The following is a 56,478-nucleotide window of genomic DNA, read 5'->3' as shown; positions in this document are numbered from 1 at the left end:
AGGCACGGCTCGTCGCGGGCATGCGCGGGATCGGCCTCCCGGTCCGCGAGATGGTCGAGGTACTGCGCGGCGACGACCCCCACGGCGTCCTCGCCGCACACGTCAGGCGGCTCGAACGCGCCCTCGACGAGGCGCGGTCCCAGACGTCGCGGCTGCACTCGCTGATCACCGACCGGGTGACCCCGACCTCCTCGGCCACCGTCTCCGCCGGTGCACTCGCAGCGGCGGTCGAGTCCGTGCTCTACGCCTGCGACCCACACTCACCGTTCGCCGCGCTCCGCGGCGTCCTGGTCGAGTGCGACGGCACCGCGCTGCGGCTGGTCGCCACCGATCGCTACCGGATGGCGGTGACCGAGGTGGCCGCGCCCGGATCGGATGAGTTCTCGACGCTCGTCCCCTCCGAGTTCCTGCGGACGGCGGTACACGACCACCTCCCTGGCCCCGGTGTCGCCTCGCTGTCCCGCCGTGCCGACACCGTCACCCTGTCCGGGCCGGCCGGGATCGCACGTGCGACGGCACTGCCCGAGACCTTCCCGGACTACCGCGTCGTGCTGGCCCCGCGGCCCGGCACCGTCGGCGAACTCGACCGGGACCGAGTGCGCCGGGCGTCCACCGCGGAGACCGTCTCCGTCCGTTGCGGTGCGGGCGGACGGGTCCGTCTGGCCGCGCCGGGCGTGACCGGCGGAGCCGACGACACCTCGGGTCCGCAGGTCCTGGTGCCGGCCCGGCACCTCCGCGAGGCCGTGGACGCACTGCCCGGCGGGCGCCTCACCGTCACCACCGCGGGCCCCTGGGCCCCGGTCGAGTTGCGGGCCGCCGACGCTCCCGGAACGGTCTCCCTGTTGATGCCGGTCGCCGACGCCTGACCCGGCGGGGCGCGTCTCGGTTAACCTGTGTCATCGACCACGTCCTCCGGGACGTACCGCCCCCGAACGTAAGAGGAGCCCGTGGCCCGTAAGCCCACACCCCCCGGAACCCCGCAGTCCACCGGGATCGGACACGTCGTCGACCTCGTCCGCGACGCCGTCCCCCCGCTGCATCCGGCAGGCGTGCCGTTCGTGCTCGCGCCCCTCGGAGTCGCACTGCTCGGTCGACGCCGCAAGTGGGTGCGCCGCGCGGGCCTGGTCTCCGCGGCCGCCTGTGCGGCCTTCTTCCGGCATCCGCACCGGGTACCGCCCAATCGCGCCGGTGTCGCCGTCGCGCCCGCCGACGGCGAGATCGCCCTCGTCGACCGCGCGGTCCCGCCCGCCGAGCTCGGGCTCGGCGACGCACCGCTGCACCGCGTGAGCATCTTCCTGTCCGTGCTCGACGTCCACGTCCAGCGCAGCCCGGTGGCCGGAACCGTCGAGAAGGTCGCCTACCAGGCCGGCCAGTTCCTCTCCGCGGATCTCGCCGACGCCAGCGAGGTGAACGAACGCAACAGCATGGTGTTGCGCACGGTCGACGGGCACGACGTGGCCGTCGTCCAGATCGCCGGTCTGCTGGCCCGACGCATCGTGTGCGACGCCCGCGAGGGAGACAAGATCACGATCGGCGACACCTACGGCCTGATCCGTTTCGGTTCCCGGGTGGACACCTACTTCCCGGAGGGCACGACTCTGCTGGTGGAGCGCGGCCAGCGGACCATCGGGGGCGAAACGGTCCTCGCGACGCTGCCGTGACCACCGACCCGAAGAAGCGCCGCCGACCGGTGCGACTCCTTCCCAGCGTCATCACCGTTCTGGCTCTGTGCGGCGGACTGTCCGCGGTGAAGTTCGCGCTCGACGGCGAGATCGGCATCGCGATCGCGATGATCGGCGCGGCCGCGATCCTCGACTCGCTGGACGGCCGTCTCGCCCGGCTGCTCGACGCCACCAGCAGGATCGGTGCCGAACTCGACTCCCTCGCCGACGCGATCTCGTTCGGTGTCGCCCCGGCGCTGGTGCTGTACGTGACCCTGCTCGACGGGCAGAGCTACGGCTGGATCACCGCGCTCGTCTACGTCGTGTGCATCGTGCTCCGGCTGGCGCGCTTCAACACCCTGCTCGATGACGACGACGTGCCCGGATATGCGCGGGAGTACTTCGTCGGTGTCCCCGCTCCCGCCGCGGCCCTGGTCGCGGTTGCCCCGCTCGCTGCCGCCGCCCAGTGGGGCGACGGATGGTGGACGTCCTATCCCGTCGTGGCGGCGTGGATCGTCGGCGCGGCCGCGCTGGCGGTGTCCCGGATCCCGACACTGGCGATGAAGACGGTGTCCGTCCCGTCGCACATGGTGGCGGGCCTGCTGGTGCTGGTGGCGTTGCTGGCGGCCGCTCTCATCACCTACCCGTTCGTTCTGGTGATCTTCCTGGTGGCCGTCTATCTGGTCCACATCCCGTTCGCGGTGCGCTCCCAGCGCTGGGTGGCCGCCCGGCCGGAGACCTGGGACATCAAACCCGCCGAGCGGCGCGCGATCCGGCGCCGACCGGACCCGGAGAGCCGGCGCTCGGCCGCCCGGCTGGGGCTGCGCAGGCCCGGCGGGGGGCGGTAGGTCCGGCCCGAGTAACGGCGGCGCGGGCGTCGTTCGGTCGTCGACCGTGCCACGTAGGCTCTTCTCTCGTGACCTCCGCCGAACTCGCGCTCACCGTACGACTGAATCCGTCGGCCGCCGACGCTCGACGCGGGGTCGTGCGACTGCACCCGGAGGCGCTGGCCGCGCTCGGTCTGCGCGAATGGGACGCCGTGTCCCTGATCGGTGCGCGTACGACCGCGGCCGTCGCGGGGCGCGCGCCTGCCGGATTCCCCACGGGCACCGTGCTCCTCGACGACGTGACCATGTCGAACGCGGGTCTCACCGAGAACTCGACCGTCATGGTGACTCCGGTGACGGTGTACGGGGCGCGAACGGTGACCGTGTCCGGGTCCGCACTCGCGGTCGGCTCGATCTCCGAGACGACGCTGCGGCAGGCGTTGCTCGGGAAGGTCGTCACCGTCGGCGACACCGTGTCACTGCTTCCCCGTGACCTCGGGCCGGGGACCAGCACGGCACCGGCGACCCAGGCGCTGTCCCGCACGTTCGGTGTGGCGTGGACGTCGGAACTACTCACCGTGACCGGAGCGGACCCGGTGGGTGCACCGGTCAGCGTGCAACCGAACACCGCGGTGTTGTGGGGCAACGGCCGGGCCCCGGAAGCGGCGCCCTCCGCCGCCTCCCCGGCGAGCGGGGAGAGCCCGGATTCGGGCGGGACTCCGCCACTGCCGGTGGAAAGCCTCGTCGGGGCACAGGCGCAGGCAGCGCGGCTCACCGAATGGCTCTCGCTCGCCCTCGACGAACCGGAACTGCTCCGCAAGCTCGGCGCCTCACCGCATCTCGGCGTGCTGGTCACCGGCCCGGCGGGCGTCGGCAAGGCCTCGCTCGCCCGCGCGGTGCTCGCCGACAGGCGGACGGTCGAACTCGACGGGCCCAGTGTCGGTGCCACCGAGTCGTCGTCCCGGCTCGAGCAGGTGAGCAACGCGGTGGACGCGGTGCGCTCGGGCGGTGTCCTGCTCGTCACCGACGTCGACGCCCTGCTCCCCGACCCGCCGGACCCCGTGTCCGCCCTGATTCTCGAGCAGTTGCGTCGCGCCGTGGAGACGCCGGGAGTCGCGTTCGTCGCGACGTCGGCCCGGCCGGAGACCCTCGACCCGCGGGTACGCGGACAGGATCTGTGTGACCGTGAGCTCGCGCTGACCCTCCCCGACGCGGCCGTGCGGCGGTCGCTACTGGAACTACTCCTGCTCACCGCCCCGACGGAGAGCCTCGACCTCGGCGTCGTCGCGGCGCGTTCACCCGGCTTCGTGGTCGCCGACCTCGCGGCCCTGTGTCGCGAGGCGGCACTGCGCGCGGCGTCACGCGCGGCCAGGAGCAGGGAGGAGCCCGTCCTGATCCAGGAGGATCTGGTGGGCGCCCTCGACGTGATCCGTCCGCTGTCCCGTTCGGGCACCGAGGAACTCGCGATCGGCAGTGTCACTCTCGACGACGTGGGTGACATGGTGGAGACGAAACAGGCGCTCACCGAAGCGGTGCTGTGGCCGCTGCAGCATCCTGATTCCTTCGCGCGTCTGGGCGTGGACCCGCCGCGCGGAGTACTGCTCTACGGCCCTCCCGGTTGCGGCAAGACGTACCTGGTGCGGGCGCTCGCCAGTTCCGGCCAGCTCAGCGTCCACGCCGTCAAGGGGGCGGAGCTGATGGACAAGTGGGTCGGCGCCTCCGAGAAGGCGGTGCGCGAATTGTTCCAGCGCGCCAGGGATTCGGCGCCGTCGCTGATCTTCCTCGACGAGGTGGACGCACTGGCACCGCGGCGCGGTCAGAGCTCGGACTCCGGGGTCTCCGATCGGGTGGTCGCGGCACTCCTCACCGAACTCGACGGCGTCGAGCCCCTGCGGGACGTCGTGGTGCTCGGTGCCACGAACCGGCCCGACCTCATCGACCCCGCCCTGCTGCGCCCCGGCCGACTCGAGCGCCTGGTGTTCGTCCCGCCGCCTGACGCCGAGGCGCGACGGGAGATCCTGCGGACGTCCAGCCGTTCGGTTCCGCTGGCCGACGACGTCGATCTCGACGCTCTCGCACACGATCTCGACGGCTACTCCGCCGCCGATTGCGCCGCACTGCTACGCGAGGCGGCGTTGTCGGCGATGCGCCGAGACATCGACGCCGCGACCGTCGGCGCTGGTGACATCGCCGTCGCCCGCGAGAAGGTGCGGCCCTCGCTGGACCCGGCGCAGGTGGCACATCTCGAGTCGTACTCGCGCCACCGCTGAACGCGCTAGCATCCCGGACCATGAGAACCCCGGTCCGGGCCCGCGCCGTTGCGGCGGCCATCTGGTCGGTGACGGCCCTCGTGCTGGGCGGAGCGGTGGTCACGACCGTCGGCACGTCGAACGTGGCGCCGTCGGCTGCGGCCGAACCCGAGGCGCCGCGGGCAGCCGACACCGACACGACGGAACCCCCTCCCGACACGACGACGTGGCTGTGCCGTCCGAGCGGGCCGGACGATCCCTGCGGTGGCCGCTCGGGCGCACCGATCGACTGCTTCTACGTCTACCCCACCGTGTCGCTGCAGCCGACACCGAACGCGACCCTCGACGCCACTCCCGAGGTCCGCGGCGTGGCCGCGCTCCAGGCCGCGCCGTTCGGCGAACACTGCAACGTGTGGGCACCGGTCTACCGGCAGAGCACGCTGCAGGGCCTCGCGTCGCCCCCCGGACCCGAACGCGCGGCCGCGCTGGACGTCGCATACGACGACATCGACAGGGCGTGGAGCGACTACCTCGCCCACCACAACGACGGCCGCGGCGTCGTGCTGATCGGGCACTCGCAGGGCACGCGCATGTTGCGCACCCTGGTCCACAACCGGATCGACGGGAAACCGGCACAGTCGCAATTGGTCTCGGCGCTCCTCATCGGCGGGGACGTCCTCGTCCGCAAGGGCGAGTCGACGGGCGGGGACTTCGACTCGGTTCCGGCCTGCACCGATTCCGCGCAGATCGGCTGCGTGGTCGCGTACTCGGCGTTCTCCGCCCCTCCCCCACCCGACACCCGCTACGGGCTTCCTCCGCAGGTACCCGGACTGTCCGGCACGCGAGCGGACCTACCGTACGGGCCCGGCTACGAGGTGCTGTGCACCAATCCGGCATCGTTGCGGGACAACCACGATGCGCCGATCCACGGGTTCGGTCCCGGACGCGGGACCACCGAATTCTCCGCCCGGTGCACCGAGGGCGACGGCCCGAACGTCCTCATGGTCGGCGGGCCCGGTGCCGATCTGCTGCCCGCGCTTCCCAGCGCGAACTGGGGTCTGCACGCGATGGACCTGAACCTCGCCCAGCGCACGCTCGTGGACCTCGTCGGCGCCCAGAGCGCCGCCTACTCCCGTCCTTGAATCCAGCGGTGATCCGAACCCTCGACGCGGCCGCCCGAGGGGCGTAATCGTGGAGGTATGAGCAGCACCGATCTGCCGATCATCGACCTCGACGGTCGGGGCGGGGACCTGCGGACGCATCGGGCCACCGTGGCGCGCCTGCGCGAGGTCACCCACGAGATCGGTTTCTTCCACCTGCGCGGACACGGGATCGCCGAATCGTCCGCTACCGAACTGATCCGGGCGGCACGGGCATTCTTCGCCCGCCCCGAGGCGGACAAACTCGAGATCGAGAACACCCGCTCGCCTCATTTCCGCGGCTACACCCGGGTCGGCGGCGAACGCACGCAGGGTTACGTCGACTGGCGCGAGCAACTCGACATCGGCCCGGAACGCGCTCCCGTCCCACCGGTGCCGGGCCGCCCGTGGAACGTCCTGCACGGGCCGAACCTCTGGCCGGCCTCGAATCCGGAACTGCGACCGCTCGCCCTGCGGTGGATCGCCGACGCCACCGCGGTCGGGACGCGATTGCTCCGGGCGTGGGCGCAGGCGCTCGGCGTCGCACCGTCCTTCTTCGACGACGCCTTCGCGGATCCTGATCCGCTCCTCGAGATCGTCCGCTACCCGGGCCACGACGGCACCGTCACCGATCAGGGTGTGGGCAGCCACAAGGACGTCGGCGCTCTCACGCTGCTGTACCCGGAGCCGGGCAGCACCGGCTTCCAGGTCGAGCGCGACGGGCGGTGGCAGGACGTCGATCCGATCCCGGGTCACTTCGTCGTCAACATCGGCGAACTCCTCGAGATCGCGACGGACGGTTACCTGAAGGCGACCACCCACCGGGTGCTGCCACCCCCGCCCGGATCGGACCGGGTGTCCTTGCCGTTCTTCCTCGATCCCGGGCTCGACCGCGAACTACCGCGCGTGCCACTGGCTCCGGAACTCGCAGCGCGGGCCGCGGGCGTCGGCCCGGACGCGCACGGCGGTGCACTGCACTCCGTCTACGGGATCAACGCGCTCAAGTCCCGCCTGCGTGCCCACCCCGACGTCACCGAGAAGTACCACGCACGTCTGCTCGACACCTACGGCTGACCGGCCGCGCACCGGGTGGCGGCGGCGAGGCAGGGAGCCTCGGTACGGTGAGCGCATGGATCTGCGCCCGGCCGTCACCTCCCTCGCCGCACTCGCCTCGGGTGGGCTGGCGGCGTTCGTGCTCACCAACCCCCGCACCCACGCCTGGGCGATCGCGGCGTCCGAGCGGGAGATCGAACGCTGGGTGGACAGCCAGCCCATCGGTGTCGCGGCCGGGGTGGTCGCCGTTCCGGTGGTCGTGGGCCTGCTGCAGCAGGCCGGATCGCGACGCCTGGCCTGGATTCTCGCGGCCGTGGCCGCGGCGATCCTGTGCGGCGCGACGTACGCCGTGCCCCACGTCGCCGGTGTCGACGCGCTCATCGCGGTCCACTTCGTGAAGACCCTTGCCGCGGGCGTGCTGCTCGGTGCGGCAGTCGCGGCACTGTGGGGCACGCCCTCCCGACTCGTTCTCGCCCTCGGCGTGCTGACCGGGTTCGCCACGGCCTCGTCGGGAAGGTTCGCGCCCTCCCCGGAGTCCGCGGGGCTGCTGCAGATGACGACGTCGGCCGCGGGCGAGCCGCCCTGGTGGTTGCTGATCGCCGCCGTCGTGACGTGCCTGGCCGCGGTGGCCGCCGCGCCCGCCGGTCTCCGGATCGAACGAAGCACGACCGGCGTGATCGTCACGGCGGTGATCGTCGCCTTCGCCGCGGCCGTCGGTCACCGGGCGCTCACCTGGTGGATCGACCGCAACGCGCTCGCCTCCGACGTCACGCTCTGGATCGCGGTACTCGTGTCGCTGGCGCTGGTGTGCGCCGGCGCGTTGCTCGCCGCTGCCCGGCTCGGCGTCGGCGAGGGACGGCTGATCCTCGCGTCGACGGGTGTCGCCGCGGTCGCGGCACTGCTGTTCCAGGACCTGCGGCATCCGCTCGCCGAGGTGCCTCGCGGCGCCGTGCTCACGGTCACGGGGCTGTCGGTGGCGGCGGGGCTCGCGATCGCCGGGCGGTGGCGACGCCCGGAGTGGGGGCTGCTCCTCATCGCGCTGATTCCGCTCGCGGCGGCGATCTGGCCCGAGTTCGGTACCGGCGGACCGCTGCTCCTCGTCCGTCTCGCGGTGTTCGGCGTGGGCGCGGGACTGGCCGTCGGGGCCGCACTGCCCACGGCGCCGGTGGCCGCGGCCGTCGGGCTCGGACTGCCCTTCGTCTCCTTCGTCTTCCCCACTGTCGCCTCGGCCACCCGCACGATGGCGGGCCCCGAGACCATCCTCGGCATCTCCTGGGAGGACGGCGAGACGATCCCCCGTTTCGAGAGTTCGTGGGGTACCCACATGTGTGCGGTGGCGCTGCTCCTGGTCGTACTCTTCTGCGCCTACTACGTCACACGCCGCGGGGTCGACGGCCGCGAACGGCGCTCAGTCGATGAGACCCAGGGCCCGCAGACGCCGGAAGACCAGTAGCGACCCCGGAGCGACCTCCGGCATCGCCGCGTACTCGTCGAGGGTGAAGTACCGCAGTTCGGCGATCTCGCTCGTGGCCCGCGGCTCACTCGTCAGTTCCGCGGTGAAGCACGTCATGTGCAGCGCGGTGCCGGGCCGGTGCCCGAACGCCGGGGCCTCGAACACGCCGAGCCGTTCCAGGGTGCCGGGGACGATGCCGGCGTCGAGTTCCTCCCGGATCTCCCGGTGCAGTGCCTGTTCGGCGTCCTCGCCCGGATCGATCTTCCCGCCCGCCATGTAGAAGGCCGTCTTTCCCTGCGAGCGGGCCTGCAGCAGCCGCCGGCCCCGGACGTGGGCGAGGGCGGCGGTGCGGATCACGGACGAGTGTGGTTCGGCGGATTCTGTTCCGGGGGTTCGTGCGGGCACCGGTCGAGGATATTCGTTCTGCCCCGTCCCTGCCCCACCCCCACCGCGCCCCGCGCGCATACACCAGCGCGCCCCGCGCGCATACACCACCGCGCCCCGCGCGCATACACCACCGAGGGTGGGGCACCTTACTCCGGTGGGGCGTCAGGCACAAAGGGTTAGCCAGTACGATGTACCGGGAGTCCCACCCGCCGGGTCGATTCGCGCCCCGAGGGGAGGGACAGTCGACTCGGTTCGTGCCCGTTCCGCGACACCCCGCCGCCCATCTACCCGACGGAGTGCTCTTGCTCGAGATACTGCTCGCCCATGCCGTTGCCGCCTTGCTGGCTCCGCTCGTGGTGCGTGTACTCGGGCGCAACGCGTTCCTCGTGCTGGCTCTCGTTCCCCTCGCGAGTCTCGGTTGGGTCATCGCCCAATGGGGCACCGTACAGACCCTGCACATCCAGTGGGCGCCCGGCCTGTCGATGGACATCGACATGCGCTTCGACGCGCTGTCCGGGATCCTCTCACTGCTGGTCCTCGGTATCGGGACGCTGATCCTCGTCTACTGTTCGCGCTACTTCGAGGACGACGAGCGCAGGCTCGGCATCTTCGCCGCCGAGATGGTCGCCTTCGCGGGCGCCATGTTCGGCCTCGTGACCAGCGACAACATGCTGGTGCTCTACACGTTCTGGGAACTGACGACGGTGTTGTCGTTCCTGTTGGTCGGCCACTACGCGGAACGCGCCTCGAGCCGCCGCGCCGCCACCCAGGCCCTGCTCGTCACCACCGCGGGTGGCTTGGCCATGCTCGTCGGCATCATCATCCTCGGCCAGGTCAGCGGCACTTACAACCTGTCGGAGCTGGTCGCGGATGCGCCCGGCGGCTGGCTCGCCGGTGTCGCGATCGTGCTCGTCCTGGTCGGCGCCCTGTCGAAGTCCGCGATCGTTCCGCTGCACTTCTGGCTGCCCGGGGCGATGGCCGCGCCCACCCCGGTCAGCGGCTACCTGCACGCGGCCGCGATGGTCAAGGCCGGTGTCTACCTCGTCGCCCGGCTCGCACCCGGTTTCGCGGATTCGGGCCCCTGGCGGGCCACCATCCTCGTGCTCGGTCTCGCGACGATGCTGCTCGGCGGCTGGCGAGCGATGCGCGCCTTCGACCTCAAGCTGGTCCTCGCCTTCGGAACGGTCAGCCAGCTCGGTTTCATGATGGTGCTCGTCGGGCTGGGTACCCGGGACGCGGCTCTCGCCGGCATCACCCTGATGGTCGGTCACGCACTGTTCAAGGCCACCCTGTTCATGGTGGTCGGCGTCATCGACCACAACACCGGCACCCGCGACATCCGCAAGCTCGCCCACCTGGGCCGACGCGCACCGATACTCGCGATCATCGCGGCCCTGGCCGCCGCCAGCATGGCCGGCCTGCCGCCGCTTCTCGGGTTCGTCGGCAAGGAGGCCGCGCTGGACGCGCTGCTGAACACCGACGTGCTCACCGGGACCGCGAGCGCGGCCGTCGTCACCGCTGTCGTGGTCGGGTCGATCATCACCTTCGCCTACAGCGTGCGCTTCCTCTGGGGAGCATTCGGGGACAAGGGTGTTCCCGAGCCGAGCCAGCACGTGCAGAAGATGCACACGCCGGGGGCGCTGTTCCTGTTCTCCCCCGCGGTGCTCGCGGTCGCCGGTCTCGGTGCCGGGCTCGCCGCACCTCAGGTGGAGAAGCTGTTCACCCCCTACACCCACGAGTTCCCGGCCACCGGAGAGAAGGACTACTACCTCGCTCTGTGGCACGGCGTGAACACACCGCTGATTCTCACGCTGGTCATCTTCGCCCTCGGTACCGCCTTGTACCTGGCCCACCGCTGGCTCGCGCGTGTGCGTTTCGAGCGGTCGGCGCTCGGCAACGCGGACCGGGTGTACGACGCCACGCTGCGCGGCATGGATTCACTGTCGATGCGGCTCACCGGGTTCACCCAGCGCGGTTCGCTGCCGCTGACGCTCGGCATCATCCTCAGCACTCTGGTGGCGCTGCCCGTCGTGGTGATGATCCTCGGCACGCACACCCGCGCCGATCTGCGACTGTGGGACTCGCCGTACCAACTCGTCGTCGGTGCGTTGATGATGGCGGCGGCACTGGCGGCCACCGTCATGCGCAACCGACTGGCGGCCGTGATCCTGGTCGGCCTCACCGGATACGGCTGCGGCGTCATCTTCGCCCTGCACGGCGCCCCGGACCTGGCCCTGACCCAGTTCCTGGTGGAGACCTTGACCCTGGTGATCTTCGTGCTGGTGCTGCGCAAGTTGCCGGCCGAGGTCGACGAATCGAAGGCCATCGGGTTCAAGCTGCCGCGCGCACTGCTCGCGGTGTCGGTGGGGGCCACCGTCACCGCGGTCGCGGCGTACGCGATGAATGCCCGGACCGCCCGACCCGTCCAGGAACTGCTCCCGGATGCCGCGTACTACCTCGGCGAGGGAAAGAACGTCGTCAACGTGATCCTCGTCGACATTCGCGCCTGGGACACGCTCGGCGAGATCTCGGTCCTGCTCGTGGCCGCCACCGGCGTCGCCAGCCTCGTGTTCCGCAACCGGCGGTTCGGCAGCGCCCCGCGGGTCTCGGACGCCCCGGCCGCCCGGTCGGATGCCCCCACCTCGGACACCACCTGGCTGCTCGGCGGCGACCTCATCGATCCGCGGCATCGCTCGCTGATCCTCGAGGTCACCACCCGGATGATCTTCCCGACGATCTTGGTGCTGTCGGTGTACTTCTTCTTCGCCGGCCACAACTCGCCCGGCGGAGGGTTCGCGGGTGGTCTCACCGCCGGTCTCGCGCTGGTACTGCGCTACCTCGCGGGTGGACGGTACGAGCTCGGCGAAACCGTTCCGATCGACGCCGGCAAGATCCTGGGCCTCGGGCTCACCTTCGCGGCGGGCACCGCCGCGGCGTCGCTGCTGTTCGGTGCTCCCCCGCTGTCGTCGGCCGTCTTCGAGATGACACTTCCCGTGTTCGGCGACGTGAAGCTGGTGACCGCCCTGTTCTTCGATCTCGGTGTCTATCTCATCGTGGTCGGCCTGGTCCTCGACGTGCTGCGCAGCCTGGGCGCCCGTCTCGACGCACAGATCGAGGTGAATCAGCGATGAGCGCGAACATCGGTCTCCTGGTGGTGATCGGCGTGATGATCTCCGCCGGCGTCTACCTGCTCATCGAGCGCAGCATCACGCGAATGCTCCTCGGCCTGTTGCTCTTCGGCAACGGCGTCAACCTCCTGCTGCTCACCTCCGGAGGCGGCGCGGGCAACCCCACGGTGGTCGGCCGCGACGGCGCCTACGAGACGATGGCCGACCCGCTCGCACAGGCGATGATCCTCACCGCGATCGTCATCACCATGGGCATCTCGGCGTTCGTCCTGGCCCTGGCGTACCGGTCGTTCAAGATCACCACGGCGGACACGGTGGAGAACGATCCCGAGGACGTCAAGGTGCTGCGGCGACGCTCGCCGGCGGAAGCGCCGGACCGTGACCGTTCCGACGACCCGCTCACCGGTGCGCCCCGCTTCGAGGGCGACGCCTTCGACAAGGACGGAAATCCCATTCCCATCGACAAGCTGGAGAACCTCAACCTCGAGGACCTCGAGGTGTACGAGGACCTGCACGAGGGCGATTTCGACGACGACGACGAGACACCCGGGAAGGGACGGCGCCCGTGACGATCTCACCGGACATCGTCGGCGCACTGACGCCGCTGCCCGTCCTGATCCCGATGCTCGCCGCCGCGGCGACCCTGGTGCTCGGTCGCCGGACCCGCGCCCAACGGTGGATCACCATGGGCGCATTGACCTCGGTCTTCGCCGTCTCCTGCATGCTGCTCTATCTGGCCGACCGGGACGGCACCACGGCGGTGCAGGTCGGTGGCTGGGACTCCCCGATCGGCATCACCCTGGTCGTGGACCGCCTGTCCGCTCTGATGCTCGTCGTCTCGTCGATCGTGCTGCTCGCCGTCATGGCGTACGCGATCGGCCAGGGTATCTCCGACGGCAGCGACGACCAGCCGGTGTCGATCTTCCTGCCCACGTATCTGGCTCTGGCCGCCGGTATCTCGAACGCCTTCCTCGCGGGCGACCTGTTCAACCTGTTCGTCGGTTTCGAGGTGCTACTCGCCGCCAGCTTCGTGCTGTTGACCATCGGGGCCAGCGCGGACCGGGTCCGCGCTGGCGTCTCCTACGTGATGGTCTCGATGGCGTCCTCGTTGATCTTCCTCGTCGGCATCGCGCTGGCCTACGGAGCGACGGGCACTCTCAACCTCGCGGACATGGCCCTGCGCATGGACGACGTCCCGCCGGGGACGCGGACCGCGATATTCGCGGTGCTCCTCGTCGCCTTCGGCATCAAGGCCGCGATCTTCCCGCTGTCGACCTGGTTGCCCGACTCCTATCCCACGGCGCCCGCTCCGGTGACCGCCGTCTTCGCCGGCCTGCTCACCAAGGTCGGCGTGTACGCGATCATCCGTGCCCACACCTTGCTGTTCCCGCAGGGCGACCTCGACGACGTCCTACTCGTCGTCGGTCTCCTCACCATGGTCGTCGGCATCTTCGGTGCCATCGCCCAGACCGACATCAAACGACTGCTCTCGTTCACGCTGGTCAGCCATATCGGCTACATGGTGTTCGGCATCGCTCTGTCCACCACTCCCGGGCTTTCCGGGTCGATCTACTACGTCGCACACCACATCCTCGTCCAGACGACGCTGTTCCTCGTCGTCGGACTCATCGAGCGCCAGGCCGGGTCCGCCTCACTCCGGCGTCTCGGCGGGCTGGCCGCGGCGAGCCCGATTCTCGCCGTCGTGTTCCTGATCCCGGCACTGAACCTCGGCGGTATCCCGCCGTTCTCCGGGTTCATCGGGAAGGTGGCGTTGCTGCAGGCCGGCGCGGCGGATGCGAGTGTGCTGGCCTGGATCCTCGTCGGCGGCGGCACACTGACGAGCCTGCTCACGCTGTACGTCGTGGCACGTGTGTGGACGAAGGCGTTCTGGCGGGCCCGCGCCGATGCGCCGGAAGGTGCTCTCGCCGACGTCAGCCCGTCCGCCCTGCTCGACGAGTCCGCCCGGGACATCGCGTTCGCGGATCGCGCGGACGTGGGGCGCATCCCGCCGATGATGTTGCTGCCGACGGTCGCGCTCGTCGGCGTCGGCCTGGCACTGACCGTCTTCGCCGGCCAACTCATCGACATCAGTGACCGGGCAGCGCACGATCTACGGGACAGGTCGATCTACATACACGCCGTGCTGGGTGACGCCGCCATCGGCGACGGGACAGGGAGCGAGGCGCCGCGATGACACGTTCGGGCATCGTCCAGATCGGCGCGCTGGCGTGGTTGACGCTGGTGTGGGTCGCCCTGTGGGGCTCGGTCACGCCGGGCAACATCGTGGCCGGGCTCGCCGTGGCGGTCACCATCATGGTGCTGCTGCCGCTGCCACACGTACCCGTCGAGGGTCGCGTCCATCTCCTCTCGCTGCTCAAGCTGCTCGGTGTGGTGATCATGTACACCGCGCAGTCCAGCATCCAGGTGTCCTGGCTCGCGATCCGGCCCAGCCCGCCACCGGTGACGGGAGTGCTGCGGCACCAGTTCTCGATCAAGTCGGACCTGGTGCTCACGCTGTGCATCGACGTGATGAACAACATTCCCGGCACCATGGTGATCGAACTCGACCAGGCCCGGCGGATCGCGTACATCCACGTCCTCGACGTGGGTTCGGAGAAGAGCGTCCAGCAGTTCTACCGCACCATCCACCGCCTCGAATCGCTGTTCATCGATGCCTTCGAACGCGATTCCGACTGGAAGCCCAGCCCGTGGCACGCGAACGGCACCGCGGCGGCCGAAGCGTCCAGCGCGACCGGCGGGGCGGACACGGAGGACAAGCCATGACCGTCGTACTGATCATCTCGGCCGTCTGCCTGGTCACGGCAGCCGTCCTCACCGCCTTCCGGCTCCTCGACGGCCCCAGCTCGCTGGACCGCCTGGTCGCGCTCGACACCATGCTCGGCGTCTCCATCTGCGGCCTCGCGGTGTGGGCGACGTTCAGCGGCGACACGACCCTCGTGGCCGGCATCGTCGCGCTCTCGCTCGTCAGCTTCGTCGGGTCCGTCTCCGTCGCACGATTCCGGGTGAGTGACAAATGAACACCGCACTGCAGATCCTGTCCGGCACCCTGATCCTGTTGGGTTCGGTGCTCGCCCTCACCGCCGCCATCGGCATCGTCCGGTTCCCGGACACCCTGCGGCGCATGCACTCCGCGACCAAGCCGCAGGTCGTCGGCCTGGTGTTGATCCTCTCCGGGGCGATCGTGTCGCTGCGCGACAACATCGACATCTGGATGATGGCGCTGGCGATCCTGTTCACCCTCGTCACCGCACCGGTCATCGCGCACACCGTCAGCCGGGTGGCGTACCGCGAACAGCGGGACGAAGACGGCATGGCAATGATCAACGAGCTCGACCCGGACAAGGGTATTCGGCCTCCGGCCGAGTAGGGGCATCAAGCCTCCGGCCCGGTAGGCATCGAGCGGTGTCAGGTCGGCAACTCCGCGACGAGCGAGTCGACCACGGCAACCAGGTCTCCGCCGGTCTGCGCCTCGACCTTGCGCTGACGCTGGTAAGACGCCCCTCGTCGGGGGATCTCGGCGACGGCTGCCAGTTCCTCGACACAGTCCAGGCGCTTCGCGGTCGGTGTCAGCCGCTCCAGCAGATCGTGCAGATCATCGGTGACCAGCCGCTCGCGGCAGCCCTCGTCGACGATCACCTCCGCATCGAGCCCGTAGCGCGCGGCGCGCCACTTGTTCTCCTTGACGTGCCACGGCTGGAGGACGGGAAGGTTCTCCCCTGCCTCGAAGCGCCGGTCGAGGTCGACGATGAGGCAGTGCACGAGCGCGGTCAGCGCGGAAAGCTCACTGCGCGTGGAGATCCCGTCGCACACCCGCACCTCGATGGTGCCCCAGCGGGCGGAAGGGCGAATGTCCCAGTGCATCCCGCCGATCTTGGTGATCACGCCGGACTTCATCTGATCCGCGATGAACGACTCGTACTGCTCCCAGTTGGCGAACTGATAGGGCAGGCCCGCAGTGGGCAGCTGCTGGAACATCAGCGCCCGGTTGCTGGCGTATCCGGTGTCGACGCCCGCCCACATCGGTGACGACGCGGACAGGGCGAGCAGGTGCGGATACTGCAGCAGAAGGGCGTTGATGATCGGAAAGACCTTCCGGGGCGACGAGATCCCCACGTGCATGTGCACGCCCCAGATCAGCATCTGCCGGCCCCACCACTGGGTACGTTCGATCAGCTCGTCGTAATCCGGCGTCCGGGTGACCAACTGGGTGGACCACTGCGCGAACGGATGCGTTCCCGCACTCAGCAGGTCCACCCCGGCCGGCTCCGCGGCACGACGGAGCAGGTCCATCGACTCGTCGAGGTCGGCCATCGCCGCACCCACCGTGGGATGCACGTCGGTGACCAACTCGACGGTGTTGCGGAGCAACTCCTTCGTCACGCGGGGGCGCGCGTCACCCGCCAACTCCTCGACGGCCTCGAACACCTCGGCCGCGGTGTTGGAGAGATCGCGTGTGGCCCGATCGACGAGCGCGATCTCCCACTCGACGCCGAGGGTGGGCCGCGGTGAGCCGGGAAACGGGACTGCCACGTGTCGATCCAACCACAGCACGCGCGAACGGGCGGTGATCGGCAGCCTCGATGAGCTGCCGATCACCGCCCGTTCGCGGTGGTGTCCTTCGTTACGTGCCGACGATCAGTACAGCCGATGCCCCGGCCCGGGTCGGCACAGCCGATGCCCAGGCCCGGGTCAGTGCTCGCCGATGACCCCGCACGCCACGCGCGGGCCGGCATCGCCGGTCGCCAACGTCTCCTCGTCGGGGGCCGGTGCGTACCGGGTGGGGATGTTGCCGAAGTTGTCCGCGTCGGCGTGCACCATGAGCGAGGTGCCGTCGCCCGCCTGCAGATCCTCCAGCGTGAAGCTGTCGGTCACGGTCACCAGCTCGCCGGAGCCGTCCGCGAGCACCTGGATCGACGTGAGGTCGCCGGACGACGGATGGCCCGTGTGGCCCTCGGCCTGGAAGTGTCCGCCCGCGGAGAGGAACGCACCCGGGTCGCCACCGGCCGGTGGCGCCGACTGCGGCTCGCACTCGCCGACCTGGTGGACGTGGACGCCGTGGAATCCGGGTTCGAGACCCGTCACGGTCAGCGCCACGCGCACACCGCCGTCGACGGCGGCGAAGGTCGCCGTGCCCACCTCGGCGCCGGAGGGATCGACCAGATCCGCGGTCAGCGACTCGGACGAGGCGCCGTGGCCGGCGGACCCGTGCCCGTCACCCGCCGCACCGTGTGCGTCCGGATCCGCTGCACCGGTCCACACCGGTGGGGTGGTGCCGGGAGTGTCCGACGCCTCCTCGCTGTTGCTGCATGCGGTCAGACCGAGCGCGGCGACAGCCACCACGGGGGTGACTACGCGCCAGGACATCCGACGGGTGGAACTCGAGGCCATCAAACCGCTCCTTTGGGGTGGCGAAGAAGGTGCATCGATCATAAACGTGGACGTTTCGGGCTCCCGACCCGCGTCGGTCGCCCGTCCGTCAGTCGGCCGTGACGATCACGACCACACCGGGCGACGAACTGGAGATCCCGGCGAACCGAGGCTTGGCGGGAACGCCGAGCTCGTCGGCGATCTGCTCGGCGGCCTGCCTCTCCGCCGCCGAGTTCCCGTAGTACACGGCGGTTTCCGCGATCGTGCCGTCGCTGTAGTTGCCGGTCTCGGCAACCGTCCAGCCCGCGGTGATCAATTCCTGGGCGGTCTGCGCCGCCAAACCCGTCACCGCACTGTTGTTGAAGACACGAACCGGCACCTCGGCGGTGAGCGAACCGTTCGCCGCGGTGGCCGTCATGGTCGGTGTGGTGGTCGTGGCGGCCGCGGCATCGCTGTCGGCATCCGGTTCCGCCGCCCCCGCCCCCGCGGCAGCAGGAGGCGGCGCGGCGGCCGGGGCATCGGTGGTGGTGGTCGTGGTTTCCGTCGCGGGTGCGGCATCACCGGATCCCGACGAGCCGAGGGAGGCGAAACCCAGACCGGCGAACACCACCGCAAGCGAGATCAACAGCATCGCGAATGCGCGCAGCGGTGGTCCTGAGGACGCGGATTTCGGGTTGCTCACCCTGCCGACCCTATCGACTCGCCTCGCCGCGGACGAGTCCACTCGTCCGAATCGCCGCCGCGATCATCCGCTGTCGCCGCCATGACCGGGCGCACTCAGGTGACGTCGAATCCCAGGCGCCGGGCCGCGCGTGCCTTCTGCCGGGACGCCCGCAGCCTGCGCAGTCGCTTGACGAGCATGGGGTCGGCGGCAAGCGCCTCGGGGCGATCCACCAGCGCGTTGAGGACCTGGTAGTAGCGGGTCGCCGACATGTCGAAGAGTTCCTTGATCGCCTCTTCCTTCGCGCCCGCGTACTTCCACCACTGGCGTTCGAAGGTGAGGATGTCGTGTTCGCGGCGCGTCAGTCCGTCGTCTCCCGGGTCGTGGATACCCAGGTCCGACGCTGTCGAGTTGTCGTTGTCACCGGACTGGTTCCGACTACGCGCTGCTGCGCCGTCCATCTCACTCCTCGACTTGCTCATCTCGCCCGACTTCAGCGAAACCACGTTCCCCCCGAACCCAGGCGGCTCGTGACCGGCCGTCTGGCGAATTACACGCATGTTCTTCCGAAGTATTGAACCACGAGGAGCCCCGGGGCGGGATTCGACACGCGAGGGACCGGGCCGATGGCGCCTCGGGCCAGTTCCGTCGCTGCTCGAGTGCCCCACTATTGTCTGTGGCCATGGCGATTCTCCCGATCCGGATCATCGGCGACCCCGTCCTGCACCAGCCCACCGAAACGGTGACGCAGTCTCCGGCCGAGCTCGCGGACCTCATCCGCGACATGTACGAGACGATGGACGCAGCCAACGGAGTCGGCCTGGCCGCCAACCAGGTGGGAGTCCCGCTGCGTCTGTTCGTCTACGACTGCCCCGACGTCGACGAGAGCGGGAAGGCCGTGCGCCGCCGTGGCGAGATCGTCAACCCGGTGCTCGAGACCTCGGAGATTCCGCAGACGATGCCGGACCCCGACGAGGACTTCGAGGGTTGCCTGTCGGTTCCGGGCGAACAGTTCCCGACCGGCCGGGCCGAGTGGGCCAAGGTCACGGGCACCGACGCCGAGGGCACACCGATCGAGATCGAGGGCCGCGGATTCTTCGCTCGAATGCTGCAGCACGAGACCGGCCATCTGGACGGATTCCTGTATGTCGACGTCCTCGTCGGCCGCAACGCGCGCGCAGCCAAGAAGGCGATCAAGCGGTCCGGCTGGGGCGTGCCCGGGCTGAGCTGGGTTCCCGGCACGGTCGAGGACCCGTTCGGCCACGACGAGGACGACTGACCGCGCGCCGGTGACGGTACCCACGGACATCCCCCTCGGCACCCGGGTCGTGGTGCGCCATCGTCTGCCGCCCGGCTACAGCCACCCGATGACCGACGTCATCGGGGTTCTCGAGGCCCACGAGCCGGTCACCGTGCGCACCGCCGACGACCGCACCGTGCAGATCGCCGCCGACCGGATCGTCGCGGTGAAGGCGCTCGGTGCCCGGCCCGTACGCACCGGCGAGATCCGCTCGCTCGAGGTGGCGGCCGCACTCGGATGGCCCGGTGTCGAATCCGCGTGGATCGGTGGATGGCTCGCCCGGTTCGGGCACGGCATCACCGGCCGCGCGAACTCGGCGGCCCCACTGGGGATGCCCGGCGAGCTGGCCCCGTTCGAGGAGGTCGCCGACGAGTTGCGCGCCTGGTACTCCGTGCGCGGACAACCTCTGCGGCTGCTGTTGCCCGATCGGCTCACGTCGGGGTCGCTTCCCCGGCCCCGGGACACCGACCCGGTGTCCGTACTCGCCGCGGACATCGGCGACCTCGTGCTCCCCACCGGTCCGGCGGTCTCCCGGGTCGCGGCGGAGCCGGATTCCGAGTGGCTCGCCCGTTACCCGTTCCGGACCGGGCGCAGGTCCGCGGAGATCCAGGTCCTGAGTGCGATTCGCGGTGGTGAGCTGGGTTTCGCCCGGATCGGCAACGCCGGCGCGCCCCCGATCGCGATCGGACGCGCCGCGATCACCCGGGCCCCCGACGGGAGGGTCTGGGTCGGCCTGTCGTGCGTGGAGGTCGCCGCCGAGCATCGCCGGCACGGTGTCGGCTCCCTGGTGTGCGCCGAGATGATCGCCTGGGGCCGCGAGCGCGGGGCCACCCACACGTATCTCCAGGTCACCGACGACAATGCCCCCGCGCTCGCGATGTACCGGAAGCTCGGGCTGGTCGAGCACCATCGTTACCGATACGCGGTCCCGGTCGCCGCCGACGGGCGCGGCGACGTCGAGTGAGTGCCCGTCGACCGTGACTCGCGGGCACCGACGGCACGCTCCTTCTCCCGGATCCGCGGACATACTCCGAGCCGTGCTCCCGAACCTTCGAGAGCACGGCCGACACAACGTCCGCGGATCTCGAACCTTCGCCCTTGCGGCCCGGTGAGGGTGTCGGACGAGACCGCTAGGGTGGCACCGTGCGCATCGCTACCTGGAACGTCAATTCCGTCCGTGCCCGAACCGACCGGATCGTCGACTGGCTGCAACGCACCGGTACCGACGTACTCGCCATGCAGGAAACCAAGTGCAAGGACGAGCAGTTCCCGTACGCCCGGTTCGAGGAACTCGGCTACCAGGTGGCCCACGTCGGCATCAGCCAGTGGAACGGTGTGGCCATCGCCTCACGCGTCGGCCTCGACGACGTGCAGATCGGGTTCGAGAACCAGCCCGGCTTCCACAAGGACCCCGAGGTGGCACCCGTACAGGAGGCACGCGCGATCGGGGCCACCTGCAACGGTGTACGGATCTGGAGCCTGTACGTGCCCAACGGCCGCGAGCTCGAGGATCCGCACTATCGGTACAAGCTCGACTGGCTCGCCACGCTCCGGGACGACGCGAGTCGGTGGCTGACGCAGAACCCTGACCAGCAGATCGCGCTGGTCGGAGACTGGAACGTCGCTCCCCACGACGAGGACGTCTGGGATCCGGCGTTCTTCGAAGGCAAGACCCACACGTCGCAGCCCGAACGGGACGCCTTCCAGGCGTTCCTCGACACGGGCTTCACCGACGTGGTCCGGCCGCATGCTCCCGGCCCCGGGGTCTATACCTACTGGGACTACACGCAGTTGCGCTTCCCGAAGAAGCAGGGCATGCGCATCGATTTCGTCCTGGGCTCACCCACCCTCACCGGCCGGGTGGACAAGGCCCACATCGACCGGGACGAACGCAAGGGCAAGGGCGCCAGCGACCACGCCCCCGTGGTCGTCGACCTCGGCGAGTAGCCGGTCCCGCACTCGTGTGACAGAGGAACGTCCCCTGATGCCCGGGCATCAGGGGACGTTCCTCGTTCGGGTACCGGCGTGATCAGTCGACCGCGACCGGCGCTCCGTTGTGCTCCGGCACCTCGTCCGACCCGGGCTCCGGCGCCGCGTCGTTCGTCGGCACCTCCCGCACGCCGTTGAGCATCCCGACCACGTCGACCCCGCTCGATTGCAGCGTCTCGATGACCCCCGCGATGACCTGGGGGCTGATCCCCAGCAGCGAGCCGACCCCACCCTGAGCACTGTCGCTGCCGCCGATGATGGAGATCCGATCGATCTCACCGACCGGCTTCGCCGCCGCCGAGGTCGCGTCGACCAGCGCCTTGAGCACGTCCGGCAACATCAGCAGGCGAGCCGCTTCGGCGCTGTAGGAGTTGAGTGCGTCGGCGACCTGCCGCTTACCGACGGCCTCCGCCTCGAGCCGGGCGCGCAGGCCGTCGGCCTCCGCCTCCTGCTCGGCGCGCAGCGCATCGGCCGCGACCTTGCGGCCGTCCGCCTCGGCGGCGAGCTTGGCGCGCAGGCCGTCCGCATCCGCCTCCTGCTCGGCACGAACCGCGTCGGCGACGAGCTTGCGCGAATCCGCCTGAGCCGCACCGGACTGCCTGGCGGCCTCGGCCTGCGCCTCGGCGCGCAGGATGGCGGCGCGCCGCTCACCCTCCGCGCGGGCGATGGCGGCCTGGCGTTCGGCCTCCGCGGGTGCGATGACGTCCGCCTGCAATGCCGCCTCGGACTCCTGGGCGCGACGACGTTCCACCTCGGTGCGGGCTTCGACCCGAGCGGCCTCGGCCTGCTCGCGGGCGATACCGACCGCCTTCTCCGCGGTGGCCTGCGCCAGCGGCCCGGCCTGGTCCGCCTCGGCGTTCTCCGCCTCGGTCTGCGCCCGCAGCCGGGCGAACTCGACGTCGCGGCGCTGGTTCGCGGCCGCGATCGCGGTGTCGGCCTCGGCCTGCGCCACCGAACCGGCCTGGCGGGCCTTCGCGGACTGGATCTGGGAATCCCGCTCGGCCTCGGCGGTGCCGATGGCGGCGTCGCGCTTGACCTCGGCGATACGGCGCTGGCCGAGCGATTCGAGGTAGCCGTTGAAGTCGGAGATCCCGGCGATCTTGAGGACATCGACCTCCATGCCGATCCGCCCCAGGTCGCCACCGGCCTCGTCGACGACGCTGCGGGCCAGCGAATCACGGTTGGAGTTGAGGTCCTCGACGGTCATCGTCGCCGTGATTCCGCGGAGCGAACCCGCGAGGATCTCGTTGATCTGCCGCTGCAGTTCGTCGAGATCCGAGGTGAGGAATCGCTGGACCGCGGTCTGGACGGCCTCGTCGGCGGAGCCGATCCGTACCAGTCCGACGGCCTCGACATTGACCGGGACGCCGTCGTTGGAGAGGGCGTTCTTGAGGTTGATGCTCACGTTGAACGGCTCGAGCGACATGATGTCGACGCGTTCGATACCGGGGATCTTGAACCGGGCACCACCGCGCACCACCTTGGGTTTGCCGCGACCGGTGAACACGGCCACCTCGTTGGGTGGGACCTTGATGTAGTTCTTCACGTAGATCGCCGGCAGCGCCACGAAGACGACAATGGCGATCACGACCGCGATGAGTACGGCCATCATCTGGAGAGTTCTCCCTCAGTTGGCGTCGTCGATTGCGACGACGTGGAGATACTGATCGTCCACATCGGCGATGTAGACGGTGGTGGCGGGTGTGAGTGCAACCGGTTCGTCACTGACGGCCCGGCCCAGCACCCGGTTTCCTTCGGGATCGACGAACGACACCTCGCCCCAGCCACCCGGCTCGACGGCGAGGGTCACGGTACCGATCGACCCGATGTAGGAGGTACGACCGATGTGCGAGTTCGCCTGCTGCCGAAGTAGATACGGCAACAAGAGCCCGCGGGTGCCGACGACGAGAACGATCGCCAGCCCGACGGCCAGCAGCGTGGCGGCAACCGTTCCCAGTCCGGCCCAGGTTCCGGCGACGCCGCCGGCACCGAAGCCGAAGAGCCCGGTCGCGACGACCGTGAGACTCAGGAAGGGGAGGCCGTCGACGTCGGCACCGAGATCCGCCAGCTCACCGACGAGGAACGCCCCGAGCAGGGCGACCATGCCGACTACCAGACAGATGACGAACGCGATATCCATGCAGCCCCCACACGATCACCCCGGCCCCACGCCGGGGTTCCTGGGGAACCTTAGCACCGTCCGCGTCGGACCGGACGTTTGCTGCACATTAACTATGCGAACTAGGCGCGCGTCATCCGTCGACGAGGTCGCCGTACTCCGGACGGAGCGACAGGAAGCGCTGCACGTACGTACACACGGGCCGGATCAGGAGGCCACGGTCACGGATGTCGTCGAGGGCCTGCGCGACGAGCACGGCGGCGAATCCACGGCCGCCGAACTCCTCCTTGACGACGGTGTGCATCAGCGCGAGGACGGTGCCCGGTGCCGCGACAGCTCCGGGCATGGCGGCCTCGTCGCGGTAGCCGAGGATGCCCACGAGTTCGCCGCCGAGCCACAGGTCGAACCGATCATGGTCGGGATCGTTGCGCACGGACAGCTCCGCGGTCGGGGCGGCACCGACCGGCCGTTCATCGACTCGTGTGTGATCCGAATCACTCATGTCACCAGTATCCACGAATCCTCGGGATGCGAAAGGGAATGGAAGATGCCCTGCGCTACGCCGCCGTGGACACGTCACCGAACTCGGCGTGCTCGGCGAGGTAGCGCCGGACATGGGTGCACACCGGTCGCACCAGCCAGCGGTAGCTGCGTGCCCGCTCGAGCGCCGCCGCCACGAGGACCGGCTCGAATCCCAGGCCGCAGTACTCGTCCGCGACGATCGTGTGCAGGAACGAGACGGTGACCCGGTCCCAGTCCGGGACCACCCCCTCCTCGGATTCGATGTCCTCGTTCTCGAAGTAGCCGAGGATCCCCACGAGCTCGCCACCTCGCCACCATTCGAATCGATCGTGGTCGGCGTTGTCGGTCACCTCTGCGAATGCGGTACCTGTCACTGGAGCCTCCCGAACGGGGTGCGGGCCCGGCCACGTCGTCGAACCCGATTCACGGCACCTCCCCTGTCTACCCGGCGCACGTGTCACGCGTCGTTCGCTCAGATCACCGTGAAGAAAACTTCCGCTACTGTTCACAGAACCGAACGATGCAGAACCACACACGGGTGCTCGCACCAGCGGGCTGAGAGGACGGCTGGGGCCGTCGACCGTAGAACCTGTCCGGGTAATGCCGGCGTAGGGAGAGAGTTGATGGACACCGCCGCACCCCGATCCGACCGGCCGTCGCCGGTAGGGTCCGAATCCGTGACCCTGCTTCCCCTGGCCCCCTCCGGGCAGACTCCCGTACGCGCACTCACCATTGCCGGCACCGACTCCGGCGGCGGCGCCGGGATCCAGGCCGACAGCCGGACGATGGCGATGTGCGGCGTCCACGCCTGTGTGGCGGTCGCGGCCGTCACCGTGCAGAACTCGGTCGGTGTCAGCGGATTCCACGAGATCCCGCCGCAGATCGTCGCCGACCAGGTGCGATCCGTCGTCGGCGACATCGGCGTCACGGCCGCCAAGACCGGCATGCTCGCCTCCACCGCGATCATCGAGGCCGTCGCGGCGGTGTGCACCGAGGTGGGGATCGGGCGCGATCAGCCCGTGCCGCTCGTCGTCGACCCGGTGTGTGCGTCCATGCACGGCGATCCGCTCCTGCACGAGGAAGCGCTCGACGCGGTGCGGAACACGCTCATTCCCGTCGCCACCGTCGTCACCCCGAACCTGGACGAGGTTCGGCTGATCACCGGCATCGACGTCGTCGACGACGCCACCGCCCGCCGGGCGGCCGAATCCCTCCACGCGCTGGGTGCACGGTGGTCCGTGGTCAAGGGCGGCCACCTGCGTTCGTCCTCGGTGAGTACCGACCTGCTCTTCGACGGGGACCGGTTCCTCGAGTTCACCGCCCCACGGATCGACACGGGCAACGACCACGGTGGCGGCGACACCCTGGCCGCAGCCGTCGCGTGTGCTCTGGCACACGGGTACTCGGTGCCGGACGCGTTCGAGTTCGCCAAGGAGTGGGTGACCCGCTGCCTCGAAGCGGCGTACGACCTCGGGGCCGGTCACGGCCCGGTGTCGCCGCTGTGGCGGCTCCGGGTGAGCTGACCGACGAATCGATCAGGCGCGACGCACGCGCCAGATCCCCAGCTCCGGGGGGACCCCGTTGGGAGGTGACCCGAACAGGGGTCTGCGCCACGGGCGGGCGACCAGACCGAGTCGCTCGAGGGTTCCCTCGTACAGGCCGTCGAGCGCGGACGCCGACGCGACGACGTTACCGTCGGCGCCGAGTTCCATCATCCGTGCCGCGATGGTGACGTCGACGCCGATCCAGTCGGCACCGACCTTGCGCGGCACCCCGGTGTGTATGCCGACCCGCATCCTCGGGCAGTAACCGTCCACCTCGACGTCGGCGAGTGCGTCGCGGGCCTCGAAGACCGCCTCGAGCGCGCGATCGGGGCTCGGGAACACTGCCATGACCCCGTCACCGAGGCGTTTGACGACGTGACCCCCGCGAGCCCGGAACGGGGTTTCGACGGCCCGGGCCACGTCCTTGAGCAGTGCGAGCGTCGCCGCATCACCCGCGGGAAGGGACCAGGTGGAGAAGCCGACCAGGTCGGTGAACACGATGGTGACGTCACTGGTCCCCCGGCCCCGCCCGACCCGCTCGAGCACCGCCTGCCACACCTGCAACGCGCCCAGGCTCACCTCGCGGGACGCTCCCGGCTGATCGTCGAGGAACCGATCCGCCACGCGCGCGAGCGCTCGCGCGCTGCCCGGGCCCGCCGTGGACAGCGGATCGCCGAAGGACGGGTCACCCGGCAGCGTGTGCCGCAGCTTGCGCAACCCGGAGACCAGGGACGGGTGGCGATTGACCTCGCCGATGCGTTCCAGTGCCTTCGCGGCGGCACGCACCTCCGCCGCGGACTCGGCACCGTCCGCACCGTCGAACTCGCGGCCCGAGGTGTCCGCTTCCGGGCCGTCCTGGTCACTCACATCCATGAGCGTAACCGAGCGTCACATCCACCTTCGGCTACTCGCCCGCGCGGGCCTGCGTGCGGGCCTCGCCCGTGGGCACCCCGTTCGGCCCGTCCAGTGTCGACGCGTACGTCCCCACCGCGAACCCGACCGCGGCGGCGTGCTGGGCGAGCGCGGTGCGGTCCACGTTCGCGAGCGTGTCGTCCGGGGTGTGGTAGTTGCGGTCGAAGTTCACCTCCGCCTCGCCACCCCACTTCTCTGCTTGCGCGGGCGTCTTGACGTCGTCCGCGCCGCTGAACACGCCCCCGGAGGGAATCTGCTGGGCAACGAACGGGCCGTAGTCCGAGCGGCCGTCGAAATCGGTTCCGTCCGCCGCGATCCCACTGTTCCCGAGGAACTCGACGAAGGTGCGTTCGATCCCGGCCGACCCCTCCGGCCCGGGACCGGCCCCCACCTGGTCCGAGTCGTCGCCGTCGTAGGCGAGGTAGCCGGCATTCTCGGACCCGAGCATGTCGAAGTTCAGGTACAGGGCGATGTCCTCGAGTTCCTCGGGGCTCAGGCCCGCCACGTAGGTCTCCGAACCGATCAGCCCCAACTCCTCCGCGCCCCAGAAGGCGAAGCGCACGGCATTGGTCACGTTCGGCTCGGCCCCGAGTTGCACGGCGGTCTCGAGCACCGCCGCGACGCCGGTGCCGTTGTCGTTGATACCCGGACCCTCCACCACCGAATCCAGGTGTGCGCCGACCACGACCACGTCGTCGGTGGACCCGGTGCGGGTCTGGGCCAGGACGTTGCGTGAGGTCGAGGACTCGGTCACGGTGTCGAGCACCAGCGTCACCTCACCCGGGGCGGCGCGCAGTGCGGCGCCGTCGGCCTGGCTGATGCCGCCGGTCGGGACCTTTCCCGCCTCGGGCTCACCGAGAGTGCCCCCGGTGAGCGCTCCCTCCTCGTTGTTGGCCACCAGCACCGCTGCGGCGCCGCGCTCGGCGGCGATCTCCTGTTTGGCGGTGAACGGGCACACACCACGGTCGACGAGGACGACGGCACCGGCGACGTCGAGGCCGTCGTAATCCGTTGCCTCGCAGCCCGGTGTCTCGTCCACAGGCGCCGGAACCACCCGTGCGGTGATGCCCTCGGCGCCGGTCGACGGCGAGTACGCGAGGGCACGCACTTCCAGATCGCTGCCCGCGGAGCTCAGCGTCTCGGCGGAGACGTCGAAGGAATGGAAGTCGAATTCCGGTGTCTCGACGTCGAACCCGTGATCGCGCAGCACGTCGGCCACGTAGTCGACGCTGGCGTCGTAACCGCTGGTTCCGGCGGCGCGGTTGCCGTCGTGCTCGCCCGCGATGTCCTCGAGCTCCTGCAGGTGAGCGACGAGGGCGTCCTCGGTGATCGACTCGGACAACACGGCGGCGTTCACGGGTTCCGGTGGGGTGTCGGGCTCGGAGGAGTCGTCGGACGAGCACCCGGCCAGGACCAGCACTCCGGCCGCCACCAGGGCGAGGGAACCGCGTGTCCCTCTCGCCCGCGAAGAAGACGTCATCCGCGATGAAGATCCCCGAAGTCGCATCCGCCGAGACTAACCCAGTCGATCGGGGTCCTCGACGTGAAACGCGCACGGACTTCCGGGCCGTACCCGGCCCCGGCACACGACAACGGGCCGACACGGATGGAGTCCGTGTCGGCCCGTGGCCGGTCGTCTCGGTGGAGATCCCGACGATGCTCCCCTGGTACGAGACGAAGTTCGCGATCAGGCGTCGCGCTTGTTCACCACGTAGAGCGAGGCCGCGAACACCACCGCGACGAAAGCGGTGAAGTACACCAGGCTGCCCCACGGTCCCCAGTGGAAGTCCACGTTCTGGGTGACCCCCAGGAACTGGTTGGCGTTGGTGAACGGCAGGAACGGCATCACGTTGCGGCCGAACGAACCGAACAGGTTGAACAGGCTCTCGATCAGCAGCGGCCACAGCAGCAGCAGCGCGATCGCCCCGGCCGACTGACGGAGCAGCGCGCCGACGGCCACGGCGAGCACGACGCACAGCAGCGCGAAGATCGGCACGCTGTAGATGACCCGCCAGTCGTCGGAGGTCGACAGGGTGAGGCCCGCCCCGGCGGTCTCCCCCGCGGTCGCCTTGCCGATGGCGTAGGCACCGAAGGTGAGGACGAGGGACAGGATCGCGCCGAAGACGCCGACCAGCGCGGCCTTGGCGATCAGCACCGACGAGCGGTTCGGAATCGCCTGGAACGTGGTGCGGATGACCCCGAACCGGTACTCGCTGGTCACGGTCAGTGCCGCGAGGATCATCAGCACCAGCACGCCGAATCCGGAGACCCCGCCGACCACGTCGGCGAGCGTGGGGATGAACGGCTCGAAGTCCGGCGTCTGCCCGGCCGCGATCTCGTTCTCGAAGGCGTTGACCGTCGCCTTGGCGCTGAGGCCGATGACGGCGGCCAGGCCCAGGCCCAGCGCGACCACGATGGCGGTGCACCACCACGGTGAGCGAGTCGTGGTGATCTTGATCCGCTCTGCATCCAGTACGGCCATCACAGCGCACCCCTCATCACGTCGTCGAGTCCTTCTGCGTGGTACTGCACGTCGTCGCCGGTCAGCTTCATGAACGCGTCCTCGAGCGATCCCCGCTGGGAAGCCAGCTCGTGCAGCACGATGCCCTGGGCTCCGGCGATGTCGCCGATGGCGTCGGTGGTCGAGTCGAGCACGACCAGCCCCGGCAGCCCGTCGGAGCCGTCCTCGCGGACCGTGAGGCCCTGCGAGGTGAGCGCGCTACGGAGCGCGTCCAGCTGTGGGCTGCGGACCCGTACCGTCGACTCCGACGACTTGGCGACGAAGTCCGCCACCGTCGTGTCCGCGATGAGACGTCCGCGGCCGATCACCACGAGATGCTCTGCCGTCAGTGCCATCTCGGACAGCAGGTGGCTGGAGACCAGCACCGTGCGCCCCTCGGCGGCGAGCCGCTGCATGAACTTGCGGATCCAGACGATGCCTTCCGGGTCGAGACCGTTGACCGGCTCGTCGAAGAGCAGGATCTTCGGATCACCGAGGAGCGTCGCCGCCAGGCCGAGTCGCTGCGACATGCCCAGGGAGAACCCTCCGGCCTTCTTGCCCGCGACCTCGGTGAGGCCCACCAGGTGCAGCACCTCGTCCACCCGCGACTTCGGGATGGAGTTCGATGCCGCCATCCACTGCAGGTGGGCTCGCGCCGAGCGATTGGGGTGCACCCATTTCGCGTCGAGCAACGCGCCGACGGTCCGCAGCGGCTGCTTCAGCTCACCGTACGGTTTGCCGTCGACGAGCGCCGTTCCCGACGTGGGGCGGTCGAGCCCCAGGATCATCCTCATCGTCGTCGATTTGCCGGCCCCGTTCGGTCCGAGGAAACCGGTGACCATGCCGGGTTGCACGGTGAACGTGAGATCGTCCACCGCCTTCGTTGCCCCGAAGGTCTTGGTCAGTCCCTTCACTTCGATCATGTATCGAGGATCCCGCACCGGCGGCAGCACGCACATCGGCCCGCGGTCTATTTCCTCGTCATCCTCTGGTACGACGCCCACCCCGACGGCAGCTCCGGGTTCCCCCCTACCTGCCCGCACTCTCCTGCCGTCCGCCCCAGCCGCTGGCACGATGTCACACCGGTTCGATCCAACGAAACCCGTGTCACATCGTGCCGAACGCGGGAAGAGAAGCGCGGGGAGGGATCAGGACGACGCCTGGGCCCAGAAACGCTTGGGGATCCGGCCTGCGCGCCGGGCCTGGTAGCCCGCGATCACCGCGTGCCGCATCGCGGCGGCCATGAGCGCCGGGTTCCTGGCGCGGGTGACCGCGGTGGCCAGCAGCACCGCGTCGCAACCGAGTTCCATCGCGAGGGTGGCATCGCTCGCGGTACCGATGCCGGCGTCGAGGATCACCGGGACGGACGCCCCTTCCACGATCATCTCGATGTTGTGCGGGTTGGCGATCCCGAGCCCGGTACCGATCGGTGAGCCGAGCGGCATGACGGCGACGCAGCCGACGTCCTCGAGCCTCCGGGCGAGGACCGGATCGTCCGTCGTGTACGGCAGGACGACGAACCCGTCGTCGACGAGTTGTTCTGCTGCGGAGACGAGTTCGATCGCATCGGGCAACAGGGTGCGCTCGTCCGCGATGACCTCGAGCTTCACCCAATCGGTCTCGAGCGCTTCACGTGCGAGCTGGGCGGTGAGAACCGCCTCGGCGGCGCCGCGACAGCCCGCGGTGTTCGGCAGTGGCGCGATGTCCAGCCGGCGCAACAGGTCGAGGACGCCCGTCCCTCCGGCGGCGTCGACGCGACGCATCGCCACGGTGGTCAGTTCCGTCTCCGAGGCGACCAACGCCTCCTCGAGTACCGCGAGATTGGCCGCCCCGCCGGTGCCCGTGATGAGCCGCGAGCCGAACTCGCGACCGGCGATGACCAGCGGATCGGCTGCCGTGACATCGGCGAGAACCTGGTCAGCCACCCTGCACCGCCGTGAGGATCTCGATCTCCGAGCCGCGTCGCACCGGCTCGTCCCAGCGGGTACGCGGGAACACGGCGCCGTCAACGGCGACGGCGATGCCCTTCGTGGGCAACGACAGCTGTTCGAGCAGCTGCGACATCGTCACCGGGACGGGAAACTCGTGGTCCTCGCCGTTGACGGTGACTCCGATCGGGACCGCGGTCTGCGGTTCACTCATGACTGACCTCACTAGCTCGTCGATATTCGGACCGGGTGCTTCTCAGGATCCGGCGAATCGGCCCGGATCCGCCGCCCGGGTGTCCTCGAGATCCGATCCTTCCAGCAGCGCCACCACGGCATCCGCGGTGACCGGGGTGAGCAGGATGCCGTTGCGGCCGTGCCCGGTGGCCACGATCACCTTCTCCGACAGCCTGCCGATCAGGGGCAGGTTGTCCGGAGTCGCCGGCCGCAGGCCCGCAGTGGCCTCGTGCAGCTCGTACTCGCCGATCGCGGGCATGAGGGCCTCGGCGTCGGCGACGAGGTCCCGGATCCCGGCGACCGTGACCTGGGTGTCCGCGGCCTCGTACTGTGTGGCGCCGACGACGATGCCGTCCGCGCGCGGTACCAGGTAGGACGGCCGGCCGTGCACCGTGCCACGAATGGTGCGTCCGGGCGGCGGGGTGGCTCCCGGCCGCGTCCGCAACCTCAGGATCTCGCCCTTGACCGGGCGGACGGGCAGGCCCGGCCACAGTTTCGGCGACGACGTCCCGGCGGCGAGCACCACCTGATCCGCGTCGAGTGCTCCGAGATCGTGCACCGGCCCGTCGGCGAACTCGACACCGGCGGTGACGGCGGTACGGCGCAGTGCCTCGACGAGCAACCGGTTGTCGACGGCGCGCTCCGATTCGGCGAGCAGACCCAGGCGCACCGCGCGACCGAGGCTCGGCTCGAGCTCGCGTACCTCGGCCCGGTTCAGCACGCGCATTTCGCGTCCCTGCTCCCCCACCCACTCGGCAATCGTGCGCAGGTCCTCGGCATCGGCCGAGTCGAGGGCGACCGTGAGCGAGCTGGACGAGGTGAACAGCTCGAGGCCGGTCTCCGATTCGAGGGTGCCGCCGAAGTCGCTCCAGCGGTCCAGCGAGGCGACACCGAGAGCGAGGACGTCCTGCTCACCCGGCCAGCCTTCCGAGAGCGGCGCGAGCATGCCGCCGGCCACCCACGAGGCACCCGAGGCGAAATGGGGATCGTGCAGGCGGACCCGCCAGCCGCGGCGAGCAGCCTGCCAGGCGATCGCCGTTCCGATGACACCACCGCCGACGACGGCCACCGAACGGGACACGAGAACCACCTCCACTTCCTGCGCCGGCATGATCCGGGTCAGGTCAGACGGTCGGGCGCGGCGCGCGCCCCTCTCAGCCCCACGAACCCGGGACTCCCGTGTTGCACTTTCACCCTAGAGGCTACCGTCATGCCGTGACTTCGACGCATCACCGCAGCCTGGACGACCGTCGGCGCCGACTCGGGGCAGCCCGGCTGTACCTGTGCACCGACGCGCGCCGGGACACCGGGGACCTGGCCCAGTTCGCGGAGGCCGCTCTCTCCGGCGGCGTGGACATCATCCAACTCCGGGACAAGGGTTCGCGTGGCGAGCGGGAGCTGGGGCCGATGGAGGCCAAGGACGAGCTGATCGCACTGTCGATCCTGTCGGCGGCCGCCCGCAGGCACGGGGCGCTGCTGGCGGTCAACGACCGCGCCGACATGGCCCTGGCCGCCGGGGCCGACGTCCTGCATCTCGGCCAGGGAGACCTGCCGGTGCCGTATGCGCGCACCGTCCTCGGCCCGGACGTGCTCATCGGCCGTTCCACCCACAGCCGCGCCCAGGCCAGCCTGGCCGCCATCGAGGACGGCGTCGACTACTTCTGCACCGGGCCGGTGTGGGCCACCCCGACGAAACCCGGACGCACCGCCGCGGGCCTCGATCTGGTGAAGTCCACGGCCGACGCGGATCCGGCGCGTCCGTGGTTCGCGATCGGCGGCGTCGATCTCGACCGGCTGCCCGAGGTCCTCGACGCCGGCGCGACGCGCGTCGTCGTCGTCCGCGCGATCACCGAGGCGCGCGATCCGCAGGCCGCGGCGCGCACGTTCGCCGACGCCCTCCGCCCCCGTGGGTGAAAGGGCCATTCGACCGGTCTGACGAGGCGAAGGGCACCTTCACCCAGGGAGGGGCGGGAGTGGGTCAGCTCATCCGAGCGGTGGGGGCGTCAGCGTGACGACGGACGCCGGGAGTCGTTCGAGGAGCGCGCCGTCGGCGCTCAGCACCGCCGTCAGGGCTCCGTCCCGAGACGGGGTGACCGCGCCGAACGTCCCCTCCCCCAGCGCGCTGGAGCGGGCGATCTCCGAGATCCACCCGAACGCACCGTCCGGGAGTGCCACGATCCGCGGTACCCGGGCCGGGACGTCGGCGGCGATGCTGTCCCCGTCGACGAGCAACCGCACCGGCCGGGTCTGCAGCCGTAGCCAGCCGTCCGCGAATCCCGGGTGCAACGGCATGGCCGCGACCTCGGCCTCGCGGACCCACCGGAGCTCGGTGCTCTCTCCGTTGGGAACGGTGTCCAGGAGCGAGTAGGTCTCGGCGAGAACGGTGGTGTAACTCCATCCACCCGGCACCCGCATCGTCACCACCTCGGCGCGGACGTCGACGGACGCCGGATCGATTCCGGCCTCCTCGTGGGCTTCCCGGACCGCGGCGTGGGCGGTGCTCTCGTGGGAGTCGCGGGCACCGCCGGGCAGAGCCCACGTCCCACCCTGGTGGCTCCACGCCGCCCGATGCTGCAGCAGGACGGCAGGTGTCCCGTCGTCCAGTGGCGCCCGCAGGAGCAGTCCCGCGGCCCCGTGCCGGCCCCAGTGACGACGTCCGTCGGGGCTGGTTGCCCAGCCGTCACCGTCACCGCGCATCGACTACCCCTGTCCGGACCGAACGGTCGTGTCGGGATCGGACCCACCGCCCGAATCTCACCGCTCGGATCTCTCTCTCAGTCCTTGGTTCCCTCACACTAGCGTTTCCGGCGGAAATCTCGATCCGTCCGGACGGCGCAGGCAAGGCACGAATCGCCCGGCGCGACGGTTGCTGCTTGTATGTTGCTCACACACGGGATGAGAGCGAGGGTGGGACGTGGTGACGCGGGAGATACCGTCGACGCAGCCACACGGCGTGCGCGGTATCGACGCGTCCCGTTCCGCCGAGCCCGGCTCCAGCCCCTCCGATCCGGGTCGCCGGGCGGAGGTACGCGAGTTCGTGCGCTCCACCCCGGCCCGCCTCACCGCGACGGGGATCGTCCTGCTGCTGCTCACCCTGACCTCGGGGATCGTCACGGTCGCGACCGTCAACGGGCGGGAGGCCACGCTGCAGACCCTGCTGGCCGAGACGGAACCCCTCGCCAATTCTGCCCAGAACCTCTACAGCGCGCTGTCCGTCGCGGACGCGTCGGCGACGACGGCGTTCATCTCGCGGGGCCTCGAGCCGGAGGAGGTCCGGGACCGGTACCTGCGTGCCGTCGCCGTCGCCTCCGCGGAACTGGTGTACGCCACGGCGGGGCTGGCCTCGACCGATGTCGACAACGCCCGCCTGCTGGCGTCGATCTCGTCGGGGTTGACCACCTACACCGGGCTGGTCGAGACGGCCCGAGCCAACAACCGAGCGGGAAATCCGGTGGGATCGGCCTATCTCGGCGAGGCGTCGACACTGCTGCAGACGACGGTGCTGCCGATGGCACAGGAGCTGCACGCGAACCAGGAACGCCGGGTCGCAGACACCCAGCGGTCCTATTCACGCCCACCCTGGCCGGCCTTCGCCGTCCTGCTGGTGACGGTGCTCGCGCTGGTCGCGAGCCAGATGGCGATGACCCGGCACAGCAGACGGACGTTGAATCCGGGATTGATGGTCGCCTCGGCGTCCGCGGTCGTCCTGCTCGCGTGGCTGATGGTGGCGGGCCTGTTCTCCTCCCTGGACACCGGTCGCGCCCTGACCCGGGGCGCGACGCCGTTGCACGAGCTGACCGACGCCCGGATCACCGCGCAACAGGTGCGTGCGGAGGAGACGTTGAAGCTGGTGCGCAGGGAGGGTGACGCACCGTACGACGAGGCGTACCGGGAGAAGTCGGCACACCTGACGGAGGTGCTCTCGGCGTATCCACCGAGTGATTCGGTGACCGTCGCGCGGGCCGAGGTCGAACGCGCCCTCCTCGCGTGGCGCGACTGGGCGGGCGCCCACGAACGAATGGATTCCCTCCTCGACGCCGGCGACTATCCCGCTGCCGCGGCGATCGCGGTGGGCAACGGGCCGACGGACGCGCCCGCGCGGTTCGAGGAGGTCGACGACGCACTCACCGACGGGATCGTCGGCGCCCGGCAGACGTTGCGGAGCCACATCGCCGCGGCGTCGAACGTCCTCACGGCTCTGGCGGAGGGCGCGGTGGTACTCACCGTCATCGGACTGGCCGGCATCGTGGCCGGGTTCTGGCCGCGGCTGCGGGAGTACCGATGAACGCCCGGGCACTCCTCGCGCTGGGCGCGGTGGTACTGATGACACTCACCGGGTGCGCCACCGCTCAGCCGTCGGTCGCCACCCTCGAGGACGGCGAAAATCCTTACACCGCACCGCCATTGCCGAACGGCGCGGAGTTCGCGACTCCGCTGCCTCCGGTGACCGATCCGGAACCGGACTGCGGTGACCCGACCGCGAGTCTGCGGCCCGACCCCGCCGGACCGATGCCGACGGTCGACGCCATCCGGGCCCGCGGGCACCTGGTGGTAGGTCTCGACACCGGCAGCAATCTCATGAGTTTCCGGGATCCGTCCACGGGCACCGTCCAGGGTTTCGACGTGGACATCGCGCGAGAGGTGGCGCGTGACCTGTTCGGCGACCCGAACCGCCTCGATTTCAAGATCCTCACCTCCGCGGACCGACTGCGTGCACTGGAGGAAGGATCGGTGGACATCGTCGCCAAGACCATGACGATCACGTGCGAGCGTCGGCAGACGGTCGAGTTCTCGAGCCAGTACTTCGTGGCACACCAACGGGTTCTGGTCGTCGGCGGGTCCGGTGTGGACGGTGTCGACGACCTCGGCGGACGCACCGTGTGCGTCGCACGGGGAACCACCTCGCTGACCCGCCTGCAGGAGTTGCTCCCCGATGCCCGCATCCTCACCGTTCCGATGTGGTCCGACTGCCTGGTGGTTCTGCAGCAGCACCAGGTCGATGCGGTGAGTACCGACGACACCATCCTGGCCGGACTGGCGTCCCAGGACCCGTATCTGGAAATCGTCGGCGACAGCCTCGGCATCGAGCCGTACGGAATCGGAATCCCCCCGGCCGCCACCGATCTCGTCCGGTTCGTCAACGGGACTCTCGAACGGATTCGCCGGGACGGCACCTGGACGCGGCTCTACGACACCTGGCTGACGACGCTCGGGCCCGCACCGGCCCCGCCGGCAGCCACCTATCGGGACTGAGGCAGCAGTGACGGATCCGAACACTCCCGAACGGGATCGGGGCGACGACGAGACCACCCGTCGCGCCGCGCCGCCCGACGAGGAGACCACCCGCCGCACCGCACCGCCGGCGCCGGACGAGGCACCCGACGACCTCCCGGACACCGCTGCCGTGCAACGTTCGGAGCCCTCGCGCGGCTCGCGAACCGGCAACTCCGGTACCGGGCGGTCGGTGCGCTCGCGGCTGAGCCGCTCCGGCGGCCGGATGCGGCTCGGCGGCGGGCTCGTCGAGGTCCCCGCCGTCCGCACCGTCGACCCGGCGGCTGCGGTCATGGCCGACCCGCAGGTTCCGGAGCGAAAGCGCTTCTGCTGGAAATGCACCCGCCCCGTCGGTCGCAAGAGCGCCTCCACCCGGTCCGCCGAGTACGGGCAGTGCCCGCACTGCGGCGCCACGTTCGACTTCCGCCCGCTCCTGCGCCGCGGCGACCTGGTGGCCGGACAGTACGAGGTGCAGGGCTGCATCGCCTACGGCGGACTGGGCTGGATCTACCTGGCGATCGACCACAACGTCAGCGATCGTTGGGTGGTACTCAAGGGACTGCTGCATTTCGGCGACGCCGAGGCACAGGCGGTCGCGGTCGCGGAACGGCAATTCCTCGCCGAGGTCGCCCACCCGAACATCGTGAAGATCTACAACTTCGTCGAGCACCCTCGCCCGGACGGAACCCCGATGGGCTACATCGTGATGGAGTACGTGGGCGGGACGTCACTGCGGGACGTGTTGTCCGCGCAGCCGGACGACCACCGCCTGCCTGTCGACCAGGCGATCGGATACGTCCTCGAGATCCTCCCGGCGCTCGGGTATCTGCACTCGATCGGACTGGTCTACAACGATCTCAAGCCCGAGAACGTCATGGTCACCGAGGATTCGCTCGAACTCATCGATCTCGGTGCGGTCGCGGGCATCGAGGACTACGGGTACCTCTACGGGACACCGGGTTATCAGGCACCCGAGATCATCAAGACCGGGCCCACACCGGCGACGGACATCTATACGGTCGGGCGCACGCTCGCCGTTCTCACGCTCGACATGCCGGTGGACAAGGGCAAGCTGCGCAGCGGCCTGCCGACCCCGGAGGAAGCTCCTCTGCTCGCCGAGCACGAGTTCTTCCACCGCCTGCTGCTCCGGGCGACCGACCCGGACCCGAAGCAGCGCTTCGAATCCGCCGAGGAGATGGCAGGGCAGGCCACGGGCGTGCTCCGGGAGATCGTGGCCGGACGCACCGGCCGGGAGCGTCCGGGGCTGTCCACCGTGTTCAGCCGTCCGCGCAACACGTTCGGGACGGACGAGCTCGTCGAGCAGACCGACGTCTACGTCGACGGTCGTGTCCGCGACCCCACCCTCGATCCGCGCTCGGTGGCCCAGGGCCTCCCCGTCCTGCTCGTCGATCCGGGAGACCCGCACGCGCGTCTGCTCGCGGCCACCGTGCAGGCCGAACCCCGACAGACCCTGGACTCCATCGCGCACGCCCGCGAGAGCGGAATCGAGCGCCAGTCCGGCGAAGGACGCGTCGCACTGTCGCGCGAACTCACGTTCGCGGAGGTGGTCGCCCACCTCGATCTGGGAGACCCGGAGACCGCCCGGAATCTGCTCGACCGTCTGGAACGGGACATCGGAAGTCATTGGCGCATCGACTGGTACGCCGGCCTGACGATGCTCACGGAGGCCCAGTACGAGCCGGCCTTCTCCCACTTCGAGGCGGCCCTCACCGCCGCGCCCGGCGAGGCGGCACCGAAACTGGCACTCGCCGTGACGGCGGACCTGATCGTCCAGCACTGGGACAGCAGCGACCAGCGACAGTGGCGGGACTTCGCCGAACGGTACTACCGGACGGTGTGGTTGACCGACCACGGCATGGTGAGCGCGGCCTTCGGGCTCGCGCGCCAGTTGACCGCACGAAGCGACCTCGACGGTGCGGTCACCGTCCTCGACCAGGTACCGGCGAGCTCGCGGCACTACAGCATGGCCCGGATGACGGCGGTGCTCACCCGGCTCTCCGGGGCGCTGGTCGACCTCGACGAGGCCGCGATGCGGGAATCGGCGCGGCGGGTGAGCCTGCTCGCCGCCGAGGAGAGTCGTGCACTACAGATGCGCACCCTCGTACTCGGGACCGCCCTGGACTGGATGCGCTGCGGGAACCGGCCGTCCGACGACAGCCCCATCCTGGGCGTGCCGTTCACCGAGGAGGGCCTGCGCCGGGGCGTCGAGAAGTGTCTGCGGGCCCTCGCCCGTGGCGCCCAGGAGCGCACCCACCGGTATGCCCTGGTGGACATGGCCAACGCGATCCGGCCCCGCAGCCTGTTCTGACCGCCCCTGCTGTCGACTAACGGGCGCTCGCGCCCCTGGCGGACGCACCCGGCGGGACGACCGGTTCACCCGGTCCGGCGGCGGCGAGCCGGTACACCGCCGTGGGTCGGCTCCGGCCGCGCAGCGCGATCTCCCCGCACGCGACCCATGCGTCCGCCGCGATCGATGTCCCGGCGATCGCCGATCCGGCCGCGGCTGCGCTCCAGCCTCTCCGCTTGGCCACCTCGCAGAGGCGTGCCGCCTCGTGCACGGCGGCGCCGACCACCGTGTATTCGAACCTGGTGTCCGTGCCCACGTGACCGGCGACCACCGTGCCCGCGCTGATGCCGATGGCGATGCGGTAGGGCACCTGCTCGTCCCGGGCTCGCCGCACGATGGCGGCGGCAGACTCCACCGCGCGCGAGCGGCCGTCCGGGAGGTCCTCGGGGGCACCGAAGATCGCGAGCGCTCCGTCCCCCTCGAACTTGTTGACGACGCCACCGTGACCGGCGATCTCGCCGACGACGATCCGGAAGAACTGGTTGATGAGGCGAACCGCCTCCTTCGGCGGGCACCGTTCGACGAGCCCCGTCGAGCCCACGATGTCGACGAACAGCACCGCGACATCGCGCAGTTGCCCGTCGAACTCCGGGCCGTTCCGCACGGCGGTCTCGGCGATGGGCGCGCCGACCTGCCGATCGAGGAGGTCGCGGAGTCGCTCACGTTCGCGCAACCCGCGGACCATCCGGTTGAATCCACTCTGCAGGTCACCGAGTTCGGTGCCGTCGAACACGACGACATCGACGTCGAGATCTCCCTTCTCGACGGCGGCCATCGCGGCACGCACGCTACGCACGGGGGCGACGATCGCGCGGTTCGCGAGAATCATGAGTACGAGACCGGCGACGAGGCCGACCACGCCGATCGCCAGCACCGACACCGCCACGTCCGATCCACCGGAGTGGATCTCCGCCGACACCACCAGGATCACCCCGAACAACGGCACCCCGGTACCGAGGAGCCAGCCGAGCTGCGCCCGCAGGGACAGGTTCGATCCCCCGTCCGGTCGGGGGTTCCCCCCTTCCAGTGCCCAGGCGGACACCGGTCGTGCGATGGCCTCGGCCAACAGATAGCTGTTGGCGCACACGACGAGTCCGCCGCAGACGATCGCCACCGCGGTGACCGGGAACAAGCGGGCGTCGACATAGCCGTAGGCGGGCGGAAGCAGCACCAACGAGCCGCCCCAGGCGAGGGCCTGTGCCCGAGTGAGGACGACTGGGATCGACACCGCGAAGAGGCGGTCCTGCCGGCTCGGCTCCGAGGCTGCCAGAACCTCGCGCAGGCGGCGCGCGACGCGACGAGGCACGTAGACGGCCGCGAACGCGCAGGCGACGGCGATGTACGCCGGCATCAGGACGAAGTTCACCGGTGCGAGTTGCCTCGTGTAGACCTCCGCCCCGGGCAGGGCGAACCCGACGAGGCCGCTCATCACGACCACTCCGAGCAGGCTGGAGACGACGATCGACCGGGTCAGTCGCGAACGGACGACGTCGACATCGACCTCGTGTGCCACTCCGGTGCGCTCACCGGACACGGAGCACGACCAGCGTGGCGAGCGCGAGCCAGCCGGCCGTGAACACCACGAAGACCGACAACTCCGCGGCCTGGAACACGGCAGACTCGCGCAGCGACGGCCGGGCCGAGAGCGCGAAGAAGGACAGCGGCTGCACGACCGCCCCGAGGACGATCGGTATCGCGATCCACAGCGGCAGCGGGGACACCGCGACCCCGACCGCCACCTGGATGACGCCCATGAACAGCAGATCGAGGTGTCCCTTGCGCAGATAGCCCGCGTCGCGCAGACCCAGGGCACGCAGCCAGGCGGGGCGGTCGGACGCGAGCAGCATCAGCCATCCGGAGAGCACACCCACGGTCAGCTCGAGCACTCCCGAGACCACGAGAATCGGCACGGGCATCACCTCTCGGTCAATGGTGCATGATACGTGCACTATTTCATGCCGAAGGCAGTAAATTGAGGGAATCGCCGCCACCGGGGGCGGAGCCGACCGGAAAGCGAGGTACGTCGATGGTTGCCGACACGTCAGGAGGCCCCGACACGGCGGCCCCGAGATCCGGCCGGGTCCGGATCGCCGGACGGCAGGTGCACTACGTCGAAGCCGGCACCGGCCGCCCGGTACTGCTCATCCACGGTATGGCCGGGAGCTGGACCCACTGGGCGCGGACCATCCCGTTCCTCGCCCGCAGACACCGCGTCGTCGCGATCGATCTTCCCGGCTTCGGCGACTCCCAGGCGCGGCTGAACGGATGCTCGTTCGACGCGATGGTGGACACCGTCGACCGAGTACGGGCCCTGCTGGATCTGGACCGGCCGGTGGTGATCGGCCATTCGATGGGCGCGCCCGTGGCCCTGCGGTACGCCGCGACACACCCTGACCACGTGACCGCGACGATCGCGGTCTGCGGGGCCGTCTCCTGGTTCGCGCTGCCGGCGAGATCCGGGCCCTTCGGTGCGCTGCGACGACGACTCGACCCGGCGAACACCGCGGTGTTGTTCGAGGTGCTCACCGCAGGGGTTCCCGTGCCCACCGCCCTGCGTCGTGTCGTGGCCCGCCACGACACCCTTCGCCGGGCGGCACTCTGGCCGTATCTGGCCGGACCGAACAACGACGAGGAGACCGCGTCGCTGTTGCTGGCCGGCGCAGGATCGGCCGGGGCACTGCCCACGGTCGCGAGTATCGCCCTCGCGGATCCGTTCGACCGCCTCGACCGCATCCGGTGCCCGGTGCTGTGCGTCGGGACCGCCCACGACAGAGTGTCGCCTCCCCGGCTGGTACGCGCTCTCGCAGAACGCATTCCGTCGGCGGAGAACGCAACCATCCCGCACTGCGGCCATCTGCCGATGCTCGAGCAGCCCGGTGCGTTCCACGCCGTCGTCGACGGCTACCTGCGCCGTCACACCTGACCGGCCGCAGGCAGCCGTCGACCTCGACCGTCCTGCCGTATCGCTACCCTCTACTCTCCCGCGCGCACCAGTTCCTGGCGCTCCGGCTCGACCTCGGTGCGGACCTGCGGGCGGGGCGTGCCCGGCCACCACCACGCCCGGGCACCGAGCAGCTTCAGGGCGCCGGGCAACAGCAGCAGCCGGAGCAGAGTGGCATCGACCAGGACGGCGACCACGAGCCCGATTCCCAACTGCCGGTTGACCGGGAAGGTGGTGAGCGCGAAGCCCGTGAACACCGCGATCATCACCAGCGCTGCGCCGGTGATCACCCGGGCGGTACCCACGATGCCGCCGTTGATCGCCGCGATCGGATCTCCGGTGCGGAGCCACGCTTCACGAATGCGCGACAGCATGAACACCTGGTAGTCGATGGACAGGCCGAACATGATGCCCATGATCCCCAGTACGGCCGTGCCCGCGATGTAGACGGGCACCTGCTCCGGCCCGACCGTCCCGTCGTACAGCAGGGCCAGGACACCGAACGCCGCCCCGACGGTGAGGACGTTGAGCAGCACTGCCACCAGGGGTACGAGCAGGGACCGGAGCAGGACGACGAGCACCAGGTAGGAGGCCCCGGACAACACCAGCAGAAGGAGCGGAACCAACCTCGTGATCTCCTTGCCGAAATCGACGACCAGCTGGCCCGACCCGCCGACCACCACCGTCATCCCCGTCGACCCGGCGAGACTCTCTGCCGCCGAGCGTAGTTCGTCCGAGAGCCGGACGGCCTCCGGGCTCCCCGCCGGTGCATCGGGGACCACCACGAAACGTGCGGTGTCCCCGCCCAGATCGATGTTGACCACCGTCGCCGCGAGTCCACGCAGATCGGAGCGGGCCCCGTCGAGAGCGGCCAGGCCGAGGTACCCGGACTGCAGGACGTTCGGGGACTGGGCGATCATCGGGCCCACGTCCACCCCCGCCGAACGAGCGGCGGACAGCAGGGCCGGCGGATCGAGCGACTCGACCGAGAGCAGCCGGTCGGCCACCGCCCCGGCTCCCAGCACCTCCGCGACCCCCTCGGTCTCGCGGAGTTCGCCCTCCAGTTCACTGAGCTCGGTCAGGAGTGCCGGCGTCGTGACCGGGCCGTCGGGGTTCTGCGCCACCACGATGAACGGCGCCGACCACCCCGGCCCCATCACCTCCGAGATACGGGTGTAGTCCGCGAGCGCACGCTCGCCCTTCGTCAGCAGTTCCACACCGGGTGTCCCCGTGCGCATTCCGAGTGCGGGAAGGGACAGCGGGATCAGGACCAGCAGCACCAGCAACCCGACCGGCACCGGACGTCGCAGCGCGAGGCGGCAGGCGCGCAGCACGACGCCGCCCTCCGTTTCCTGCGTCCGGGTGCCACGCCGCCCGTTGATCCGGCGGCCGGCGAAGCCGAGCAGCACCGGCACGATTCCCACCGCGGCGATCACGCTCATGACCGCGGCGGCACCGACCGCCACGGTCGCGGACACCAGGAAGGGGCCGGGAGCCACGAGCAACGCGGCACTCACCGCGGCGAGCAGAACGCAGCCGGCCTCGACGACGGTGCGTCCGGCCGTACGCCGGGCAAGCGCGGCCGCCTCCCACGGCTGCAGCCCGCGCGCGAGTTCCTCCCGGAATCGGGAGACGATCAACAGCGAGTAGTCGACGCCCAGTGCCAGCGACATCATCGAGGCGATACTGATGGCCAGCGAGTCGAGCGAGACCGCACCGGCGAGCACGCTCAGTACGCCCGACGTCGCGATCAGCACCGACCCCCCGATCACGATGGGGATCGCGGCGGCCAGCAGGGACCGGAACACCAGCAGGAGGATCACGATCAGCAGGGGCAGCGCGTACAGTTCGCCCTTGCGGAGTTCTCGTACGCCCGCCTCTTCGAGGGCGCTCCCCACCACTCCCTCGCCGGTGATCGACGCCGCCACCGGGTCGGCGATCACCTCGTCCACCCGGTCGACGATCACGTCGGCGTCCTTCATGGCGCCTTCGGATCCACCGGTCATGGCGAGCAACAACGCGGTGCCCGGCTCGGGTGCGAGCACGTCGGCCACCGAGTCGTCGGTCCACGGCGTGACGACGGGCCCGTACCCTGCACCGTCGAGCTCGGTGGCCAGACGCGTTCCCTGTATCCGGACCTGGTCCGCGGGGCCTTCGAGCAGGATCGCGACGGCAGTCGATCCCGGGAACCTCTCGTCGAGGATCTGGTCGGCGCGCTCGGAGGCGCTGCCGCTCACCGTCAGGTTCGGCTCACCGACGCGGTCGTGCACCGCCAGGGCGGGTATCCCCAGCGCCACCAATACCACCGGCCAGAGGATCAGAATCAGCCGCCGAAACTTCTTGTCCTGCATCGAGTATCCCTATCGTTGGAATGGCATCCGGCCCGGTGGACGGTGCCGCGAGTCAGCTCGCCACGCTCACGGCGTGAACGAGCGCGGCGGCGAAGTCGGCCCCGAAATCGCCGAGTGCCACCGGGTCCCAGGTGATTCCGACGCTGAGCTCCGCACCGGTCAGCACACTGGTGACCGACAGCGAATTTCCCAGTAGCGGCGACACCGGCCGGATACTCCCGACCTCGCGCCCGAGCACCGTGCGAATCGAGTGGTACGCGGGGTTGAGGCCGACGTGGATGTCGGGCCTGATCGTGGCCACGGTGCGCCGTGACGCGGCCTTGCGCAGACCCCACGGCAGGTGGGCACCCAGCGCCGAGACGGCCGGGATGGCGTGCTGGGTTCCGGATTCCGTGGCCGAGACCAACTGCGCCCGGATCTCCCCCAGTGCGTCCACGCGGGATCGGGGAGCCAGAGTGAGATTGACCAGCGTCATCGACACGGCATTCCCGGTGTGCCGCAGGCTCGGGTCCAACGTCGCCGGGGTGAGGACCCGCACCCCGTCCCGGCCGGGCCCCGGCTCGAGCCCGGCGATCTCGGCGGCGCGGCGCAACGATTCCTCGACCAGGACGAGGAGATAGTCGGCCGACCCTGCACCGTTGGCCACGGCGGAAGCACGGAAGTCGACGGCCGGCACCGCCGCCGTCCGCACCCGGCGTTGCCCGGATGCGAGGGGAGCCAACCCGGGCGAGCGCCGCGCGCCCCGCCAGGACGCGACGAAGGAACGGGCAGCCCGGGAGACGACGGCCCGGCCCGGGGAGGACCAGCGGAACCGGTCCGAGTCGACGTACCGGTCGAGGTGCGCCAATCCGGCCTCGTCGCCGTCGGCGAGCAGACGCGCGAAGCCGGCCCCGGCGATCCCGTCCGACATGCAATGGTGCACAGCCAACACGATCCGCCGCCGACGTGGACGTTCCTGCTCCACCGCCACCACGCGCCACAGCGGACGATCCCTGGGCAACGGCTCGGACATCAGCCGTTCGACCAGCGCATCGCCTGCCTCGTCACCGACCGTCCGGCAGATCTCGACGTTCCGTGCCGGATCCCAGTCGACCGCCTCGACCAGGCGAGGGGCCCGGCGACCGGTTCCGGAGAGTGCGAGCCGGAAGAGACCGGACGTGGCGACTCGCTCGCGAATCCGCTCGGTCAGCTCGTCGGCCGTGATCTCCGCACCGTCCGTGCTCAGCTCGAAGACGAGTGCCCAGTGTGTCGGTCGTCGTGCGCTCTCGATGCCGAGAAAGAACTCGTCGAGTCCGGTGAGTGACGCCTCGTCGGCCGCCGACGCGTTCGTCAGGGCGGTCATTCGCTCACCGTCCGTGCGTAGCCGTCGAAATCAGGGGTGAGACCGGTCGCGACCAGCTCCCACAACACCTCGTCGGCCCCGCCGCCGACCCGCGCCAGTTTCATTTCACGCCACCACTTCTCGACAGGTGCCTGACCGACCAGATAGCCGGCCCCGGCGAACACGTGGAGGCACTCGGACATGACCTCCTCCCCGAGACGCGCGGCGGTGACCTTGAGCCCCGACGCCGCGCGGATGCTGGGGACCTGGCCCGAGGCGGCCAGACCCTGCAGAGCCCACCGCAACACGTCCAGCCGCGCCTGCAGGTCGGCGAACCGAAGCCGCAGCGCCTGGTGATCGAACAACCGGCTACCGAACTGTTCACGCGACTTGAGCCTCGCCACCGTGATTCCCATCGCGAGATCGCACGCGCCGACCACCTGTCCGGCGATCGAGAGCCGTTCCTGTGCCAGACCCCAGCTCAGTGCCGCCAGACCGGTTCCGGCACGGGCCACCAACGCCTCGGCGGGCACCTCCACGTCGAACGTGATCGGGGCCGTCTCCAGACAGTGCGCACCCAGCTTCTCGTAGGCGGGGCCGACCTCGACGTCGTTGCGGTCCAACGCGATCAGAGCGAGTTCGCCGGCGCTGCGCGCGGTGTCACCCGCCCGTACGACGACAAGCACCACGTCGGCCACCGTCGACAGGGAGACGAACTTCTTGGCACCCCGGACCCGATACCCGCCCGGGACCGGAGTCGCCGTGGACTGCACGACCTGGAGATCCGAGCCGCCCCCGGCCTCGGACGCGCCGAGGCACACGACGGCGTCCCCGCGGATCGCCCGCTCGGTCAGATCGACGAGCATGTCGGAGCGGGCGAACCTGCGCAGGATGGCGATCGCCGAATCGTGCAGGCTGACGCCGACGGAGATGCCCGCCGACCCGGTACGGCCCAGCCGCTCCGCGAGCGCGAACAGCAGATGGAGATCGGGGACGTGCCCTCGCTGCCACTTACGGGCGAACACCTCGGCGTCGCCCAACGCCGCGATGATCTGGCGAGGGAACGTGCCCGTCCGATCCGCCTCCTCGATCAGCCCGTTCACCCGCTCGTCGAACACACTGTCCAGCAATGTCGAGAACTCCACGCGTTCGTCGACGTCCGATATCGTCACGGTCATCGGCGCACACCCCCGCCGTGCGCCGGATCGCCGGCCGACGCACCGAACCTGCTCTTCACCTCGAGCCGCCGGAGCTTTCCGGAGGTCGTCTTGGGCAGGGTGCCCGCGCCCACGAGTTCGACGGCCCCCGGGGTGACTGCGCACTCGGAGGCGACCAACTCGCCGATCTCGCGCCGGGCGGCCGCGTGATCCGACCCGACGTACTCGGCGACCACGACCAGTCGGTCCCGGCGCGCGGCACCGCCGCCGGACGACGTCGAGAGCACCGAATCGTCGGCGAACGCGACGACGCAACCGGTGCGGACACCGTCCGCCCGTGCCGCGGCCGCCTCCACGTCCTGCGGGAAGATGTTGCGCCCGGCGAGGGTGATCAGCTCCTTGCTCCGGCCGCACACCACCAGCTGGTCGTCCACCAGGTAGCCGAGGTCCCCGGTCTTCACCCACCCGCCCGGAACCAGGTCCGGTTCACCGAGGTAGCCCTTCATCTGTGCGGGAGAGGAGACCTCGACCTCGCCGACGGAGCGCACCCCGTCGAACTCGGTGGACTGCCGGGTCTCGGCGATGCGGAGCCGGACTCCGTCGAGCGCCGGGCCCAGCAGTGCGTGCCGACGTTCCCGCCCGTCCTTCGCGGTCACGGTGTCCGTCTCCAGACCCGACGACGGCAACGGCATGGTCACCGCGCACGTCACCTCGGCCAGGCCGTAGGCGCAGGCGACGGCGCGGGGATCGAACCCGAATCGCGACAACTCGCGAGCGAACCGTTCGGTGCTCTCGACGTCGATCGGCTCACCTCCGTTGATGGCATGGCGAAGCGCACCCAGGTCCGCCTTCGCCGCGCCGGACGCGTACCGGCCCAGCAGGCTGTACGCGAAGTTCGGGGCCGCGGTGATGGTCGCCTCGCTCACCGTCAGCCAGTCGAGCCAGTCGAACGGCGAACGCGCGAAGCACGACGTCGGCGACAACCACGTCTGCGTACCCGACAACAGGCCGGCGAGCAGCATCGACAGTCCCATGTCGTGGTACAGCGGCAGCCACGTGGCCAGCGAATCCCGGGAGCCGTCCAGGGCCACTCGCTGTTGCAGCGCACGGATGTTCGCCGTCACCGCAGACGCCGTCAGCTGCACCGTCTTCGCGTTGCCCGTGGACCCGGCCGTCCCCTGGTAGAGCACGGTCGCGTCCTCCGCGGCCGGCACCGGGCGGAACGACGACGGTGCGCCCGGCCACCGCGAGACCTCGGCGAGATCGAACACCTCACCGACCGTGTCCGCCTCGCGTAACAGACCGAGCGGTGTCCCCGAGCTGAATGCCGCGGTCACACCGAGGGTTTCGAACTGGTCGAGGGTGCGACGCACCCACGCCTCCGGCGTGGCGGTGCGCACGGGACCGGCGAGCACGGTCACCGCCCGGCCCGCGAGCCACGCCCCACACAGGACGGACACCGTCTCCGCGGTGGGCTCGCCGACCACCGCCACCGGTGCGGTGGGCGAACCGGATCGCGGATCGAGCAGCCGCGCCGCGTACGCCTCCGCGCGGAGGTACACGTCGCTCCACGGCCGGCGGATCCAGCTGCCGTCGGCCTTGTCCAGGACACCGAGGGTGCGTCCCGTGTCCATGGCCGCCGAGATCTCCGAGACGAGGTCTGTGCGCGAGGCGACCCCGGTGTCAGGCATCGGTCACCACCGCGTCACGCTGCCTACCGACCAGCCCGGCCACGTCGCCGAGGGTGCGGCACGCGAACAGCTCCTCCTCGGCGAGACGGACCCCGAACCGGTCCTCGATCGCGACGATGGCGATGGCGAAGGCGACGGAGTCGAGTCCGAGATCTGCCGTCAGATCGGAGCCGGCGTCGATGTCGACGACACCGACCGCGAGTTCGGTACGGACCACGTCGACCAGATCCGTGAGGATGTCCCCGGCCATGTTCACTGTCCCTTTCCGGTGGAGTCCGCGGCGACGAGCCTGCCGGCGGAGGGCTGTTCGCTGCTGAACGCGTCGATGAGCTCGGTGATGTTCGCGCGGAGCGCTCGCTCCGCAACCGGATCGAGCATCGCTGCCAGACTCGGCATTCCGAGATCGAACTCCGCCGTGAACGTGATCCGGACGCCGGGCTCGAGGTCCTGTACCGACCAGGATCCGCGGAAGGCCGCGAGGTCTCCGTCCACCTGCTCGAACGTCGACCGCAGGTTCACCCGGTCGAACTCGTCGGATTCGACCCATCGCAGGATGCCGCCGCGGAACGCGACGTCCCAGTGCGACGTGCACCGATCCCCGTCCCGATCGGTCACCTGGACCTGCAGAATGCTCGCGGCAACGGTCGGATAGCTCTCGACGTCCGCGATCCGTTCGTACACCTCGTGTGCGTGAGCGTGCTCGATCTCGCGCTCGATGATCATGACTGGCATGGGATGTCCCTTCACGTAGTGGCGAGCGCGACGAAGCTCCGGGAGACTTCGTCCAGACTCAGGTGTAGGCAGTCGACGAGTCGTTCGACCTCGTCGGGGGTCATCACGGCCGGCGGGGTGATCCGCAGGACCGCGTGATCGTTGAGCGAGTGGTTGACGATGACGCCGTGGTGCAACATCGTCGTCGCCACCTCGGCGGTCACGTCGGGGCGGACGAACTCGATTCCGAGCAGCAGTCCGGCGCCGCGGACCTCGACGATCAGCTCCCGGTACGGGGCGCACACGTCGACGACGGCCCGGAGCAGGATGTCGCCGAGTTCTCCGGCACGTTCGACGATCCGTTCCCTGTCGAGGGTTCGGAGCGTGGCGAGCACCGCGGCAGAGGCGAGCGGCGACCCGCCGAACGTGGACGAGTGCAGTGCCGGATCGTCGGCGACCGGCTTGAACAGCACGTCCGTTGCCAGGACCGCCGCCACCGGAACCACCCCGCCGGACAATGCCTTGCCCACGAGAAGGATGTCCGGACACTCGATTTCGGGCTGGTGCGCCCACGTCCGGCCGCACCTTCCGAGGCCGGTCTGGATCTCGTCGACGATCAGCGTCGCGTCGTACTGCCGGCACAGTCGCTCCACCTCGGCGAGGTATCCGCGCGGCGGGACGACGACCCCGCCCTCGCCGAGGACCGGTTCGAGGATCACCGCGGCGCGGCCCGGTACACCGGCGAGTACCTCGCGAAGTGCATCCGGATCGCCGTAGTCCACGGCCGTGGCGTCGAGAAGCGGAGCGAACAGCGACTGGTAGAGCTGATTGGAGGTCACCGACAGCGCACCGAGCGTCTTCCCGTGATATCCACCGCGCATGCACACCAATTCGGTACGGCCATGTGCCCGAGCGAGTTTCAGGGCGAGTTCGGTGGCCTCCGCGCCGGAGTTGACCAGGAACGCCTTGTCCAGCCCCTCCGGCGCGAGCGACACCAGCGCCTGCGCCGCCTCGGCGATCGTCGGCTCGAGCAGCAGCCGGGTCGCCAGCGGGTGCCGGCGCACCTGCTCGACGACCGCCTCGACGACGGCCTCGTGGCAGTGTCCGAGCAGGAACACCGAGTAGCCGCCGCAGTCCAGCAGCGACGCACCGTCCGCGGTGGTCACGGTGCTCCCGGACGAGGACACCTCGATACCCGCGCCGATGTACTCGGCGAGCCGGGCGCGCCCGGCACCCAGATAGCGGCGGTACCGGCCGACCAGCGCCGCCCGATCGGTGGCGGGCATCAGATCGCCTCGCGCAGTGCAGGCGTCCAGTACCGATCGACCGTCGCCTCGATCAACGCTGCCGAATCGTTCTCGGACAGAGCCAGGCCGGACAGCTCCCCCTTCCCCAGATCCGAGGGGAACACCTCGTCCGCGAAGACCGAGGCGACGGCGAGCAGGTGCTCGAACTTGTTGCGGTCCCGACCCTCGAGCTCACTGAAGAACGCGGGCTGCAGGAGCCGCTGCACCGTCTCCGTGGGAAAGAACCGGGGGCTGTCGAGGTGCACACCCGCCGGTGCGAGAGTGCCGCGGACGAGGTCGACGAGGGCCCGAGCCGTCAGCGAACCGCGTCCCGCGGTCAGCCACAGCTCCTGACCGGTGAGGTCGACCGACAGTAGGCGAGCGATCGCGGCCGCGACCACGTCACGGGGAACGAAATCGATGTAGGTGTCCTCGGGGAACGGCACGAACGGGAGGGCGCCCTTGGCATAGGCGCCCAGGAAGGCATGAAGGCCCTGATGGCGCGGAATCTCGCCCGAACCCACGTCGCCCGCGAGCAGCGAGGGCCGCACGATCGCGTAGTCCAGGCCGCTCTCCCGGACCACCTGCTCGCCGAGCGTCTTCGAGCGCAGATAGGCGTCCCTACCGTCCGCACAACCGGACACCGACAGTGCCTGTTCACGCCGGTCGACGAACGCGGTACTCACGTGCACGAGCGGCGCTCCCGCCGCACGTGCGAAGGCGACGACGTTGCGCGTCCCGCCGAGGTTGATCGTCTCGATCGACTGCGGTTCGACGTTGAAGTCGACCGCCGCGGCGATGTGCACCACGTGCGTGACCGAAGCGGCCACGGCGTCGTACTGCTCACCGAGGCCGAGATCCGTCGCGGTCACGTCGCCCCGAACCCACTGCACGTGGGATTCCTCGTGCACACGGCTCTGGTGTTCCAGCGCGACGACACTGCGAGAACGCAGCGCTTCGAGCAGGGACCGCCCGATCACTCCGGACGCCCCGGTCACGAGAATCTTCGTCTGGTCACTACTCATGGGATTCTCCATCGGTGGTGTTGTCGGTGCGGATGTGGTTCAGACGATCCGGAGTGGCTGTCCGGCAAGCGAATCGAGCAACGCCGGAGCGGCCCGAGGCAGACCGGGTGGATGAAATGCCAGGCATCGAGTCGCCTCGGCGAAGTAGCGGATGTCCGAGTCACCGCGAATGAACGCCATTCCGCCGAGCAACTCGACGGACTCGTCCACACTCTGCGCGATGATCTTCTGTGTCGTATAGCGGGCCAGGAGAACTCGGCGGAGCAGCTGCTGTCCGGCTCCCTCCCGATCGAGCTCCGCGGCGATCGCGTCGATCGCGCCGGCACAGGTGTCGAGACCGCCGGCGAGCAGCGCACGCCGCACCGGGCCGCCCCGCTCCTCTCGGAGTACCCGATTCACCAGTCGCGCCGCGATGCCCAGGTAGCTCGCGGTCATCAGTAGTTCGAACCAGACGAATCCGGCCTGCTGGACCTGATCGACCGCCGCGGCGCCGGGGACCCCGACCCGGACGAGCTGGGGCTCCGCGATGCGCACGTCGGTGAGGACGACGGCATCGCTCTCGGCGGCCCGGAGAACCGTGGCATTCCAGAACGGTTCGACCTCGATGCCCTCGGCGGACGCCGGAACGACCGCGACGGCAAGTTCCGGCCCGACCGGGGAGTCGACCGAGACGCTCGCAGTGAGCAGGTCCATCGACCTCGCCAGGCTGCACGGCCGCTTGGCGCCGTCCAGTCGGTACCCGCCCTCGACCCGTTCGGCCGACAGGCTCGGCGTCAGTACGCTCGCACCGGTCGTCCCCTCCGCGAACCCCGAGGCCATCAGGAGGTTCTCTCCCGCGATCGCCTCGAGGAGCAGCAGGTGCGCACCGTCGCCACCTCGCGCGGCCTCCATCAGGCTCGCCAGCGAGAAGTGATGCATCGTGCTCGCGACGGCGAGCGACGGTGCTCGCGCGCCGACCGCACGTTGGATACGGACCGCGTCGAGCGCCGAGGCACCGAGCCCGCCGGATTCCACCGGAGCCAGCAGGCGGCCGGCGCGGGATCCCTTGAACAGTTTGATCGCCGGCCCACCCTCGGATTCGAGTTCGTCGAGCGACGCGGCATTCAGAGCTTCGAACAACTCGGGCAGCCGAGCCTCCAGCAGACAGCCTTCGTTTGCGAGCAACATCGCACTTTCCTCCCCGTAACTGGCACACCGACAGCCGGATCGAGGCCCGAGTTCGGCCACTCTTCCTACGCTGCTCTCTTCGCATCGACCCGAATGACGTTCAGCAGAGCGATAACTCACCGGCTTCGTGAGAATGATGGTCGCATAACTGCACTGTCGCAGCAATAATGCATTCCATGTGCAAAAGGTCACACGAGGGCCGCGACGCACCTACGCCGGTGCGGCATGTGACCGTGACCGGCAGTTATAGATAGTTGAATTCGACGTGACCGCACCCGGCATCACGCCACGGCGACGTCCGGCGCAGATCCGCCCGTCGGCACACTGTGACGGGCACCGGTGGGAGTTCCCGACCCTTGGTGTCGATCACAATGCCGGCCGCCCGGATGGGAGGACGCAGGCCTAGGACACGTCGGCGCGCAGGAGACCGAAGGCGATGATGGCCCTGGCCTCGTTCAGCACGTCCTCGAACTCGTCGTCGCTCAAGCCCATGTGACCGGGCATCATGTGACACGCGATGACGCCGTCCCACGAGGCCCACATGTACGTGGCGATCGCTCGCGGCGAACCCGGACGGAAGAGCCCGAGGTCGATCGCCTCCGTCACCGCCGTCGACATCCGGTCGATCTCGCTCGCGATCCGGTCGGCGACGTGCTGCGTCGGCTTGTCGAGGTGTGGGTCGCCGTACACGTCCGAAGGCGGGAACCGGAAGATCCGGAAGTACCCCGGCTGCTCACGGTAGAAACGGAGATACCCCTCGGCGATACCCTGGATGCGGCCGATCGGATCGTCGGCGGCGTCCCATCCGGCGTCGCAGTATTCGCGGTCGAGTTCGAGCGCGTGATCGATCAGAGCGGCGTAGAGTCCCCTCTTGTCCTCGAAGTGGAGATATACCGAACGCAGGGCGACGTCGGCACGCTCGGCGATGTCCGAGACCGTGGCCGCCTGATAGCCGCGTTCGGAGAAGGCTTCCAGCGCGGCTGACAGAATCTGCGACCGCGTGCGCTGCTTGCGGCGCTCCTGTCTCTCCGACGGCCGGCCTGCCATCCGGAACCTCCAGTTCACCTCGCCGCACCCATCAACTTACCCACACTAACTTGAATGTCGGACGAGCAGCGCGACGCGCCGAGGCCGACCCGAAGGAGCCCTCGTCGCCCCTGACGAATACTGTGGCGCAACGTAGTTACCAGCGAGTAGCATCAGTCACACTCCTGCGCGGGGTGAGACCTGCTCCATGTACTCGGAAGGAGTCGACAGGCCGATCATGCCGATCGCACTCTCCAGGGTCCACGCCATTCGCGCCGTCCTGACAACGGCGGGAGACGAGTGGCGCCTCGTCGTCCACGACATTCCCGAAGTGCTCCGAACCTCGGCCGAGGGCGATGTGCCGGAAGTCGTATGGCTGACCGACCCGGTCGAACACGTCAGCGGGCTTCAGCACTCGGTGCTCTACCGCGACTATCTGAGCGGCCGCTGGTACTCCACCGGTTCCGCCCTGGCCTCGGCCGATGCGACGCCGAGCACTCGGGAGAACCCTCCACGCTGGGCGTCCCCGACCCACGAGCGGCGGTCGTTTCCGGCACCGTGATGCGCCTGGCCGGACACTCGGTGCCGTCCCGAGGTGAACCGGGGCTCGCCGGAAGCAGGTAGCCTCGACTCCCGCCATGGTCAGCACAGATCCGTCCGATGTCCCCGACGCTCCCACCAGCCGCATCGACTCGATCACCGGATTGAGGGCATTCGCGGCGCTGCTGGTGGTGGGCACCCACGCCGGCTTCTGGACGGGAAATTACACAGAAGACACCGCTGGGTGGTTCTTCGCGCGGCTCGAGGCCGGCGTCGCCGTGTTCTTCGTGCTGTCAGGGTTCCTGCTGTTCCGCCCCTGGGTGACGGCACTGGCCCGCGGCACCTCGGGTCCGAGCCTCACTCGCTACTTCCGGCACCGCGCCCGCCGGATCCTCCCGGCGTACTGGCTCGTCGTGATCTCGACGTAATCTCGTCTACCGGCACCGCGACGCCGGCGAGACGGGGCAGGGCGTCGAGGGATTCCTCCGGAACATGACACTCACCCAGATCTACGGGCTCGGCCATTTCCACGCGGGACTCACGCAGATGTGGAGCCTGGCCGTCGAAGTGGCTTTCTACCTGATACTTCCCGTCCTGGCCTGGGCACTGTGTGTCCTCGTGTGCCGCCGTGGCTGGCACCCGGGACGGCTCGTCGGCGCGCTCTGCGCGGTGGCCGCGGTGACCCCGGCGTGGGTGGTCTTCACCCACTCCGCCGACATCGACTACTCGGCCCGGCTGTGGTTGCCGGGATTCCTCGCCTGGTTCGCCGGCGGGATGGTGCTGACCGTGGCGGCGGTGACGATCCGCCGGGTGAGCACCCCGCTGTTGCTGCTCGGAGCGGTGGCCGCCTACGCACTCTCGTGCACCCCCGCCGCGGGCGAGGCGACCATCATCCCGCAGGATGCGGGAGCCGCGATCACCAAGTCGTTCCTGTACCTGGCGTTCTCGATGTGTCTGCTCGCTCCGCTCGTGATCGGCAGCGACGGCGGTGGGCTCTACGGACGAGCGCTCTCACACCCGGCCGTGGTGTGGTTGGGCGAGATCTCCTACGAGTTGTTCCTGGTGCACCTGGTGGTCATGGAACTCGTCATGGATCTACTCGGTTACTCGACGTTCCAGGGCTCGGTGGTCGGTGTCTTCATCGTGACGACGGTGTTGTCGATCCCGATCGCGTGGGTGCTGCACCGGAGCCTCGAGTGGGTGTTCGGGTTGCGTGACCGTCGTCAGGAACGCACCAGCCGAGCAGCGTCCCGGGCGATCGCCAGTTCCTCGTTCGTCGGTACCACCAGTACCGCCACCGAGGACGAGTCGGCCGAGATCCGCCGCTCCCCCTGACCGTTCTCGTTCCGGTCGTCGTCGATCACGATGCCGAACATCTCGAGATCGGCGAGCGCGTCCCGGCGCACCGACGCGGCGTTCTCCCCGACACCTGCGGTGAAGGTGATCGCATCCACTCCCCCGAGTTCGATCAGGTAGGCGCCGATGTACTTGCGGAGCCGGTGCACGTAGACGTCGTACGCGAGCTGCGCGTCCTGATCTCCGGCAGAGATCCGTTCGGTGAGGGCACGGAAGTCGTTCACTCCGGACAGCCCCCACAGCCCGGACCTGCGGTTGAGCAGGGCGTCGATGTCGTCGACCGTCATCCCGGCCGTGCGGGAGAGGTGCAACAGCACTCCGGGATCGATGTCGCCGCCACGAGTCCCCATCACCAGTCCCTCGAGCGGGGTGAATCCCATCGTGGTGTCGACGGCCCGGCCCTTCGCGATCGCCGACGCCGACGCCCCGTTGCCGAGATGCAGCACGATCTGGTCGATCTCGTCGGTGCCGCGGCCGAGGACTTTCGCGGCCCGCTCGGACACGTACTGGTGTGAGGTCCCGTGGAATCCGTAGCGGCGAATACCGAACTCGCGGGCGACGTCCCGGTCGATCGCATACGTCGCGGCGGGCATGGGCAGGGTGTGGAAGAACGCGGTGTCGAAGACGGCGACCTGAGGAACGTCCGGCAGCGTGTCCCGTGCGACCTCGATGCCGACGACATTGGCGGGGTTGTGAAGCGGTGCAAGGTCGGACAGCGTCGAGATCTCCTTCAACACCCGATCGTCGACCAGGGTCGGTTCGTAGAACTCGCTGCCGCCGTGCACGATTCGGTGACCGACCGCGATGATGCCGGATTCCGGCAGGGGATGACCGACCGACGCCATCAGTTCGGCGGCCTTGCGCAGTCCCGAACGGTGGTCCTCGATCCGACCGACCTCCTCGAGGACCTCCCCGTCGTGGTGCAGGACCACTCGACCCTCGGGCTCGCCGATGCGCTCGACGAGACCGGACTGGCGGGCGACACCGGAATCGGGTTCGATCACCTGGAACTTGATCGAGGACGAACCCGAGTTGATGACGAGAACGGTGTCGTCGCTGCTCATGCCGAATCTCCCTGTGCCGCTTCTCCCTGGGCTGCTTCTTCTCCCTGTGCTTGGATCGCGGTGATCGCGACGGTGTTGACGATGTCCTGCACCAGGGCACCGCGGGAGAGGTCGTTGACGGGCTTGTTGAGTCCCTGCAGAACCGGGCCCACCGCCACCGCGCCGGCACTGCGCTGGACGGCCTTGTAGGTGTTGTTGCCGGTGTTGAG

Annotated in this window: 56 protein-coding genes and 2 riboswitches (2 of these 58 cut by a window edge); of the genes, 25 read left to right on the top strand and 31 right to left on the bottom strand. The window is 69.7% G+C overall.

All coding sequences use genetic code 11. The annotated features are described in order from the left end of the window. From G4H71_RS14830 to G4H71_RS14800, 7 genes are all read left to right on the top strand, one after another. Positions 1–866 carry the 3' portion of a DNA polymerase III subunit beta family protein gene (locus tag G4H71_RS14830; protein WP_072739012.1) on the top strand. Its footprint begins 142 nt before the window's first position, so the window shows 866 of its 1,008 coding nt (coding positions 143–1,008); the start codon falls outside the window, past its left edge; it ends in the stop codon at positions 864–866. An 81-nt stretch (positions 867–947) separates the two neighbouring features. After that, positions 948–1,661 (top strand): phosphatidylserine decarboxylase, encoded by a 714-nt coding sequence (locus tag G4H71_RS14825; protein WP_072739011.1) that lies wholly within the window; start codon positions 948–950, stop codon positions 1,659–1,661. Beyond that, positions 1,658–2,509, top strand: coding sequence for a CDP-diacylglycerol--serine O-phosphatidyltransferase (pssA, locus tag G4H71_RS14820; protein WP_072739010.1), 852 nt, complete (start codon positions 1,658–1,660; stop codon positions 2,507–2,509). Before G4H71_RS14825 ends, pssA begins: the two co-directional genes overlap by 4 nt. A 68-nt stretch (positions 2,510–2,577) precedes the next feature. Continuing rightward, on the top strand, positions 2,578–4,758 hold the full coding sequence (locus G4H71_RS14815; protein WP_072739009.1) for an AAA family ATPase: 2,181 nt from the start codon (positions 2,578–2,580) through the stop codon (positions 4,756–4,758). A 20-nt stretch (positions 4,759–4,778) separates the two neighbouring features. Further along, positions 4,779–5,879 carry a DUF3089 domain-containing protein gene (locus G4H71_RS14810; RefSeq protein ID WP_083343207.1) on the top strand — a complete coding sequence of 367 codons (1,101 nt, stop codon included), beginning with the start codon at positions 4,779–4,781 and terminating at the stop codon, positions 5,877–5,879. Positions 5,880–5,936: 57 nt separating this feature from the next. Then, the gene (locus tag G4H71_RS14805; protein ID WP_072739008.1) at positions 5,937–6,950 is read left to right on the top strand and encodes an isopenicillin N synthase family dioxygenase; all 1,014 of its coding nucleotides are present in this window, start codon (positions 5,937–5,939) and stop codon (positions 6,948–6,950) included. Between the two features lie 55 nt (positions 6,951–7,005). Further along, complete coding sequence (locus G4H71_RS14800) at positions 7,006–8,382, top strand: hypothetical protein (protein WP_072739007.1); 1,377 nt, start codon at positions 7,006–7,008, stop codon at positions 8,380–8,382. Here the strand turns inward: G4H71_RS14800 and G4H71_RS14795 are convergent. Continuing rightward, entirely contained in the window at positions 8,338–8,787 is a 450-nt protein-coding gene (locus G4H71_RS14795; protein ID WP_072739006.1) for an NUDIX hydrolase, read from the bottom strand. The two genes, G4H71_RS14800 and G4H71_RS14795, sit on opposite strands and share 45 nt — an antisense overlap. A gap of 284 nt (positions 8,788–9,071) precedes the next feature. Between G4H71_RS14795 and G4H71_RS14790 the strand changes: the two genes are divergently transcribed. From G4H71_RS14790 to mnhG, 6 genes are read left to right on the top strand one after another with little or no spacing between them, the layout of a single operon-like run. Beyond that, positions 9,072–11,900 carry a Na+/H+ antiporter subunit A gene (locus G4H71_RS14790; RefSeq protein WP_072739043.1) on the top strand — a complete coding sequence of 943 codons (2,829 nt, stop codon included), beginning with the start codon at positions 9,072–9,074 and terminating at the stop codon, positions 11,898–11,900. Then, positions 11,897–12,466 (top strand): Na(+)/H(+) antiporter subunit C, encoded by a 570-nt coding sequence (locus G4H71_RS14785; RefSeq protein ID WP_072739005.1) that lies wholly within the window; start codon positions 11,897–11,899, stop codon positions 12,464–12,466. The genes G4H71_RS14790 and G4H71_RS14785 overlap by 4 nt, the downstream gene beginning before the upstream one ends. Further along, positions 12,463–14,091 (top strand): Na+/H+ antiporter subunit D, encoded by a 1,629-nt coding sequence (locus tag G4H71_RS14780; RefSeq protein ID WP_072739004.1) that lies wholly within the window; start codon positions 12,463–12,465, stop codon positions 14,089–14,091. Before G4H71_RS14785 ends, G4H71_RS14780 begins: the two co-directional genes overlap by 4 nt. Further along, positions 14,088–14,681, top strand: coding sequence for a Na+/H+ antiporter subunit E (locus G4H71_RS14775; RefSeq protein ID WP_072739003.1), 594 nt, complete (start codon positions 14,088–14,090; stop codon positions 14,679–14,681). Before G4H71_RS14780 ends, G4H71_RS14775 begins: the two co-directional genes overlap by 4 nt. Continuing rightward, the gene (locus tag G4H71_RS14770) at positions 14,678–14,935 is read left to right on the top strand and encodes a monovalent cation/H+ antiporter complex subunit F (RefSeq protein WP_072739002.1); all 258 of its coding nucleotides are present in this window, start codon (positions 14,678–14,680) and stop codon (positions 14,933–14,935) included. Before G4H71_RS14775 ends, G4H71_RS14770 begins: the two co-directional genes overlap by 4 nt. After that, on the top strand, positions 14,932–15,285 hold the full coding sequence (mnhG, locus tag G4H71_RS14765; protein ID WP_072739001.1) for a monovalent cation/H(+) antiporter subunit G: 354 nt from the start codon (positions 14,932–14,934) through the stop codon (positions 15,283–15,285). Before G4H71_RS14770 ends, mnhG begins: the two co-directional genes overlap by 4 nt. A gap of 38 nt (positions 15,286–15,323) precedes the next feature. Here mnhG and G4H71_RS14760 read toward each other — a convergent pair whose 3' ends face one another. The 4 genes from G4H71_RS14760 to napA all read right to left on the bottom strand — a co-directional run bounded on the left by G4H71_RS14760 (position 15,324) and on the right by napA (position 18,407). Continuing rightward, a complete protein-coding gene (locus G4H71_RS14760; protein WP_072739042.1) occupies positions 15,324–16,448 on the bottom strand; it encodes a glutamate--cysteine ligase in 1,125 nt (374 codons plus the stop codon). A gap of 159 nt (positions 16,449–16,607) precedes the next feature. Next, complete coding sequence (sodC, locus tag G4H71_RS14755) at positions 16,608–17,306, bottom strand: superoxide dismutase[Cu-Zn] (RefSeq protein ID WP_072739000.1); 699 nt, start codon at positions 17,304–17,306, stop codon at positions 16,608–16,610. A gap of 88 nt (positions 17,307–17,394) precedes the next feature. Then, positions 17,395–17,967, bottom strand: a complete 573-nt coding sequence (locus tag G4H71_RS14750) for a LytR C-terminal domain-containing protein (RefSeq protein WP_072738999.1) — start codon at positions 17,965–17,967, stop codon at positions 17,395–17,397. A gap of 95 nt (positions 17,968–18,062) precedes the next feature. Further along, entirely contained in the window at positions 18,063–18,407 is a 345-nt protein-coding gene (gene napA / locus G4H71_RS14745; protein ID WP_072738998.1) for a nucleoid-associated protein NapA, read from the bottom strand. Positions 18,408–18,628: 221 nt separating this feature from the next. On the opposite strand from napA, the gene G4H71_RS14740 reads away from it, so the two are divergent. The 3 genes from G4H71_RS14740 (at position 18,629) to G4H71_RS14730 (ending at position 21,193) form a co-directional block, all read left to right on the top strand. After that, entirely contained in the window at positions 18,629–19,225 is a 597-nt protein-coding gene (locus G4H71_RS14740; RefSeq protein ID WP_072738997.1) for a peptide deformylase, read from the top strand. Between the two features lie 10 nt (positions 19,226–19,235). Next, positions 19,236–20,210 carry an N-acetylglutamate synthase, CG3035 family gene (locus G4H71_RS14735; protein ID WP_072738996.1) on the top strand — a complete coding sequence of 325 codons (975 nt, stop codon included), beginning with the start codon at positions 19,236–19,238 and terminating at the stop codon, positions 20,208–20,210. A 179-nt stretch (positions 20,211–20,389) separates the two neighbouring features. Further along, the gene (locus tag G4H71_RS14730) at positions 20,390–21,193 is read left to right on the top strand and encodes an exodeoxyribonuclease III (RefSeq protein ID WP_072738995.1); all 804 of its coding nucleotides are present in this window, start codon (positions 20,390–20,392) and stop codon (positions 21,191–21,193) included. A gap of 82 nt (positions 21,194–21,275) precedes the next feature. Here the strand turns inward: G4H71_RS14730 and G4H71_RS14725 are convergent, their stop codons facing one another. From G4H71_RS14725 to G4H71_RS14710, 4 genes are all read right to left on the bottom strand, one after another. Beyond that, the gene (locus G4H71_RS14725) at positions 21,276–22,847 is read right to left on the bottom strand and encodes a flotillin family protein (RefSeq protein WP_072738994.1); all 1,572 of its coding nucleotides are present in this window, start codon (positions 22,845–22,847) and stop codon (positions 21,276–21,278) included. A 15-nt stretch (positions 22,848–22,862) separates the two neighbouring features. Beyond that, complete coding sequence (locus tag G4H71_RS14720) at positions 22,863–23,375, bottom strand: NfeD family protein (RefSeq protein ID WP_072738993.1); 513 nt, start codon at positions 23,373–23,375, stop codon at positions 22,863–22,865. Positions 23,376–23,487: 112 nt separating this feature from the next. Further along, the gene (locus G4H71_RS14715; RefSeq protein ID WP_072738992.1) at positions 23,488–23,856 is read right to left on the bottom strand and encodes a GNAT family N-acetyltransferase; all 369 of its coding nucleotides are present in this window, start codon (positions 23,854–23,856) and stop codon (positions 23,488–23,490) included. 55 nt (positions 23,857–23,911) lie between these two features. Beyond that, a complete protein-coding gene (locus G4H71_RS14710; protein ID WP_072738991.1) occupies positions 23,912–24,250 on the bottom strand; it encodes a GNAT family N-acetyltransferase in 339 nt (112 codons plus the stop codon). A gap of 150 nt (positions 24,251–24,400) precedes the next feature. Continuing rightward, a riboswitch (TPP riboswitch) is annotated at positions 24,401–24,508 on the top strand. 45 nt (positions 24,509–24,553) lie between these two features. On the opposite strand from G4H71_RS14710, the gene thiD reads away from it, so the two are divergent. Then, complete coding sequence (thiD, locus tag G4H71_RS14705; RefSeq protein ID WP_072739041.1) at positions 24,554–25,399, top strand: bifunctional hydroxymethylpyrimidine kinase/phosphomethylpyrimidine kinase; 846 nt, start codon at positions 24,554–24,556, stop codon at positions 25,397–25,399. Positions 25,400–25,411: 12 nt separating this feature from the next. Here the strand turns inward: thiD and G4H71_RS14700 are convergent, their stop codons facing one another. From G4H71_RS14700 to thiO, 7 genes are all read right to left on the bottom strand, one after another. Further along, on the bottom strand, positions 25,412–26,293 hold the full coding sequence (locus tag G4H71_RS14700) for an adenylate/guanylate cyclase domain-containing protein (RefSeq protein WP_083343209.1): 882 nt from the start codon (positions 26,291–26,293) through the stop codon (positions 25,412–25,414). 31 nt (positions 26,294–26,324) lie between these two features. Further along, positions 26,325–27,812: a M20/M25/M40 family metallo-hydrolase gene (locus tag G4H71_RS14695; RefSeq protein ID WP_072738990.1), complete on the bottom strand. Its 1,488-nt coding sequence runs from the start codon at positions 27,810–27,812 to the stop codon at positions 26,325–26,327. 207 nt (positions 27,813–28,019) lie between these two features. Next, positions 28,020–28,814 carry an ABC transporter permease gene (locus tag G4H71_RS14690; protein WP_072738989.1) on the bottom strand — a complete coding sequence of 265 codons (795 nt, stop codon included), beginning with the start codon at positions 28,812–28,814 and terminating at the stop codon, positions 28,020–28,022. Beyond that, positions 28,814–29,755 (bottom strand): ABC transporter ATP-binding protein, encoded by a 942-nt coding sequence (locus G4H71_RS14685; RefSeq protein ID WP_072739039.1) that lies wholly within the window; start codon positions 29,753–29,755, stop codon positions 28,814–28,816. Before G4H71_RS14685 ends, G4H71_RS14690 begins: the two co-directional genes overlap by 1 nt. A gap of 225 nt (positions 29,756–29,980) precedes the next feature. Continuing rightward, positions 29,981–30,757: a thiazole synthase gene (locus tag G4H71_RS14680; protein WP_072738988.1), complete on the bottom strand. Its 777-nt coding sequence runs from the start codon at positions 30,755–30,757 to the stop codon at positions 29,981–29,983. Next, positions 30,750–30,974 carry a sulfur carrier protein ThiS gene (thiS, locus tag G4H71_RS14675; protein ID WP_072738987.1) on the bottom strand — a complete coding sequence of 75 codons (225 nt, stop codon included), beginning with the start codon at positions 30,972–30,974 and terminating at the stop codon, positions 30,750–30,752. Before thiS ends, G4H71_RS14680 begins: the two co-directional genes overlap by 8 nt. A gap of 42 nt (positions 30,975–31,016) precedes the next feature. Then, positions 31,017–32,075 carry a glycine oxidase ThiO gene (thiO, locus tag G4H71_RS14670; protein WP_072739038.1) on the bottom strand — a complete coding sequence of 353 codons (1,059 nt, stop codon included), beginning with the start codon at positions 32,073–32,075 and terminating at the stop codon, positions 31,017–31,019. Continuing rightward, positions 32,074–32,185: riboswitch (TPP riboswitch) on the bottom strand. It overlaps the preceding gene by 2 nt. Positions 32,186–32,209: 24 nt before the next feature. Here thiO and thiE point away from each other — a divergent pair. After that, a complete protein-coding gene (thiE, locus tag G4H71_RS14665) occupies positions 32,210–32,908 on the top strand; it encodes a thiamine phosphate synthase (protein ID WP_072738986.1) in 699 nt (232 codons plus the stop codon). Between the two features lie 69 nt (positions 32,909–32,977). Here the strand turns inward: thiE and G4H71_RS14660 are convergent, their stop codons facing one another. Next, on the bottom strand, positions 32,978–33,691 hold the full coding sequence (locus tag G4H71_RS14660; RefSeq protein ID WP_072738985.1) for an NUDIX hydrolase: 714 nt from the start codon (positions 33,689–33,691) through the stop codon (positions 32,978–32,980). Positions 33,692–33,911: 220 nt separating this feature from the next. Between G4H71_RS14660 and G4H71_RS14655 the strand changes: the two genes are divergently transcribed. From G4H71_RS14655 to G4H71_RS14645, 3 genes are read left to right on the top strand one after another with little or no spacing between them, the layout of a single operon-like run. Beyond that, a complete protein-coding gene (locus G4H71_RS14655; protein WP_246442133.1) occupies positions 33,912–35,279 on the top strand; it encodes a GlnX family signal transduction membrane protein in 1,368 nt (455 codons plus the stop codon). Next, positions 35,276–36,247, top strand: coding sequence for a glutamate ABC transporter substrate-binding protein (locus tag G4H71_RS14650; RefSeq protein WP_072738983.1), 972 nt, complete (start codon positions 35,276–35,278; stop codon positions 36,245–36,247). The genes G4H71_RS14655 and G4H71_RS14650 overlap by 4 nt, the downstream gene beginning before the upstream one ends. A 7-nt stretch (positions 36,248–36,254) precedes the next feature. Then, positions 36,255–38,594 (top strand): serine/threonine-protein kinase, encoded by a 2,340-nt coding sequence (locus G4H71_RS14645; RefSeq protein ID WP_072738982.1) that lies wholly within the window; start codon positions 36,255–36,257, stop codon positions 38,592–38,594. 16 nt (positions 38,595–38,610) lie between these two features. On the opposite strand, the gene G4H71_RS14640 is transcribed toward G4H71_RS14645, so the two are convergent. After that, positions 38,611–40,167 (bottom strand): adenylate/guanylate cyclase domain-containing protein, encoded by a 1,557-nt coding sequence (locus G4H71_RS14640; RefSeq protein ID WP_072738981.1) that lies wholly within the window; start codon positions 40,165–40,167, stop codon positions 38,611–38,613. After that, on the bottom strand, positions 40,157–40,543 hold the full coding sequence (locus tag G4H71_RS14635) for a hypothetical protein (protein ID WP_139183309.1): 387 nt from the start codon (positions 40,541–40,543) through the stop codon (positions 40,157–40,159). The genes G4H71_RS14640 and G4H71_RS14635 overlap by 11 nt, the downstream gene beginning before the upstream one ends. A 116-nt stretch (positions 40,544–40,659) precedes the next feature. On the opposite strand from G4H71_RS14635, the gene G4H71_RS14630 reads away from it, so the two are divergent. Then, a complete protein-coding gene (locus G4H71_RS14630; protein WP_072738979.1) occupies positions 40,660–41,556 on the top strand; it encodes an alpha/beta fold hydrolase in 897 nt (298 codons plus the stop codon). A 50-nt stretch (positions 41,557–41,606) separates the two neighbouring features. Here the strand turns inward: G4H71_RS14630 and G4H71_RS14625 are convergent, their stop codons facing one another. The 10 genes from G4H71_RS14625 to G4H71_RS14580 form a co-directional block, all read right to left on the bottom strand. Beyond that, positions 41,607–43,925, bottom strand: coding sequence for an MMPL family transporter (locus G4H71_RS14625; protein ID WP_072738978.1), 2,319 nt, complete (start codon positions 43,923–43,925; stop codon positions 41,607–41,609). A gap of 52 nt (positions 43,926–43,977) precedes the next feature. Further along, positions 43,978–45,267: a wax ester/triacylglycerol synthase domain-containing protein gene (locus G4H71_RS14620; RefSeq protein ID WP_072738977.1), complete on the bottom strand. Its 1,290-nt coding sequence runs from the start codon at positions 45,265–45,267 to the stop codon at positions 43,978–43,980. Continuing rightward, positions 45,264–46,424: an acyl-CoA dehydrogenase family protein gene (locus tag G4H71_RS14615; RefSeq protein WP_072738976.1), complete on the bottom strand. Its 1,161-nt coding sequence runs from the start codon at positions 46,422–46,424 to the stop codon at positions 45,264–45,266. Before G4H71_RS14615 ends, G4H71_RS14620 begins: the two co-directional genes overlap by 4 nt. Continuing rightward, positions 46,421–48,094 (bottom strand): AMP-binding protein, encoded by a 1,674-nt coding sequence (locus G4H71_RS14610; RefSeq protein ID WP_072738975.1) that lies wholly within the window; start codon positions 48,092–48,094, stop codon positions 46,421–46,423. Before G4H71_RS14610 ends, G4H71_RS14615 begins: the two co-directional genes overlap by 4 nt. Next, on the bottom strand, positions 48,087–48,344 hold the full coding sequence (locus G4H71_RS14605; protein WP_072738974.1) for a phosphopantetheine-binding protein: 258 nt from the start codon (positions 48,342–48,344) through the stop codon (positions 48,087–48,089). The genes G4H71_RS14610 and G4H71_RS14605 overlap by 8 nt, the downstream gene beginning before the upstream one ends. A gap of 2 nt (positions 48,345–48,346) precedes the next feature. Further along, positions 48,347–48,826: a type II toxin-antitoxin system RatA family toxin gene (locus G4H71_RS14600; protein ID WP_072739037.1), complete on the bottom strand. Its 480-nt coding sequence runs from the start codon at positions 48,824–48,826 to the stop codon at positions 48,347–48,349. A gap of 11 nt (positions 48,827–48,837) precedes the next feature. Further along, complete coding sequence (locus G4H71_RS14595) at positions 48,838–50,091, bottom strand: aspartate aminotransferase family protein (RefSeq protein WP_072738973.1); 1,254 nt, start codon at positions 50,089–50,091, stop codon at positions 48,838–48,840. Further along, on the bottom strand, positions 50,091–51,116 hold the full coding sequence (locus tag G4H71_RS14590; protein WP_169847174.1) for an SDR family oxidoreductase: 1,026 nt from the start codon (positions 51,114–51,116) through the stop codon (positions 50,091–50,093). Before G4H71_RS14590 ends, G4H71_RS14595 begins: the two co-directional genes overlap by 1 nt. A 39-nt stretch (positions 51,117–51,155) precedes the next feature. Continuing rightward, on the bottom strand, positions 51,156–52,283 hold the full coding sequence (locus tag G4H71_RS14585) for an acyl-CoA dehydrogenase family protein (protein ID WP_072738971.1): 1,128 nt from the start codon (positions 52,281–52,283) through the stop codon (positions 51,156–51,158). Between the two features lie 402 nt (positions 52,284–52,685). Continuing rightward, complete coding sequence (locus G4H71_RS14580; protein WP_072738970.1) at positions 52,686–53,330, bottom strand: TetR/AcrR family transcriptional regulator; 645 nt, start codon at positions 53,328–53,330, stop codon at positions 52,686–52,688. A 217-nt stretch (positions 53,331–53,547) separates the two neighbouring features. Here G4H71_RS14580 and G4H71_RS14575 point away from each other — a divergent pair, with 217 nt between their 5' ends. The 3 genes from G4H71_RS14575 (at position 53,548) to G4H71_RS14570 (ending at position 55,184) form a co-directional block, all read left to right on the top strand. Continuing rightward, positions 53,548–53,871: a hypothetical protein gene (locus G4H71_RS14575; RefSeq protein WP_072738969.1), complete on the top strand. Its 324-nt coding sequence runs from the start codon at positions 53,548–53,550 to the stop codon at positions 53,869–53,871. A 76-nt stretch (positions 53,872–53,947) separates the two neighbouring features. Continuing rightward, entirely contained in the window at positions 53,948–54,277 is a 330-nt protein-coding gene (locus G4H71_RS22810) for an acyltransferase family protein (protein WP_072738968.1), read from the top strand. A 64-nt stretch (positions 54,278–54,341) separates the two neighbouring features. Next, positions 54,342–55,184, top strand: coding sequence for an acyltransferase family protein (locus tag G4H71_RS14570; RefSeq protein WP_072738967.1), 843 nt, complete (start codon positions 54,342–54,344; stop codon positions 55,182–55,184). On the opposite strand, the gene G4H71_RS14565 is transcribed toward G4H71_RS14570, so the two are convergent. After that, on the bottom strand, positions 55,073–56,269 hold the full coding sequence (locus G4H71_RS14565; RefSeq protein ID WP_072738966.1) for an acetate kinase: 1,197 nt from the start codon (positions 56,267–56,269) through the stop codon (positions 55,073–55,075). The two genes, G4H71_RS14570 and G4H71_RS14565, sit on opposite strands and share 112 nt — an antisense overlap. Further along, positions 56,266–56,478: the 3' portion of a phosphate acetyltransferase gene (pta, locus tag G4H71_RS14560; RefSeq protein ID WP_072738965.1), read on the bottom strand. It continues 1,935 nt past the right edge of the window; 213 of the gene's 2,148 nt are visible here — the last part of the coding sequence; its start codon lies beyond the right edge, outside the window — the gene reads right to left on this strand; it ends in the stop codon at positions 56,266–56,268. Before pta ends, G4H71_RS14565 begins: the two co-directional genes overlap by 4 nt.

Source organism: Rhodococcus triatomae (genome assembly GCF_014217785.1).
In the GTDB taxonomy this organism is placed as follows: Bacteria; Actinomycetota; Actinomycetes; order Mycobacteriales; family Mycobacteriaceae; genus Rhodococcus_F; species Rhodococcus_F triatomae.
This window is presented reverse-complemented; position numbering and strand designations above follow the sequence as displayed.

Coding starts and splice junctions, on each gene's coding strand:
- G4H71_RS14770 (WP_072739002.1), top strand. CDS start 14,678: ATGACCGTCGTACTGATCATCTCGGCCGTCTGCCTGGTCACGGCAGCC.
- G4H71_RS14805 (WP_072739008.1), top strand. CDS start 5,937: ATGAGCAGCACCGATCTGCCGATCATCGACCTCGACGGTCGGGGCGGG.
- G4H71_RS14625 (WP_072738978.1), bottom strand. CDS start 43,925: ATGCAGGACAAGAAGTTTCGGCGGCTGATTCTGATCCTCTGGCCGGTG.
- G4H71_RS14585 (WP_072738971.1), bottom strand. CDS start 52,283: ATGTTGCTCGCAAACGAAGGCTGTCTGCTGGAGGCTCGGCTGCCCGAG.
- thiS (WP_072738987.1), bottom strand. CDS start 30,974: ATGAGTGAACCGCAGACCGCGGTCCCGATCGGAGTCACCGTCAACGGC.
- G4H71_RS14590 (WP_169847174.1), bottom strand. CDS start 51,116: ATGAGTAGTGACCAGACGAAGATTCTCGTGACCGGGGCGTCCGGAGTG.
- G4H71_RS14615 (WP_072738976.1), bottom strand. CDS start 46,424: ATGACCGTGACGATATCGGACGTCGACGAACGCGTGGAGTTCTCGACA.
- G4H71_RS14720 (WP_072738993.1), bottom strand. CDS start 23,375: ATGGATATCGCGTTCGTCATCTGTCTGGTAGTCGGCATGGTCGCCCTG.
- G4H71_RS14810 (WP_083343207.1), top strand. CDS start 4,779: ATGAGAACCCCGGTCCGGGCCCGCGCCGTTGCGGCGGCCATCTGGTCG.
- G4H71_RS14605 (WP_072738974.1), bottom strand. CDS start 48,344: ATGGCCGGGGACATCCTCACGGATCTGGTCGACGTGGTCCGTACCGAA.
- G4H71_RS14660 (WP_072738985.1), bottom strand. CDS start 33,691: ATGCGCGGTGACGGTGACGGCTGGGCAACCAGCCCCGACGGACGTCGT.
- G4H71_RS14685 (WP_072739039.1), bottom strand. CDS start 29,755: ATGATCGAAGTGAAGGGACTGACCAAGACCTTCGGGGCAACGAAGGCG.
- G4H71_RS14725 (WP_072738994.1), bottom strand. CDS start 22,847: ATGATGGCCGTACTCATCGCGGTCGTGATCGCCATTGTCGTCTTCGTG.
- sodC (WP_072739000.1), bottom strand. CDS start 17,306: ATGGCCTCGAGTTCCACCCGTCGGATGTCCTGGCGCGTAGTCACCCCC.
- G4H71_RS14620 (WP_072738977.1), bottom strand. CDS start 45,267: ATGACCGCCCTGACGAACGCGTCGGCGGCCGACGAGGCGTCACTCACC.
- G4H71_RS14715 (WP_072738992.1), bottom strand. CDS start 23,856: ATGAGTGATTCGGATCACACACGAGTCGATGAACGGCCGGTCGGTGCC.
- G4H71_RS14630 (WP_072738979.1), top strand. CDS start 40,660: ATGGTTGCCGACACGTCAGGAGGCCCCGACACGGCGGCCCCGAGATCC.
- G4H71_RS14785 (WP_072739005.1), top strand. CDS start 11,897: ATGAGCGCGAACATCGGTCTCCTGGTGGTGATCGGCGTGATGATCTCC.
- G4H71_RS14600 (WP_072739037.1), bottom strand. CDS start 48,826: ATGCCAGTCATGATCATCGAGCGCGAGATCGAGCACGCTCACGCACAC.
- G4H71_RS14570 (WP_072738967.1), top strand. CDS start 54,342: ATGACACTCACCCAGATCTACGGGCTCGGCCATTTCCACGCGGGACTC.
- G4H71_RS14690 (WP_072738989.1), bottom strand. CDS start 28,814: ATGGCCGTACTGGATGCAGAGCGGATCAAGATCACCACGACTCGCTCA.
- mnhG (WP_072739001.1), top strand. CDS start 14,932: ATGAACACCGCACTGCAGATCCTGTCCGGCACCCTGATCCTGTTGGGT.
- G4H71_RS14575 (WP_072738969.1), top strand. CDS start 53,548: ATGCCGATCGCACTCTCCAGGGTCCACGCCATTCGCGCCGTCCTGACA.
- G4H71_RS14700 (WP_083343209.1), bottom strand. CDS start 26,293: ATGGATGTGAGTGACCAGGACGGCCCGGAAGCGGACACCTCGGGCCGC.
- G4H71_RS14740 (WP_072738997.1), top strand. CDS start 18,629: ATGGCGATTCTCCCGATCCGGATCATCGGCGACCCCGTCCTGCACCAG.
- G4H71_RS14775 (WP_072739003.1), top strand. CDS start 14,088: ATGACACGTTCGGGCATCGTCCAGATCGGCGCGCTGGCGTGGTTGACG.
- G4H71_RS14565 (WP_072738966.1), bottom strand. CDS start 56,269: ATGAGCAGCGACGACACCGTTCTCGTCATCAACTCGGGTTCGTCCTCG.
- napA (WP_072738998.1), bottom strand. CDS start 18,407: ATGGACGGCGCAGCAGCGCGTAGTCGGAACCAGTCCGGTGACAACGAC.
- G4H71_RS14695 (WP_072738990.1), bottom strand. CDS start 27,812: ATGACGTCTTCTTCGCGGGCGAGAGGGACACGCGGTTCCCTCGCCCTG.
- G4H71_RS14800 (WP_072739007.1), top strand. CDS start 7,006: ATGGATCTGCGCCCGGCCGTCACCTCCCTCGCCGCACTCGCCTCGGGT.
- G4H71_RS14610 (WP_072738975.1), bottom strand. CDS start 48,094: ATGCCTGACACCGGGGTCGCCTCGCGCACAGACCTCGTCTCGGAGATC.
- G4H71_RS14595 (WP_072738973.1), bottom strand. CDS start 50,091: ATGCCCGCCACCGATCGGGCGGCGCTGGTCGGCCGGTACCGCCGCTAT.
- G4H71_RS22810 (WP_072738968.1), top strand. CDS start 53,948: ATGGTCAGCACAGATCCGTCCGATGTCCCCGACGCTCCCACCAGCCGC.
- G4H71_RS14650 (WP_072738983.1), top strand. CDS start 35,276: ATGAACGCCCGGGCACTCCTCGCGCTGGGCGCGGTGGTACTGATGACA.
- G4H71_RS14580 (WP_072738970.1), bottom strand. CDS start 53,330: ATGGCAGGCCGGCCGTCGGAGAGACAGGAGCGCCGCAAGCAGCGCACG.